54 protein-coding genes (2 of these 54 cut by a window edge) are annotated in these 57,093 nt (G+C 68.9%); 40 read left to right on the top strand and 14 right to left on the bottom strand.

Annotated elements, in window-relative coordinates:
• A protein-coding gene (locus ACXMYJ_RS04575; RefSeq protein WP_460354302.1) for a glycosyltransferase family 2 protein crosses the window boundary here: on the top strand, window positions 1-1,091 show its 3' portion. The gene continues 193 nt to the left of window position 1, outside the view; the window shows 1,091 of its 1,284 coding nt (coding positions 194-1,284); its start codon lies beyond the left edge, outside the window; its stop codon occupies window positions 1,089-1,091.
• A 17-nt stretch (window positions 1,092-1,108) separates the two neighbouring features.
• Entirely contained in the window at window positions 1,109-3,283 is a 2,175-nt protein-coding gene (locus ACXMYJ_RS04570; RefSeq protein WP_460354299.1) for a hypothetical protein, read from the top strand.
• A gap of 4 nt (window positions 3,284-3,287) precedes the next feature.
• Here ACXMYJ_RS04570 and ACXMYJ_RS04565 read toward each other — a convergent pair whose 3' ends face one another.
• Window positions 3,288-4,535 (bottom strand): hypothetical protein, encoded by a 1,248-nt coding sequence (locus tag ACXMYJ_RS04565; protein WP_460354296.1) that lies wholly within the window; start codon window positions 4,533-4,535, stop codon window positions 3,288-3,290.
• Between the two features lie 24 nt (window positions 4,536-4,559).
• Here ACXMYJ_RS04565 and ACXMYJ_RS04560 point away from each other — a divergent pair, with 24 nt between their 5' ends.
• From ACXMYJ_RS04560 to ACXMYJ_RS04520, 9 genes are all read left to right on the top strand, one after another.
• Entirely contained in the window at window positions 4,560-5,270 is a 711-nt protein-coding gene (locus tag ACXMYJ_RS04560) for a lysoplasmalogenase (RefSeq protein ID WP_260752130.1), read from the top strand.
• A 50-nt stretch (window positions 5,271-5,320) separates the two neighbouring features.
• Window positions 5,321-7,267, top strand: a complete 1,947-nt coding sequence (locus tag ACXMYJ_RS04555; RefSeq protein WP_443186651.1) for a primosomal protein N' — start codon at window positions 5,321-5,323, stop codon at window positions 7,265-7,267.
• Window positions 7,268-7,272: 5 nt separating this feature from the next.
• Window positions 7,273-9,099, top strand: a complete 1,827-nt coding sequence (locus ACXMYJ_RS04550; protein ID WP_460354293.1) for a DUF2207 domain-containing protein — start codon at window positions 7,273-7,275, stop codon at window positions 9,097-9,099.
• On the top strand, window positions 9,093-9,635 hold the full coding sequence (locus ACXMYJ_RS04545) for a LemA family protein (protein ID WP_460354291.1): 543 nt from the start codon (window positions 9,093-9,095) through the stop codon (window positions 9,633-9,635). Before ACXMYJ_RS04550 ends, ACXMYJ_RS04545 begins: the two co-directional genes overlap by 7 nt.
• Window positions 9,636-9,654: 19 nt before the next feature.
• The gene (gene fmt, locus ACXMYJ_RS04540; protein WP_443186551.1) at window positions 9,655-10,587 is read left to right on the top strand and encodes a methionyl-tRNA formyltransferase; all 933 of its coding nucleotides are present in this window, start codon (window positions 9,655-9,657) and stop codon (window positions 10,585-10,587) included.
• A complete protein-coding gene (locus tag ACXMYJ_RS04535) occupies window positions 10,584-11,933 on the top strand; it encodes an RsmB/NOP family class I SAM-dependent RNA methyltransferase (RefSeq protein ID WP_443186552.1) in 1,350 nt (449 codons plus the stop codon). The genes fmt and ACXMYJ_RS04535 overlap by 4 nt, the downstream gene beginning before the upstream one ends.
• A 20-nt stretch (window positions 11,934-11,953) precedes the next feature.
• Complete coding sequence (rpe, locus tag ACXMYJ_RS04530) at window positions 11,954-12,658, top strand: ribulose-phosphate 3-epimerase (protein ID WP_260752138.1); 705 nt, start codon at window positions 11,954-11,956, stop codon at window positions 12,656-12,658.
• Window positions 12,655-13,656: a bifunctional diaminohydroxyphosphoribosylaminopyrimidine deaminase/5-amino-6-(5-phosphoribosylamino)uracil reductase RibD gene (gene ribD / locus ACXMYJ_RS04525; protein WP_260752139.1), complete on the top strand. Its 1,002-nt coding sequence runs from the start codon at window positions 12,655-12,657 to the stop codon at window positions 13,654-13,656. Before rpe ends, ribD begins: the two co-directional genes overlap by 4 nt.
• Window positions 13,657-13,834: 178 nt before the next feature.
• On the top strand, window positions 13,835-13,981 hold the full coding sequence (locus ACXMYJ_RS04520; RefSeq protein WP_260752142.1) for a hypothetical protein: 147 nt from the start codon (window positions 13,835-13,837) through the stop codon (window positions 13,979-13,981).
• On the opposite strand, the gene ACXMYJ_RS04515 is transcribed toward ACXMYJ_RS04520, so the two are convergent.
• Both ACXMYJ_RS04515 and ACXMYJ_RS04510 read right to left on the bottom strand, forming a co-directional pair.
• Window positions 13,948-15,534 carry an MFS transporter gene (locus ACXMYJ_RS04515; RefSeq protein ID WP_260752147.1) on the bottom strand — a complete coding sequence of 529 codons (1,587 nt, stop codon included), beginning with the start codon at window positions 15,532-15,534 and terminating at the stop codon, window positions 13,948-13,950. The genes ACXMYJ_RS04520 and ACXMYJ_RS04515 overlap by 34 nt on opposite strands.
• Window positions 15,534-16,238 carry an LppX_LprAFG lipoprotein gene (locus ACXMYJ_RS04510; RefSeq protein WP_260752151.1) on the bottom strand — a complete coding sequence of 235 codons (705 nt, stop codon included), beginning with the start codon at window positions 16,236-16,238 and terminating at the stop codon, window positions 15,534-15,536. The genes ACXMYJ_RS04515 and ACXMYJ_RS04510 overlap by 1 nt, the downstream gene beginning before the upstream one ends.
• A gap of 308 nt (window positions 16,239-16,546) precedes the next feature.
• On the opposite strand from ACXMYJ_RS04510, the gene ACXMYJ_RS04505 reads away from it, so the two are divergent.
• From ACXMYJ_RS04505 to ppc, 14 genes are all read left to right on the top strand, one after another.
• Window positions 16,547-17,158 (top strand): riboflavin synthase, encoded by a 612-nt coding sequence (locus ACXMYJ_RS04505; protein WP_260752153.1) that lies wholly within the window; start codon window positions 16,547-16,549, stop codon window positions 17,156-17,158.
• Window positions 17,159-17,268: 110 nt separating this feature from the next.
• Window positions 17,269-18,540 (top strand): bifunctional 3,4-dihydroxy-2-butanone-4-phosphate synthase/GTP cyclohydrolase II, encoded by a 1,272-nt coding sequence (locus ACXMYJ_RS04500; RefSeq protein WP_460354284.1) that lies wholly within the window; start codon window positions 17,269-17,271, stop codon window positions 18,538-18,540.
• Window positions 18,537-19,019, top strand: a complete 483-nt coding sequence (gene ribH, locus ACXMYJ_RS04495) for a 6,7-dimethyl-8-ribityllumazine synthase (protein ID WP_260752155.1) — start codon at window positions 18,537-18,539, stop codon at window positions 19,017-19,019. The genes ACXMYJ_RS04500 and ribH overlap by 4 nt, the downstream gene beginning before the upstream one ends.
• Complete coding sequence (locus tag ACXMYJ_RS04490; protein WP_260752157.1) at window positions 19,016-19,498, top strand: PH domain-containing protein; 483 nt, start codon at window positions 19,016-19,018, stop codon at window positions 19,496-19,498. Before ribH ends, ACXMYJ_RS04490 begins: the two co-directional genes overlap by 4 nt.
• 68 nt (window positions 19,499-19,566) lie before the next feature.
• Window positions 19,567-21,642, top strand: coding sequence for an excinuclease ABC subunit UvrC (gene uvrC / locus ACXMYJ_RS04485; protein ID WP_443186555.1), 2,076 nt, complete (start codon window positions 19,567-19,569; stop codon window positions 21,640-21,642).
• Window positions 21,639-22,598, top strand: a complete 960-nt coding sequence (gene rapZ / locus ACXMYJ_RS04480; protein WP_460354281.1) for an RNase adapter RapZ — start codon at window positions 21,639-21,641, stop codon at window positions 22,596-22,598. Before uvrC ends, rapZ begins: the two co-directional genes overlap by 4 nt.
• A 31-nt stretch (window positions 22,599-22,629) precedes the next feature.
• Window positions 22,630-23,664, top strand: a complete 1,035-nt coding sequence (gene yvcK, locus ACXMYJ_RS04475) for a uridine diphosphate-N-acetylglucosamine-binding protein YvcK (protein ID WP_443186557.1) — start codon at window positions 22,630-22,632, stop codon at window positions 23,662-23,664.
• Window positions 23,661-24,638: a DNA-binding protein WhiA gene (whiA, locus tag ACXMYJ_RS04470; protein ID WP_260758090.1), complete on the top strand. Its 978-nt coding sequence runs from the start codon at window positions 23,661-23,663 to the stop codon at window positions 24,636-24,638. The genes yvcK and whiA overlap by 4 nt, the downstream gene beginning before the upstream one ends.
• Before the next feature lie 3 nt (window positions 24,639-24,641).
• Window positions 24,642-25,358 carry an ABC transporter substrate-binding protein gene (locus tag ACXMYJ_RS04465; RefSeq protein WP_443186558.1) on the top strand — a complete coding sequence of 239 codons (717 nt, stop codon included), beginning with the start codon at window positions 24,642-24,644 and terminating at the stop codon, window positions 25,356-25,358.
• Between the two features lie 107 nt (window positions 25,359-25,465).
• Complete coding sequence (gene gap, locus ACXMYJ_RS04460; protein ID WP_260752162.1) at window positions 25,466-26,488, top strand: type I glyceraldehyde-3-phosphate dehydrogenase; 1,023 nt, start codon at window positions 25,466-25,468, stop codon at window positions 26,486-26,488.
• A 2-nt stretch (window positions 26,489-26,490) separates the two neighbouring features.
• Window positions 26,491-27,720: a phosphoglycerate kinase gene (locus tag ACXMYJ_RS04455; RefSeq protein WP_443186559.1), complete on the top strand. Its 1,230-nt coding sequence runs from the start codon at window positions 26,491-26,493 to the stop codon at window positions 27,718-27,720.
• Between the two features lie 9 nt (window positions 27,721-27,729).
• Window positions 27,730-28,515: a triose-phosphate isomerase gene (tpiA, locus tag ACXMYJ_RS04450; RefSeq protein ID WP_260752164.1), complete on the top strand. Its 786-nt coding sequence runs from the start codon at window positions 27,730-27,732 to the stop codon at window positions 28,513-28,515.
• Between the two features lie 30 nt (window positions 28,516-28,545).
• Window positions 28,546-28,779 (top strand): preprotein translocase subunit SecG, encoded by a 234-nt coding sequence (gene secG / locus ACXMYJ_RS04445; protein WP_003932081.1) that lies wholly within the window; start codon window positions 28,546-28,548, stop codon window positions 28,777-28,779.
• Between the two features lie 50 nt (window positions 28,780-28,829).
• Window positions 28,830-31,643 carry a phosphoenolpyruvate carboxylase gene (gene ppc / locus ACXMYJ_RS04440; RefSeq protein WP_260752165.1) on the top strand — a complete coding sequence of 938 codons (2,814 nt, stop codon included), beginning with the start codon at window positions 28,830-28,832 and terminating at the stop codon, window positions 31,641-31,643.
• Window positions 31,644-31,647: 4 nt separating this feature from the next.
• On the opposite strand, the gene ACXMYJ_RS04435 is transcribed toward ppc, so the two are convergent.
• Window positions 31,648-32,019: an SNARE domain-containing protein gene (locus ACXMYJ_RS04435; protein ID WP_443186560.1), complete on the bottom strand. Its 372-nt coding sequence runs from the start codon at window positions 32,017-32,019 to the stop codon at window positions 31,648-31,650.
• 190 nt (window positions 32,020-32,209) lie between these two features.
• Between ACXMYJ_RS04435 and ACXMYJ_RS04430 the strand changes: the two genes are divergently transcribed.
• Complete coding sequence (locus tag ACXMYJ_RS04430; protein WP_260752167.1) at window positions 32,210-32,614, top strand: DUF6632 domain-containing protein; 405 nt, start codon at window positions 32,210-32,212, stop codon at window positions 32,612-32,614.
• Here ACXMYJ_RS04430 and pgl read toward each other — a convergent pair.
• The 5 genes from pgl to tkt form a co-directional block, all read right to left on the bottom strand.
• Entirely contained in the window at window positions 32,582-33,316 is a 735-nt protein-coding gene (gene pgl, locus ACXMYJ_RS04425; RefSeq protein WP_443186561.1) for a 6-phosphogluconolactonase, read from the bottom strand. The two genes, ACXMYJ_RS04430 and pgl, sit on opposite strands and share 33 nt — an antisense overlap.
• On the bottom strand, window positions 33,313-34,218 hold the full coding sequence (opcA, locus tag ACXMYJ_RS04420) for a glucose-6-phosphate dehydrogenase assembly protein OpcA (RefSeq protein ID WP_260752169.1): 906 nt from the start codon (window positions 34,216-34,218) through the stop codon (window positions 33,313-33,315). Before opcA ends, pgl begins: the two co-directional genes overlap by 4 nt.
• 2 nt (window positions 34,219-34,220) lie before the next feature.
• The gene (gene zwf, locus ACXMYJ_RS04415) at window positions 34,221-35,762 is read right to left on the bottom strand and encodes a glucose-6-phosphate dehydrogenase (protein ID WP_260752170.1); all 1,542 of its coding nucleotides are present in this window, start codon (window positions 35,760-35,762) and stop codon (window positions 34,221-34,223) included.
• A 7-nt stretch (window positions 35,763-35,769) separates the two neighbouring features.
• Entirely contained in the window at window positions 35,770-36,888 is a 1,119-nt protein-coding gene (gene tal, locus ACXMYJ_RS04410) for a transaldolase (protein ID WP_460354272.1), read from the bottom strand.
• A 66-nt stretch (window positions 36,889-36,954) separates the two neighbouring features.
• Window positions 36,955-39,045, bottom strand: a complete 2,091-nt coding sequence (tkt, locus tag ACXMYJ_RS04405; RefSeq protein WP_460354269.1) for a transketolase — start codon at window positions 39,043-39,045, stop codon at window positions 36,955-36,957.
• Window positions 39,046-39,290: 245 nt separating this feature from the next.
• On the opposite strand from tkt, the gene ACXMYJ_RS04400 reads away from it, so the two are divergent.
• Window positions 39,291-40,184 carry a heme o synthase gene (locus tag ACXMYJ_RS04400; RefSeq protein ID WP_260758091.1) on the top strand — a complete coding sequence of 298 codons (894 nt, stop codon included), beginning with the start codon at window positions 39,291-39,293 and terminating at the stop codon, window positions 40,182-40,184.
• Between the two features lie 2 nt (window positions 40,185-40,186).
• Complete coding sequence (locus ACXMYJ_RS04395) at window positions 40,187-41,146, top strand: DUF1214 domain-containing protein (protein WP_460354267.1); 960 nt, start codon at window positions 40,187-40,189, stop codon at window positions 41,144-41,146.
• Here ACXMYJ_RS04395 and ACXMYJ_RS04390 read toward each other — a convergent pair.
• Entirely contained in the window at window positions 41,143-42,117 is a 975-nt protein-coding gene (locus ACXMYJ_RS04390) for a quinone oxidoreductase family protein (protein WP_443186563.1), read from the bottom strand. The genes ACXMYJ_RS04395 and ACXMYJ_RS04390 overlap by 4 nt on opposite strands.
• Before the next feature lie 21 nt (window positions 42,118-42,138).
• Between ACXMYJ_RS04390 and ACXMYJ_RS04385 the strand changes: the two genes are divergently transcribed.
• Window positions 42,139-43,077: an ATP-grasp domain-containing protein gene (locus tag ACXMYJ_RS04385; RefSeq protein WP_443186564.1), complete on the top strand. Its 939-nt coding sequence runs from the start codon at window positions 42,139-42,141 to the stop codon at window positions 43,075-43,077.
• On the opposite strand, the gene ACXMYJ_RS04380 is transcribed toward ACXMYJ_RS04385, so the two are convergent.
• The 4 genes from ACXMYJ_RS04380 to mptB form a co-directional block, all read right to left on the bottom strand.
• Window positions 43,027-43,956, bottom strand: coding sequence for a COX15/CtaA family protein (locus ACXMYJ_RS04380; RefSeq protein ID WP_260758092.1), 930 nt, complete (start codon window positions 43,954-43,956; stop codon window positions 43,027-43,029). The two genes, ACXMYJ_RS04385 and ACXMYJ_RS04380, sit on opposite strands and share 51 nt — an antisense overlap.
• 100 nt (window positions 43,957-44,056) lie before the next feature.
• A complete protein-coding gene (locus tag ACXMYJ_RS04375; RefSeq protein WP_260752178.1) occupies window positions 44,057-44,836 on the bottom strand; it encodes an ABC transporter permease in 780 nt (259 codons plus the stop codon).
• Window positions 44,833-45,765, bottom strand: coding sequence for an ABC transporter ATP-binding protein (locus ACXMYJ_RS04370; RefSeq protein ID WP_443186565.1), 933 nt, complete (start codon window positions 45,763-45,765; stop codon window positions 44,833-44,835). Before ACXMYJ_RS04370 ends, ACXMYJ_RS04375 begins: the two co-directional genes overlap by 4 nt.
• The gene (mptB, locus tag ACXMYJ_RS04365) at window positions 45,762-47,450 is read right to left on the bottom strand and encodes a polyprenol phosphomannose-dependent alpha 1,6 mannosyltransferase MptB (protein ID WP_260752180.1); all 1,689 of its coding nucleotides are present in this window, start codon (window positions 47,448-47,450) and stop codon (window positions 45,762-45,764) included. Before mptB ends, ACXMYJ_RS04370 begins: the two co-directional genes overlap by 4 nt.
• 47 nt (window positions 47,451-47,497) lie before the next feature.
• Here mptB and ACXMYJ_RS04360 point away from each other — a divergent pair, with 47 nt between their 5' ends.
• The 11 genes from ACXMYJ_RS04360 to ACXMYJ_RS04310 all read left to right on the top strand — a co-directional run.
• Window positions 47,498-48,280 (top strand): helix-turn-helix transcriptional regulator, encoded by a 783-nt coding sequence (locus ACXMYJ_RS04360; protein ID WP_460354263.1) that lies wholly within the window; start codon window positions 47,498-47,500, stop codon window positions 48,278-48,280.
• 91 nt (window positions 48,281-48,371) lie between these two features.
• Entirely contained in the window at window positions 48,372-49,820 is a 1,449-nt protein-coding gene (sufB, locus tag ACXMYJ_RS04355; RefSeq protein ID WP_260752184.1) for a Fe-S cluster assembly protein SufB, read from the top strand.
• A gap of 2 nt (window positions 49,821-49,822) precedes the next feature.
• Complete coding sequence (gene sufD, locus ACXMYJ_RS04350; protein WP_260752185.1) at window positions 49,823-51,007, top strand: Fe-S cluster assembly protein SufD; 1,185 nt, start codon at window positions 49,823-49,825, stop codon at window positions 51,005-51,007.
• 2 nt (window positions 51,008-51,009) lie between these two features.
• Window positions 51,010-51,780 carry a Fe-S cluster assembly ATPase SufC gene (sufC, locus tag ACXMYJ_RS04345; protein WP_260752186.1) on the top strand — a complete coding sequence of 257 codons (771 nt, stop codon included), beginning with the start codon at window positions 51,010-51,012 and terminating at the stop codon, window positions 51,778-51,780.
• A gap of 1 nt (window position 51,781) precedes the next feature.
• Complete coding sequence (locus ACXMYJ_RS04340; RefSeq protein ID WP_460354259.1) at window positions 51,782-53,062, top strand: cysteine desulfurase; 1,281 nt, start codon at window positions 51,782-51,784, stop codon at window positions 53,060-53,062.
• An 11-nt stretch (window positions 53,063-53,073) separates the two neighbouring features.
• Window positions 53,074-53,538: a Fe-S cluster assembly sulfur transfer protein SufU gene (gene sufU, locus ACXMYJ_RS04335; RefSeq protein ID WP_460354256.1), complete on the top strand. Its 465-nt coding sequence runs from the start codon at window positions 53,074-53,076 to the stop codon at window positions 53,536-53,538.
• Window positions 53,535-53,879 (top strand): metal-sulfur cluster assembly factor, encoded by a 345-nt coding sequence (locus ACXMYJ_RS04330; protein WP_460354253.1) that lies wholly within the window; start codon window positions 53,535-53,537, stop codon window positions 53,877-53,879. The genes sufU and ACXMYJ_RS04330 overlap by 4 nt, the downstream gene beginning before the upstream one ends.
• A gap of 35 nt (window positions 53,880-53,914) precedes the next feature.
• Window positions 53,915-54,472, top strand: a complete 558-nt coding sequence (locus tag ACXMYJ_RS04325; protein WP_443186567.1) for a hypothetical protein — start codon at window positions 53,915-53,917, stop codon at window positions 54,470-54,472.
• Between the two features lie 598 nt (window positions 54,473-55,070).
• A complete protein-coding gene (locus ACXMYJ_RS04320) occupies window positions 55,071-56,525 on the top strand; it encodes a glycoside hydrolase family 16 protein (RefSeq protein ID WP_460354251.1) in 1,455 nt (484 codons plus the stop codon).
• Window positions 56,526-56,580: 55 nt separating this feature from the next.
• On the top strand, window positions 56,581-56,943 hold the full coding sequence (trxA, locus tag ACXMYJ_RS04315) for a thioredoxin (RefSeq protein WP_460354248.1): 363 nt from the start codon (window positions 56,581-56,583) through the stop codon (window positions 56,941-56,943).
• 16 nt (window positions 56,944-56,959) lie between these two features.
• Window positions 56,960-57,093, top strand: the 5' end (the start) of a protein-coding gene (locus ACXMYJ_RS04310) for an enoyl-CoA hydratase (protein WP_460354245.1). The gene runs 697 nt beyond the window's last position; only the first 134 of its 831 coding nucleotides appear in the window; its start codon is at window positions 56,960-56,962; its stop codon lies off the right edge, out of view.

Raw genomic sequence — 57,093 nt, 5'->3', positions numbered from 1 at the left:
TCGCTTTCGTCGAAGCCCCCATCGACGACGGCGTGGTGCGTCTGCCCGTTCCGCAGTGCCCGTCCCCGCAGGACCCCGGTACCGCCGCCGCCCTCCCGGCGGTCTCGGTGGTGCTGTGCACCAGGGAACGTCCCGACCAGCTCGCAGACGCACTGGATTCTGTTCTGGCCGTCGACTATCCGGATTTCGAGGTGGTGGTCGTCGACAACGCGCCGCGTACCGATGCCACGGCGCGAGTGGTCGAACGGAACGGTCATCCGCGGGTGCGTTACGTCGAGGAGCCCGTTCCCGGACTGTCGGTGGCCAGGAACACCGGACTGCGCCGGGCGCACCATCTGGTGGTCGCCTACACCGACGACGACGTCGTCGTGGACCCGTATTGGCTGCGCGCTCTCGCCGCCGGGTTCGCGCGGTCGCCGAAGGTCTCCTGCGTGTCGGGTCTGGTGCCCAGCGGAGAATTGCGCACCGCCGCCCAGGCCTACTTCGACCAGCGGGTCACCTGGGCCGGATCGCTGGAGCCGCGGGTGTTCAGCATGGCCGAGCCGCCGGCCGACCAGCCTCTGTTTCCGTTCCAGGTCGGTCGATTCGGCACGGGTGCGAACTTCGCCGTGCAGCGGGACAGGGTGCTCGAACTCGGCGGTTTCGACGAGGCGCTCGGCGCGGGCACCGCGTCACAGGGCGGTGAAGACCTCGACCTGTTCTTCCGGGTGCTCACCGCCGGTGATGCGCTGGCCACCGAACCTGCCGCGATCGTGTGGCACCGGCATCGCAGCGACAACGAAGCCCTGCTCGAACAGGCCCGCGGATACGGCCTCGGGCTGGGCGCGTGGCTGACCAAGGTGGGCCTGGACGCCTCGCACCGGCGCCTGGCGGTGCAGGTGCTGCGCCGACGCTTCCGGTCGTCGCTGCGTGCCGGCGCCGACTACGGCGCCATCATGACCTCGCCGGCACGGATGTCCGACGGGATCGCCGACGCCGTGCCCTCTTCGGTGGGGCGTATCGAGGTGCTGTCGGTGCTCGGCGGACCCCGGGCCCTCTGGCAGGGAAGGCGTCAACAGACCCGCAACACCGCGATGGCAGGCCGCCGATGACCGCCACACTCGAACCCGTGACAGCACCCACCACCTTCGTGCGGAACTCCGAAACGCTTGTGCTGCGGCGCATCCCCGTGACGCCGATACGGATGGCCGACCTCGCCGCGGTCGGCGCGGTCGCGGGAGCGGTCGCTTTGACCGGCCTGCCGAGCCCGCTGCGAGCGATCGCGCTCGCGGTGTTCATCGCGATCGGCCCCGGCGCGGCCGTGCTGACCTGGGTTCGGATTCCGCGGCGCGCGCTGCTGTCCACGGTGCCCGTGCTCGGGATGGCGATCGCGACGTTGGCGGCGATCACGGCGATGTGGTCCTACCGGTGGGAACCGGCCGGCATCCTGTGGGTGCAGGTCCTGGTCGTCGCGAGCAGCAGCGCGTACTGGTACCGGCGCAACCACACCTCGGTGCTGGAAGCGGCCCGCGGATGGCGCCGGCGCGGCGTGACGGCAGCGGCGCCGCGCGGAAACGTTGTGCGGCGCCATCTCTCCCTACTGCTCAGCGTCGCCGCACTGGTGGTGTGGGCGGTCGCGGTGCCCGGTCTGCCCGGGGCCGACGCCGGGTACTACGGTCTGCTGTTCTCCGGGTCCGGACCGCTGCTGGCGGTGAGCATCGTGCTGTGTGCCTGGACCCTGCTGCTGGCGGTGCGCGACCGGCAGCTGCTGCCCGCGGCGGTCGCCGTAGCGTCGGCGATTGTCGTGTCCCGGGTGACCACGGTGGTGGCCACAGAGGTGCCGCTCTACGACTGGACCTACAAGCACCTCGCCGTCGTCGACTACATCATGGTCAACGGACGCATCGCCCCCGACGGCACCGACATCTACGCGCAGTGGACCGCGTTCTTCACCACCTGGGCGTGGTTCTGTGAGGTCACGGGGATACCGGCGCTGTCCGTGGCCCACGTGTTCGCCCCCGTCATGCACGTCCTGATCGCATTGACGGCCTACACCGCCGCCCGGGTGCTCGGACGTTCCCGGCGCACCGCCGTCACCGCGGCGTTCATCGTCGAGATCGCGAACTGGGTTGGCCAGGACTATTTCTCGCCGCAGGCGTGGTCGGTGGTGCTGGCCTTCGGCATGATGACCCTGCTGCTCGCGTCGCCGGGCAGCCGGGGGTGCGGGGTGCTCGCCATCGTGGTGTTCGCCGCGATGGTGCCCACCCACCAGCTCACCCCGTTCTGGGCCGTCGCCGCGGCATGTCTGCTCTGCGTGTTCGGCAGGGCCCGGCCGTGGTGGATCTCGGTCGCGATGGTGTCGATCGCCGTGAGCTATCTGCTGTTGAACCTCGAGGCCGTGCTGCCCTACGGTCTGCTGTCCGGCGGCAGCCCACTTGACAACGCCGGCAGCAACGTTCAGAGTTCCGGGCTGCCCGCGAAGGACTTCACCTCCGCCGTGGTGCGCGGCCTGTCGGTGATCGTGGTGCTGACCGCGCTGGCGACCGCCGTCTGGATGCGCCGCCACCGACGTCCGGTGCTCGCACTGGGCATCGTCGCGTTCAGCTCGTTCGGTCTGCTGCTGGGACAGAGTTACGGCGGCGAGGCGATCTTCCGGGTGTACCTGTACTCGCTTCTCGGCTGCGCGATCCTGATCGCCCCGGCGGTGGTCGGGGCGGTCGGCGCGACCGGGACACGACTGCGCCGAGGGGCCGTGCAAACGGTGGCCGTGGCAGCGGCCACCACGGCGGCCCTGGCCGGACTGCACGGCTATGTCGCGTTGTGGCCCTTCATCTTCGAGACCAGGGCGCAGGTCGACGTGATGCAGTCGATCACCACCGGCGCCGACAAACGCACCCGGTTCGTGATGATGCGCCTCGGCGGCATGCCGACCCGGCTCAACGCCGACTACGCCGAGCTCACCCAGTTCAACCCGTACTACGACGAGCCGGTCAGCTACGACCTGTGGGACGGCCGGGATCCGCGGCTGGCCGACCTGAAGGCGTCGTTCCCGACCGAGGAGGATCTGAAGACCCTCAGCGACGACGTGACCAACGGCGTCTACATGGCCTACGTGATCTTCAGCGAGCAGTCCAACAAGGCGATCCGCTATTACGGCGACTTCCGCCCAGAAGCCGTCGACATCGTCCAGGACGCACTGCGCCGATCCCCGAAGTGGAGCACGGTGTACGAGCAAGGCCAGACCGTGGTCTTCCGCAGCGTGAACCCGTACTACGCTCCCGGCAACGACAACGGTTACGAGTAGCCGCTCATCGGCCGAGCAGGGCGCGCGCGTGATCGGGCACCGAAGCCAGAGCGGCGCCGATCCGCTCGGGATCGAAGACGGTGCCGTGGAACTCCGCGGTCAGCCACAGCGACCCCATCACCGTCGCCGAGGTGACGGTCACCCCGCACGGACTCACGGGGTCGCTCGCGACCAGGATCCGGGCGTCGGCAGGATCGCTGAACGACCACGGGTGCCCGGGTACGGTGCCGATGCTCGAATGCAGCAGACGCAGCCGCGGGCGGGCGGGGACCTCCCACTCCTGCTGATGACCCGCCCGCATCGCCATTCGCGTCTTCACCGTGCCCGCGACCAGGTTGGCGACAGGGCGCGCCATCTGCGCCGCCGCGGTCATCTCGGCGTGCAGACCGCGCGGCCCGGCCGACCGGTCGAGTGTGAAATCCAGTCCGGCCGAGAACGAGGCCAGCGTGCTGCGTGTCCCGGGCAGGTAGCGCCGGACGTCGAACGGCGCGGTGACCGTCGGATCCACGTCGAAGCCGGCCGCGGTGAACGCCTCGGTCAGCGCGCAGGTCTGGACGGCGAACATGCTGACACCTGGAAGGACGCGATCACGTTGCCGCCGAAGCTCTTTCACCGTTTCCGCATCGATTAGGGTGACCCGGGTGGTCGCTGACGGGGCCACCGGCGGCGCATCCGGCGGTGCCGGCGGGGCAGGCGCGGCGACGTTGCGCCGGTGCTGACGCCACAGCGGCACGAGACGGCCGGGAGCCAGACCGACTGCGCGCACCGCGGCCAGCACCAACGGCGACAGCGCGCCGCGGTACGGATTCCACACCGCGTCGTCGCCGGGATCCACAGCGCCGAGGAGCACGGCGACCAGGATGTCGAGCAGCGGCACCTCGCCGAGCCCGTGGCTGAAGTCGATCGCGAGGTAGTCACCGGCGGCCAGGATCCGCAGCGCGTCCCCGTGCGCCTGCCGAAGTGTGCTCAGCAACTCGACCGGATCTGATACCGGGTCGCGGACCGTCGTCGAGACCGCCTGCCGCAGCGAGTCCGGGCAGAACCGCCAGCGGGTGCCCGCGGTGTCCGGAAGCAACCCGATCCTGGACGCCGGACCGGCTTCGGCCATCGCCAGAAGTCGCGCGGTGAGGTCGTCGGCCGACGGGAGCGCCACCGGCCCCAGCACCACCGCCGACCGTCGCCGACTGTGTGCGACATCGAGCGCTGCGACGCGAACACTGGCTGGTCGCACGCGGCGCCGAATTCTGCCCATCGCGTCAGATAGTAGGTTCTCCGCATGCCGAGGACTCGCGCACACGCGCTGTGGGTGGCCGCCGTCGCGGTGGCGGCCGGTTACGGGGTGTTCCTCATCGTCACGTCCACCCGCGTGGCCGCGGGGGCCGAGCTGACCGGACAGTTCGGCCTGCAGCCCGCGGTGAAAGCGCTGGCCGCGGTGTTGCTCGCCGGTGCGGCGCTGACCCACCCGGTCGGGCGGGAGAGGCGCCTGCTGGTCGGTGCCCTGCTGTTCTCGGCCGCGGGGGACTACCTGCTCGCGATGCCCTGGTGGGAACCGTCATTCGTGCTCGGGCTGGCCGCGTTCCTGATCGCCCACCTGTGCTTCCTGGCAGCACTGTGGCCGCTGCGGCATCCGTCACGCCGCAGGATGGCCGGCGTCGCTGTCGTCGCGGTGGCCTGCGCGGCGCTGCTGGTGTGGTTCTGGCCGCGGCTACTCGAACAGGGAATGGCGGTGCCCGTGGTGGTGTACATCGCCGTCCTCGGCGCGATGGTGTGCGCCGCGCTGCTGGCCGATCTGCCCACCCCGTGGACGGCGCTGGGCGCGGTGTGTTTTGCGGTGTCCGACGCGATGATCGGCATCGACAAGTTCGTGCTCGGCTCCGAGGCGCTGGCGGTGCCGATCTGGTGGGTGTATGCCGCGTCGCTGGTGTTGATCACCGCGGGACTGCTGTTCGGCCGCGCGTCGGTGCCCTCTGCTACACCTGCGGGGTGAGCACCGTCCGGCAGGCCGCCGAACACGAGCCGGTGGCTCGTGTTCTGCCGATGCTCACGGTGCCCCACCTCGATCGCGAGTTCGACTACCTGGTGGCGGGCGAGCAGTCCGACGACGCCCAGCCGGGGGTGCGCGTCCGGGTCCGTTTCCACGGCAGGCTCGTCGATGCCTTCGTACTCGAAAGGCGTTCCGACACCGACCATGTCGGGAAGCTGGGCTGGCTCGAGAAGGTGGTGTCGGCCGAATGCGTGCTGACCCATGACGTGCGCCGGCTGGTCGACGCGGTCGCCGCCCGGTATGCGGGCACCCGCGCCGACGTGCTCCGGCTGGCCGTTCCGCCACGGCACGCCAACGCCGAGAAGCGAGTCCGGGAACCGCTCGAACCCCTCTCACCCAGGCCTGTCGATACCACCGCCTGGCAGGCGTACAGCGGCGGCGAGCAATTCCTGGCGGCACTCGGCCACGGCCGTGCCGCCCGAGCGGTGTGGCAGGCGCTGCCCGGCGAATCCTGGCCGCACCGGCTGGCCGAGGCGGCCGCGGTCACGGTCAACGCCGGGCGCGGGGTGCTCGCGGTGGTGCCGGACCAGCGCGACGTCGACCGGCTGTACGGCGCCGCGGTCGAGCGCGTCGACGACACCAGGGTGGTGGCGCTGTCGGCGGGCCTGGGCCCCGCCGAGCGGTACCGCCGGTGGCTGTCGGTGCTGCGCGGCGATGCGCGCTTCGTGATCGGCACGCGCAGCGCGGTTTTCGCCCCGGTCGCCGACCTGGGCCTGGTCATGCTCTGGGACGACGGTGACGATTCGCTCGCCGAGCCGCGTGCCCCGTACCCCCATGCCCGCGAGGTCGCGATGCTGCGCGCCCACCAGGTGCGCTGTGCGGCGATGATCGGCGGCCACGCCCGCACCGCCGAGGCGCAGGCGCTGGTGCGCAGCGGCTGGGCGCACGACCTGACCGCGACCCGGCAGACCCTGCGGGCACACGCCCCTCGCGTGATCGCTCTGGAGGACAGTGCCTACGCCCACGAACGCGATCCCGCCGCGCGCACCGCCCGGCTGCCCACCGTGGCGCTGGACGCGGCGCGCACAGCGCTGTCCGCCGATGCCCCCGTGCTGGTGCAGGTGCCCCGCCGCGGCTACGTGCCCGCGGTGGCGTGCGCGCGCTGCCGCGCGGTGGCACGGTGCCGGCACTGCACCGGGCCGCTGTCGCTGCCCGGCCGGGATGCTCCCGGCGCGATGTGCCGGTGGTGTGGCCGGGAGGAGCCGGCGCTGCGCTGCACACGGTGCGGTTCCGACGCGGTGCGCGCCGTCGTCGTCGGTGCCCGCCGCACCGCCGAGGAACTCGGCCGCGCATTCCCCGGGGCGCCCGTCGTCACCTCCGGCGGCGACGACACCGTGGCAGCGGTGCCGGGCCGCGCCGCCGTCGTCGTCGCGACCCCCGGCGTCGAACCCATCGCCGACGGCGGGTACGGCGCCGCGCTCCTGCTCGACAGCTGGGCACTGCTCGGCCGTCAGGACCTGCGCGCCGCCGAGGACACGCTGCGCCGCTGGATGGCCGCCGCCGCGCTGGTGCGGTGCCGCTCCGACGGCGGCGTGGTGGCTGTCGTCGCCGAATCGGCGATCCCCACCGTGCAGGCGCTGATCCGGTGGGATCCGGTGGGCCATGCCGAGTCCGAGCTGGACTCGCGCACCGAGGTCGGACTGCCTCCGGCCACCCATATGGCCGCCCTCGACGGAGATCCGCGGGCGGTGTCCGCGCTGCTCGAAGCCGCGACGCTGCCCGATACCGCCGAGGTCCTCGGCCCGGTCGACCTGCCCCTGGGTGCGCGTCGCCCCGCCGGCCTGGCCCTCGACGCGACGGTGAGCAGGATGCTGGTGCGGGTACCCCGCGACAGCGGTCTTGCGCTGGCGGCCGCGCTGCGCCGCGCCACCGTGGTGCAAAGCGCCCGCCACGATCATGAGCCGGTTCGCGTCCAGATCGATCCATTGCACATAGGGTGATGCCCATGTCAGCGGGTTGCCTGGGCAAAGCGCTGATCCCGTTGATCTTGATCGCGTTCGGCGTGCTGTGGCCGGTGCTGTTCCACGGCGGCTCCGGCGCCTCCGAAATCGACGACCCCGTGGTGATCGCCGACTACGACGTCGACATCGTGGTCGACGCCGCCGGTGACATGACCGCCGTCGAGACCCTGACCACCGAGTTCTACAGCACCGACCGCCACGGCATCTTCCGGTACTGGGATGTGGCCAACCAGAACGACCCGCATCTGCGCCAGAAACCCGAGGTCACCTCGGTGCTGCTGGACGGCCGGCCGGTGCCCTACCAGATGCTCTGGGAGGACGCCGGACGGTTCCGGGTCGCCAAGATCGGCGACCCCGACCGCTATCTCAGCGACGGCACCCACGTTTTCGAGATCCGCTACACCATCGCCGGGGTGCTCGACCCCGGCGATGTCGGCGCCGGCCGGCAATTCGCCGGCTCGGCCGGAGGCTCCGCAAACTCGCCCTCTGTTTTTTTCTGGAACGTCGTCGCCCCCGCATGGAACAACCGCATCGACCGCGCCGACATCACCGTCACCCTGCCCGGCGACGTCGGAACAGCGCAGTGCTCGGTCGGGTTCGGGGTCGGCAGGGCCTGTGACGCGCTGACCGTCGACGGCAACCGGGTGCGCATGACGGCCGAATCGCTGCCCCCCCGCACGCCGGTCACCGTGCGCGCCGGGGTCGACGTACCGACCCCGCCCAGGGCCGCCCTGCCGTGGCCGTACACGTGGGACCGGGTGCTGGGCCAGTCGGTGGCCGGAGTGCTGTGGACGGCCGGCTTCACCGCGCTGCTCGGCGCCGCCGCGCTGATCTGGCTGCGCTCAGTAATGGAGAAGCCTCCCGGATTCCCGTTGCAGTACGCCCCGCCGCCCGGGTTGGGTCCGGTCCAGGCCGAGTACATCCGCACCGAATCAGTCCCGAAGAGCGGGCTGACCGCCACGCTGTTCCATCTCGCCGAGCGCGGCGTGATCAGCCTGGAGCAGGTCGGTGACAAGGAGTGGACCATCCGGAGTGTCGGCGAGCCGCGCCAGTGGGCCGGCATCGACCCGGTGAGCCTCGCGGTGGCCACCCGGCTCAAGGTGCGCAACCGCGGATCCACGTTCAAGGCCGCCAAGACCGCATCCGCCGGCAAGCGGCTCGACAAGGCCAAGGCCGACATGGCCAAGGCGGTGGAGAAGTGGGCGCTGGAGTCGGGGCTGCTCGTGGCCCGCAAGAAAGAGTTGTGGTTACGCGCGGCCAACGCCGCGGCCTTCATCCTGATGGTCTGCGGGTTCTTCCGCTGGGGATTCCCCGCGACCATGTGGGCGCTGCCGTTCGCGGCGTTCTTCCTGTTCTCGGTGGCGTCCTGGCGCGACGGTGTCGGTACCCGACGCACCGCCGCCGGACGCGAACTGTGGTCGCGCGTCGGAGGTTTCTACCGGATGCTGGCCACCGACTCGGCCGAGACGCGCTTCGACTTCGCCGCGCGCAAGGACCTCTACGTCGCCTACGTCCCGTTCGCGGTCGCCGCCGGCGTCGCCGCGCTGTGGGCCAAGAAGTACCAGGCGTACACGGGATCGATCGCCCCGCAACCCGATTGGTACGTGACGACGACGTCCTCGTCGAGCGGCTCGGGGCACAGTGGGGGCGACGGAGCGCATTTCGACAGCTTCGAGTCGGCGTTGTCGTCGTCGATCAGCGCGTACACCGCCTCGCAGGCGTCGTCCTCGTCCTCCTCGGGCGGGGGCGGCTCCAGCAGCAGTGGCGGCGGTGGCGGCGGTGGTGGTGGAGGAGGAGGCGGTTCATGGTGAGCGTGCTGCTGGTCATCGTGCTGGTGCTCGCGCTACTGGTGCTGGCCGGGTTCGTGATGGGATACAACAGGATTCGTTCCGCGGATGTCCGGGTTGCCGAAGCGCTCGCCGGCATCGACGTCGAATTGACCAGGCGGGCCTCGCTGATCCCGGGCCTGGTGCACACCGTGCAGACCTTCGCCGCGCACGAGAAGGCGATCCTCGATCACGTCACCGACGCCAGGGCCGCGCTGACCTCGGCCACCGACGGGACCTCGGTCGCCGAGCGCAGCGCCGCCGAGACCCGACTGGACTCCTCGCTGGCGCCGCTGCTGGCGCTGGGGCGCGACCATCCGCAACTGAACTCCTCGAACAACTTCCTGGATCTGCAGCGCAACCTCGCCGACACCGAGGACAAACTGGCGTTCGCACGGCAGTACTACAACGACGCCGTCGCGACCCTCAACAGGCAGCTCACCACGATCCCGTGGATGTTCGTGGCGCCGCTGGCGGGAGTGACCGAGAAGGAGTACTACCAGACGCCGCGCCCCGTCTGAGCCTCCCTAGACTGGCGCGGTGCGTCTCGTCTTCGCCGGCACACCGGAACCCGCCCTGCCGTCCCTGCAGCGGCTCATCGACTCGCCGCGGCACGAGGTGATCGCGGTGGTGACCCGGCCGGACGCAGTCGCAGGACGCCGCGGCCGCCCGGCACCGTCACCCGTGGCGGTGCGGGCCGCCGAGTACGGCATCCCGGTGCTCAAGCCCGCCCGACCGAATTCCGAGGAGTTCGTCACCGAACTCGCCGCGCTGTCCCCGGACTGCGCTGCGGTGGTGGCCTACGGCGCGATGCTGGGCGACGCGCTGCTCGCGGTCCCCGCGCACGGCTGGGTCAACCTGCACTTCTCGGTGTTGCCGGCATGGCGAGGGGCCGCGCCGGTGCAGGCCGCGCTCGCCGCCGGCGACGAGGTGACCGGCGCGACGACGTTCCAGATCGAGAAGAGCCTGGATTCCGGTCCGGTGTTCGGCGTGGTCACCGAGACGATCCGGTCCACCGACACCGCCGGGGACCTCCTCGGGCGGCTCGCCGAGTCCGGCGCCGGGCTGCTCGAGGCGACCATGGACGGCATCGAGGACGGCACCCTGACCGCCGTGCCGCAGCCCGCCGACGGCGTCAGCGTCGCGCCCAAGGTCACCGTCGAGGACGCCCGGATCCGCTGGGAGCTGCCCGCACACGTCGTCGACCGGCGAATCCGTTCGGTCACCCCGAACCCGGGCGCGTGGACCATGATCGGTGAGCAGCGCGTCAAGGTCGGTCCGGTGACCGTCCCCGCGGACGGGCCAGAAGGTCTTGCGCCGGGGCAGATCCGCGCCGACAAGAAACACGTGCACATCGGAACCGGTTCGGTGCCGGTGCTGCTCGGGACGGTGCAACCGCCCGGTAAGAAACCGATGATCGCGGCCGACTGGGCCCGCGGGGCCCGGCTCGACGAGAACGGCTGGGCCCGATGAAGCGCACTCCTCTCGATCCCGCCCGGAGGGCCGCGTTCGACGTCTTGCGCGCGGTCTCCGAGCGCGACGCCTACGCCAACCTGGCACTGCCTGCCATCCTGCGTGACCGGGCGATCACGGGGCGGGACGCGGCGTTCGCCACCGAGCTGGCCTACGGGACCTGCCGCACCCGCGGCCTGCTCGACGCCGTCATCGCCGCCGCGGCGGGCCGCCCGGTGGACAAGATCGATCCGGTGCTGCTGGACCTGCTGCGCCTGGGCAGCTATCAGCTGCTGCGCACCCGGGTCGACGACCACGCCGCGGTGTCGACCACGGTGGATCAAGCGGGTATCGAATTCGATTCTGCGCGAGCAGGATTCGTCAACGGCGTGCTCCGGACCATCGCGCGGCGCGACGAAGCGTCCTGGGTCGAGGAACTCGCCCCGTCGGCGACGAGCGATCCCGTCGGGCACCTGGCGTTCGTGCACGCCCACCCGCGGTGGATCGCGCAGGCGTTCGCCGACGCCCTCGGCGCCCGCGCCGGCGAGCTGGCTGCGCTGCTCGCCAGCGACGACGCCCGCCCGGCGGTGCATCTGGCCGTGCGCCCGGGGGAGCTGACCGCTGCCGACCTCGCCGAGCAGGTCGGCGGGACGGTCGGGAAGTACTCGCCGTACGCGGTTTACCTCGGCGACGGCGATCCGGGCCAGATCGCGGCGATGCGCGAGGGCCGCGCACTGGTGCAGGACGAGGGCAGCCAGCTGGTGGCCCGGGCACTGACCCTAGCGCCGCTGGAAGGCGCCGACGGCGGACGCTGGCTGGACCTGTGTTCCGGTCCGGGCGGTAAGACCGCGCTGCTGGCCGCACTCGGTGCGCCGGACGGGGCGACGGTCACCGCCGTGGAGCCGGCGCTGCGACGGGCCGAGCTGGTCGAGCAGAACACCGCAGGCCTGCCGGTGGAGGTCGTCCGCGCCGACGGTCGTGAGCCGGGACTGGCGCCGGGTTTCGACCGGGTGCTGGTCGACGCCCCGTGCACCGGTCTCGGCGCGCTGCGGCGTAGGCCCGAGGCGCGCTGGCGGCGCAAGACCGGTGACGTTCCGCCGCTGGCCAAACTGCAGCGCGAGCTGCTGGCCTCGGCGATCAGATTGACCAGGCCAGGCGGTGTGGTGCTCTACGCGACCTGCTCGCCGCACCTGGCCGAGACAGCCGGGGTGGTCGCCGACGCGCTGCGCAGGCATCCGGTGACCGCGCTGAACACCCGGGAGCTGTTCGAGCCCGCCGACGACACCGGGGACGGTCAGTCGGTGCAGCTGTGGCCGCACCGGCACGGCACCGACGCGATGTTCGCCGCGGCGCTGCGGGTCGACTGAGCACCGATAGGCTTCACCTCATGTCTGGACCGCGCGCCCGAGAAGCCACGAAGTCGCCGCTCATCGCACCGTCGATCCTCTCCGCGGATTTCGCCCGGCTGGCCGACGAGATCGCCGCCGTCGAGGGCGCGGACTGGCTGCACGTCGACGTGATGGACAACCACTTCGTGCCGAATCTGACACTCGGCCTGCCGGTGGTGGAGTCCCTTCTCAAAGTCACCGGCATCCCGATGGACTGTCATTTGATGATCGAGAACCCGCAGCGCTGGGCCCCGCCGTACGCCGAGGCCGGCGCCTACAACGTCACGATCCACGCCGAGGCCACTCACGATCCGGTCGCCGTGGCCCGCGATATTCGCGCCGCGGGCGCCAAGGCGGGACTGGCGATCAAGCCGGGTACGTCGCTGGAACCGTACCTGGAGATTCTGCGTGACTTCGACACGCTGCTGGTGATGTCGGTCGAACCGGGCTTCGGTGGGCAGAAGTTCATCGCCGAGGTGCTGCCGAAGGTCGGCACCGCGCGACGGCTGGTCGACGCGGGGGAGCTGACCGTCCTGGTCGAGATCGACGGCGGCATCAACGCCGACACCATCGAGGCCGCCGCGGAGGCCGGTGTGGACTGCTTCGTGGCGGGGTCGGCGGTCTACAGCGCCGAGGATCCCGCGGCCGCGGTCCGGGCGCTGCGCAGGCAGGCCGCGTCGGCGTCCAAACATCTGACGCTGTGAACCTCGACGCCGCGATGGCCGCGGCCATCGAGCAGTCCGAGCGGGTCAAGGGCCGGACCTACCCGAATCCTCCTGTGGGAGCGGTCATTCTGGATCGCGACGGGGCGATCGCCGGAGTCGGCGCGACCGCGCCGCCGGGCGGCCCGCACGCCGAGGTGGTCGCGCTGCGCAGGGCGGGGCAACGGGCCGCGGGCGGTGTCGCAGTGGTCACGCTGGAACCCTGCAATCACCTCGGCCGCACCCCGCCGTGCGTCGACGCGCTTCTGGAGGCCGGGGTCGCCGAGGTCGCCTTCGCCGTCGCCGACCCGAATCCGGTGGCCGCCGGCGGTGCGGCCCGCCTCGCCGAGGCCGGGGTGCGGGTCAGCGCGGGGGTGTCGTCCGCCGCCGTCGCCGGTGGACCGCTGCGGGAGTGGTTGCACAAGCAGCGCACCGGATTGCCCCATGTGACATGGAAGTTCGCAACCAGCGTGGACGGGCGCAGCGCTGCCGCCGATGGCACCAGCCAGTGGATCACCAGCGAGGCCGCGCGCGCGGATGTGCACCGCCGCCGCGCCGCTGCCGACGCGATCGTGGTCGGAACCGGCACGGTGTTCGTCGACGATCCGGCGCTGACCGCCCGGTTGCCCGATGGCAGTCTGGCCGACCACCAGCCCCTGCGCGTCGTCGTGGGGGAGCGTGAGATATCGCCCGACGCAACAGTTCTCAACGATGATTCGCGGACGATGGTGATCCGTACCCGTGACCCGCACGAGGTGATCAAGGCGTTGTCCGATCGCACCGACGTGCTCGTCGAGGGCGGCCCCACGCTGGCCGGGGCGTTCCTGCGCGCCGGCGTGATCGACCGGATCCTGGCGTATGTGGCGCCGATCCTGCTCGGCGGCCCGGTCACCGCGGTCGACGACGTCGGCGTGCTGAGCATCGCCCAGGCGCAGCGCTGGCGGTTCGACGGGATGACCGCGGTGGGGCCCGACGTGTTGCTGAGCCTCATCCCGGTGTAACGCCGCAAGCCCCGTTATCCGATCGTGTGCATTCGTTCACGCGGTGTTTCCGTGCCCGGCCTCACACGCCGCGCGGGTGCGGGAGCGGCCCGCATCCGCTGCGCCTCGGTAGACTGGGCCGGGAATTCGCGCTTTCACCGATGAGTTGCGCATGAAAGCACGAGCAAAGGAAACGACCATGACTGCACTGCAGGACTGGCTCACCACCAACCCTGTCGACACCCTCACCTGCGTCCTCCGTGATGCCTGGCGGGGCCTGACCTCCGGTGACGCCGAACAGGCGGACGAGCCTCAGCTGATGGGCCCCGGACTCGAGCGCTGCTGAGCCTCGTCCGCCGGCTCCACGGCATGTTCGTCTTTGGCCGCGATGAGTAAGCCCAGGACCGCGCCAACCACGCACACCACCGCGGTGATGGTGAAGATCTCGCCGTACTGCAGCACGTAGGCTTCCCGCACCCGGTTGGCCTCGGCGGCCAGCCGCTCGGCCAGCGAGTTGCCGCCGGTGCTGGCAGGCAGCCCGGCGAGGTGCTGGTTGAAGCGGTACAGGCCCCACGCCGACAGTGCCGCGATCCCGATCAGCATGCCGATCATCCGGGCCACCACCACGGCCGCCGAGGCGATGCCGTGCTGGGCGGCCGGAACCACCCGTAGGGTCGCCGAGGTCAGCGGCCCGATGACCAGGCCGAGGCCAAGCCCGGCGATCGCCAGGTCGGTGTCCAGCACCGGCAGGTCGACGAAGCCGAGATCATGTCGGGCGGCCAGCAGGTTTGCGGGCCATTTCGAAATCAACAGGTAGCCACCGGCGGCGATGAGCAGACCGGCGAACGCGATGATCCGGTCGCCGATGCGGGTGGCCAGCCATCCGCCCAGCAGCGCACCGATGGGCAGCGCGATCAGGAACCGCAACAACAGGAATGCGGCCTGGTTCTGGTCCTGCCCCAGCACGCCCTGGCCGAACAGCTCGACGTTGACCAGCGTCACCATCAGCGCGGCCCCGGCGGCCAGCGAGGCGCCCAGCGCGGCGAGGAACGGCCGGAACCGGACACCACGGGGATCCAGCAGCCGGGTGCGGGCGAACTTCTCCCACACGAAGAAGGCCACGGCCGCCAACGCCGCAGCGATCAGCACCGGCGCGCCCCAGCTAGGAAGCACCTCTTTGCCGTCCGGCTTGGGGTTGTAGAGCCCGATCACCGCCAGGCCCAGCGCGACGGCCAGCAGCAGACCGCCGACCACGTCGACTTTCTGCGGTTCCTCGGTCGCCGACCGGCTCGGCAGGCTGAAGTGGATCATCACCATCGCGACCGCCGCCAGCGGCACATTGACCCAGAACACCGCCTGCCAGTGGTTGAACAGCCACACCAGCGAGATGCCGTAGATCGGGCCCAGGACACTGCCGAGTTCCTGTGCCGCGCCGACCCCGCCGAGCACCGCCGCGCGGTTGCGCGCGGCCCACAGGTCGGCGGCCAGCGCGAGGGTGACCGGCAGCAGCGCGCCGCTCGCGGTGCCCTGGATCACGCGACCGACCACAAGTACCACCAGATCGGTCGACATCGCGGTGACCACCGACCCCAGCGCGAAACCGGCCAGGCTGGCCTGGATCAGGATCTTGCGTCCGAACCGGTCCGAGGCCCGGCCCAGCAGCGGCATGGCAGCGATGTAACCGAGCAGGTAGCCGGTGATGATCGGGGTGACGCGCTGGATCTCGTTCACGCCGATGCCGACATCACGCATGATGTCGACCATGATCGTGACGACCACGTAGGTGTCGAGCGCACCGAGGACGACCGCGAGGCTGCCCGCGCTGATCGCGATGCCGCGGTTGGTGGCTCCCGGGGCTGCCGGGCGCGTATCGGTCTCCGCGGCGGGGGTGCGATGCATCACACCGCGGGTTTGTCGACGGTCACCGGCTCACCCCAGTTCGACAGCGTCATCGTGACGCTGTTGCCGGGACTGGGCTCCAGCCGGGCCTGCATCAGCTCGTGGTCGCCGTCTTCGGTGATCCACGCGGTGCCCGGCACGGGCCCGGTGGCCGCGATCTGAGGTGCGATCTTGTTGACCGCGTCGGCGCTGACCTCGCCGGTGACCCGGATGGTCTGCACGCCCTCGACCGTCTCGCGGCCGTCGGAGGTGGGGTTGGAGAAATTGCTCAGCACGTTGGCCAGGCCGACGTCGGGGTTCAGAATGGCGGCCACGTCGTAGATGTCGGAAGCCGGACCGAAGTTCGACAGCGCCCCGCCGGCGGTGATCGCGGCGTAGAGGTCACCGTCGGAGACGACGAACTCGACGTCGTTGAGCCGCTGGCCCAGGAAGATGATGTTCGCCGTGCCCTTCGCCGCGACCGCGGGGGACTGCGTGAGCTCGCCGTCGAGCGACTCGACCGGCAGATCGGGGATCTGACCCTGCACGCTCAGCTTCAGGTGGGCGCTGGACTGACTCTTGGTTGTCTCGCTCGACTGTTCCAGCAGGGTCGCCGCGTCGGGCAGTTCCTTACCGGAGTCCTGCGAGGACGATCCGGAACACCCGGCGAGCAGTGCGACGGCGGCGAAAAGGGCGGCGAAGATCGCCAACAGGCGGGTCTGCATGCCTGCATCGTAGAGGGTCCGCCGATGCGAACGCGCGACCCGCTGCTGGGAGCACTGGCCGAAACTGGTCCTTGAGCTGGGTTTTCGGCAAAGAATGAGCAAGCTCAGATGATCGGTGGTTCACCGGGGCGTAGTACCTGCAGCCACCGGTATCCGTAGGGGCCGAGCTGCATCTCGATACGTCCGCGGTGATCGAGGGCGAAACTTTCAGCGATCGTCGAGCAGGTCCACCAGACGGGAGCTCGAGGGACGGCCGACCGTCGGTCACGCCACGGATCCCCCTGCGGGCCGGGTCTAGGCTGGTCGGAATGTTCACCGGAATCGTCGAAGAACTGGGCGAGATCGTCGGAAAAGAAGACCTGGGCGATTCCGCCCGCCTGGTCATCCGCGGCCCCGTCGTGACATCGGATGCCGGGCACGGCGACTCGATCGCGGTCAACGGGGTGTGTCTGACGGTCGTCGACGTGCTCGCCGACGGTTCGTTCACCGCCGATGTGATGGACGAGACACTGCAGCGGTCGAGCCTGCGCGCCGCCGACGTGGGCGCGAAGGTCAACCTGGAGCGGGCCGCGGCGGTGAGTAGCAGGCTCGGTGGCCACATCGTCCAGGGCCACGTCGACGGCACCGGCCACATCATCTCCCGGACACCGTCCGAACACTGGACGGTGGTGCGGATCGCGCTGCCGGCCGCGCTGGCCCGCTATGTCGTGCACAAGGGTTCCATCACCGTCGACGGGGTGTCGCTGACGGTGTCCGGCCTGGGCCACGACTGGTTCGAGGTATCCCTGATCCCCACCACGCTCGGCATGACCACACTGGGTCACGCCGAGGTCGGCGCACACGTGAACCTCGAGGTCGATGTCATCGCCAAATACGTGGAGCGACTGCTGGAGAAGAAGGACGCGCCCACCGGCGAATGACGGGTGTCCCGCCCGGTGGACCGGCGGGCAATAACCGGCGCCGCCCGGTGGTTCATACTGAGAGGCAACGGCACGTGGTTCCGACCTGGGAACCGGCAAGGGTGGTGAGGATGACGAGGCTGGATTCGGTCGAGCGCGCGGTGGCCGACATCGCAGCGGGCAAGGCCGTGGTCGTCATCGACGACGAGGACCGTGAGAACGAAGGTGACCTGATCTTCGCCGCCGAGAAGGCGACTCCGGAACTGGTGGCGTTCATGGTCCGCTACACGTCCGGCTATCTATGCGTTCCCCTCGACGGCGAGATCTGCGATCGGCTCGGACTGCTGCCCATGTACGCGGTCAACCAGGACAAGCACGGCACCGCATACACCGTTACCGTCGACGCGAAAAAGGGTGTGGGGACCGGCATCTCGGCGATGGACCGGGCCACGACCATGCGCCTGCTGGCCGATCCGGACGCCGTCGCCGAGGATTTCACCAAACCCGGCCACGTCGTCCCGCTGCGCGCCAAGGACGGTGGGGTGCTGCGCAGGCCCGGACACACCGAGGCCGCCGTCGACCTGGCCCGGCTGGCCGGTCTGCAGCCCGCGGGCGCGATCTGTGAGATCGTCAGCCAGAAGGACGAAGGCGCGATGGCGCAGACCGACGAGTTGCGCATCTTCGCCGATGAGCACGACCTGGCGCTGATCTCCATCGCGGACCTGATCGAGTGGCGGCGTAAGCACGAGAAGCACATCGAGCGCGTCGCCGAGGCGCGAATCCCGACCCGGCACGGTGAGTTCCGCGCCGTCGGCTACACCAGCATCTACGAGGATGTCGAACACGTCGCGCTGGTCAAGGGAGAGATCTCCGGCCCGCACAGCGACGGCCACGACGTGCTGGTGCGGGTGCACTCCGAGTGCCTCACCGGTGACGTGTTCGGGTCCCGGCGGTGCGACTGCGGCCCGCAGCTCGACGCCGCGCTGGCGATGGTCGCCCGTGAGGGCCGGGGCGTGGTGCTGTACATGCGCGGGCACGAGGGCCGCGGCATCGGCCTGATGCACAAGCTGCAGGCGTACCAGCTGCAGGACGCCGGCGACGACACGGTCGACGCCAACCTCAAGCTCGGTCTGCCCGCAGACGTCCGCGACTACGGCACCGGCGCGCAGATCCTGGTCGATCTCGGCGTCCGGTCGATGCGGTTGCTGACCAACAACCCGGCCAAGCGCGTCGGGCTGGACGGGTACGGCCTGCACATCATCGAGCGGGTGCCGCTGCCGGTCCGCGCGAATGCCGAGAACATCCGCTACCTGATGACCAAACGTGACCGCATGGGTCACGACCTGGTGGGCTTGGAGGACTTCGACGAGGCCGTCCCCGGCGAGTTCGGCGGCGCGGTATGAGTCCGGCCCACGGCGTCCCCGACATGCCCGCGCTCGACGCCAAGGACGTCAAGCTCGGCATCGTCGCGAGCACCTGGCACGAGACGATCTGCGACGCGCTGCTCGACGGCGCCCGCAAGGTGGCCGCCGACGCAGGGATCGACAACCCGACCGTGGTCCGGGTGCTCGGCGCGATCGAGATCCCGGTGGTAGCGCAGGCACTGGCCCGCGACCACGACGCGGTGGTCGCGCTGGGTGTGGTGATCCGCGGCGAGACACCGCATTTCGACTACGTCTGTGATGCGGTGACCCAGGGCCTGACCCGGGTCTCGCTGGACACCTGCACCCCCGTCGCCAACGGGGTGCTCACCACCAACACCGAACACCAGGCGCTGGACCGGGCCGGGTTGCCGGACTCTGCCGAGGACAAGGGCGCCCAGGCGGCCGCCGCCGCATTGTCGACCGCGCTGACGCTGCGTCAGCTGAGACCGGGTTCATGAACACCCACGGCGGCGATCGCTGGGACCTGGTCGTCAAGCCCCATCTGACCCCGTATTTCGCCTACGGTGCGGCAGCGGTGATCGTCGCCGCGCACATCGTGGTCGGCGCGCTGCTCAAGGTCGGGTCCACGGGGGTGTTCTTCCGCACCTACGACCAGGTCGCGATCGCGATGGTCGGCGTCGTCATCGCCTGCTTCGTGTCGCTGTTCGCGCGACCCCGGCTGCGCGTCGGCCCGGCCGGCGTGGCGGTGCGAAACCTGTTCGGGTACCGGCTGTTTTCGTGGGATCAGGTGGTCGACGTGTCGTTCCACCAGGGAGCCCGCTGGGCACGGCTGGACCTGCCCGACGACGAGTACGTGCCCGTGATGGCGATCCAGGCGGTGGACAAGGGACGTGCGGTCGAGGCCATGGACCGGGTGCGCACGCTGCTGCGGCGCTACCAGAGTCGGCAACCCGGCATCGACACCCACCGCGCGTGACGGCGCCGCCGCGGTTCCGGCCATGGTGATGGCGTCGACGCGTCAGGACCCGGCAGTAACCTGGGGGCGTGCCCGATCCAGCGACGTACCGACCCGCTCCCGGGTCGATACCTGACGAACCGGGGGTTTACCGATTCCGCGACCCGCGCGGCCGGGTCATCTATGTCGGCAAGGCCAAGAGCCTGCGCAGCCGCCTGAACTCCTATTTCGCCGATCTGTCGAGCCTGGCACCGCGGACCCGGCAGATGGTGATGACCGCGGCCAGCGTGGAGTGGACGGTCGTCAGCACCGAGGTCGAGGCGCTCCAGCTCGAATACAACTGGATCAAGGAGTTCGACCCGCGGTTCAACATCCGCTACCGCGACGACAAGTCCTACCCGGTGCTGGCGGTCACCCTCAATGAGGAGTATCCGCGGCTGCAGGTGTACCGCGGTCCGCGCCGCAAGGGTGTGCGTTACTTCGGGCCCTACTCGCATGCGTGGGCCATCCGCGAGACCCTCGACCTGCTGACCCGGGTGTTCCCGGCCCGCACCTGCTCGAACGGAGTGTTCAAGCGGCACAGTCAGATTGACCGGCCCTGTCTGCTCGGGTACATCGACAAGTGCTCCGCGCCGTGCGTGGGCAGGGTCAGCGCCGAGGAACATCGGCGCATCGTGCTGGACTTCTGCGACTTCCTGGCCGGCAAGACCGACCGGCTGATCCGCGAGATGCAACAGCAGATGAACGCCGCGGCCGAGGAGCTGGACTTCGAGCGGGCCGCCCGGCTGCGGGACAACATCGGCGCGATGCGTCGGGCCATGGAAAAGCAGACCGTGGTGTTCGGCGACGGCACCGACGCCGACGTCGTCGCGTTCGCCGACGATGAGCTCGAAGCCGCCGTCCAGGTGTTCCACGTGCGCGGTGGCCGGGTCCGAGGTCAGCGCGGCTGGATCATCGAAAAGTCCGGTGAGCCGGGCGAATCCACGCACGAGTACCTTGTCGAGCAGTTCCTCACCCAGTTCTACGGCGACCAGGCCGAGCTCGGCGGGGCCAGCGACGGCGGCGGGGACGAGGCGACCACCCCGATACCCAAAGAGGTGCTGGTCCCGGTGCTGCCCGACACCGCGGCCGAGTTGGAGACCTGGCTGTCACAGCTGCGGGGGTCCCGGGTCTCACTCCGGGTGCCGCGGCGCGGCGACAAACGGGCGCTCGCCGAGACGGTCAAGCGCAACGCCGAAGGGGCGCTGAACCAGCACAAGCTCAAGCGGGCGGGCGACTTCACCGCCAGAAGCGCTGCGTTACAGAGCATTCAGGACGCACTGGGGTTGGCGGAGGCGCCGCTGCGGATCGAGTGCGTCGACATCAGCCATGTGCAGGGCACCGATGTGGTGGCCTCGCTGGTGGTGTTCGAGGACGGGCTGCCGCGCAAGTCCGACTACCGCCACTTCGCGATCCGCGAGGCTGCGGGCGACGGCCGGTCCGACGACGTCGCCTCCATCGCCGAGGTGACCCGCCGGCGGTTCCACCGTCACCTGAAAGACACCGTGAAAACCGGTGACCACACGACAACCGCAGCCACTGTCGCCGCCGAAGCGGCACCGGAAGGCCACCGGGCAGAAGATCCTCGCGCGAGCGCGCGTCCGGCGAGATTCGCTTATCCGCCCAACCTGTTCGTCGTCGACGGCGGCGCCCCCCAGGTCAACGCCGCCCAGGCGGTCCTCGACGAACTGGGGATCACCGACGTCGCGGTGATCGGCCTGGCCAAACGGCTCGAAGAGGTCTGGGTGCCGTCAGAGCCCGACCCCGTGATCATGCCGCGCAACAGCGACGGCCTGTATCTGCTGCAGCGGGTCCGCGACGAGGCGCACCGGTTCGCGATCTCCTATCACCGCAGCAAGCGGTCCAAGCGGATGACGGCGTCGGCGCTCGATTCGGTGCGGGGGCTCGGCGAGCACCGCCGCAAGGCCTTGGTCACCCACTTCGGGTCGGTGGCGCGGCTCAAGCAGGCCGGCATCGAGGAGATCACGGCGGTGCCGGGCATCGGCGCGGCGACCGCACGGGCGGTCCTGGAGGCACTCGGCGCCGATGTGCCGACGGCGGCTGCGGTCGATTCCGACGCGCCGACCACGGACATCGGCAATGATCAGAGCAGGGTATCGGGATGACAGAGCAGGGCATGCACGAGGAACTGCGTGGGGGAGCCGGCCGCGCCGGCGACGAGACGGGCCTCGAGACAGCGCCCGTCGACGGCGGGGCCGACACGGGGATCGACGTCGTCCTCGTCACGGGCCTGTCCGGCGCCGGCCGCGGCACGGCGGCCAAGGTGCTGGAGGATCTCCGTTGGTACGTGGCCGACAACCTGCCGCCGGAGTTGATCGCGAGGATGGTCGACCTCGGGCTGGCGGCCGGCTCGCGGATCACCCAGCTCGCGGTCGTGATGGACGTGCGGTCACGCGGCTTCACCGGCGACCTGGACTGGGTGCGCAGCGAACTGGGTACCCGCGGCATCGTGCCGCGCGTGTTGTTCCTGGAGGCGTCCGATGACATCCTGGTCCGTCGCTACGAGCAGAACCGGCGCAGTCACCCACTGCAGGGCAACCAGACGCTGGCCGAGGGCATCGCCGCCGAGCGGGCGATGCTGGCCCCGGTACGGGCCTCCGCAGACCTGGTGATCGACACCTCGTCGCTGTCGGTGCACGCACTGCGCGACAGCATCGAACGGGCCTTCGCCGGTGAGACCGTCGCCCACACCAACGTGACGGTCGAGTCCTTCGGGTACAAATACGGGCTGCCGATGGACGCCGACACCGTGATGGACGTCCGGTTCCTGCCCAACCCGCACTGGGTGGACCGACTCCGGCCGCACACCGGCCAGCACCAGGAGGTCCGTGATTATGTGCTCGGCCAGAACGGCGCCGTGGAGTTCCTCGACTCCTACCATCAGCTGTTGGACGTTGTGATCGACGGATACCGCCGGGAGGGAAAGCGCTACATGACCGTCGCGATCGGGTGCACCGGGGGCAAGCACCGCAGCGTCGCGATGGCCGAGGCGTTGGCAGAACGGCTCCAGGACGCCGACCTGACGGTGCGGGTGCTGCATCGTGATCTGGGGCGCGAATGAGCTTCACCCCCCCCGCACGCGAGGAGGACAGATGAGCCCGCGCATCGTCGCGCTCGGCGGAGGCCACGGCCTCTACGCCACGCTGTCGGCGGCGCGCAGGCTCACCCCCCACGTGACGGCGGTCGTCACCGTCGCCGACGACGGAGGCTCGTCCGGCCGGCTGCGTAGCGAGCTGGATGTCGTGCCCCCTGGTGACCTGCGAATGGCGCTGGCGGCGTTGGCATCCGACAGCCCGCACGGCCGGCTGTGGGCCACCATCATCCAGCACCGGTTCGGTGGCAGCGGGGCGCTGGCCGGGCATCCCATCGGGAACCTGGTGCTCGCCGGCCTCAACGAGGTGCTCGCCGATCCCGTCGCTGCTCTCGATGAGCTGGGCCGCATCCTCGGCGTCAAGGGCCGGGTGCTGCCGATGTGTCCGGTCGGTCTGGGCATCGAGGCCGATGTGGTCGGCCTGGACTCCGACCCGCGCGTCAGCCGCTCGATCCGCGGCCAGGTCGCGATCGCCACCACGGTGGGCAAGGTGCGCCGGGTGCGGCTGCTGCCCAACGATCCGCCCGCCACCCATCAGGCCGTCGACGCGATCATGAACGCCGACCTGGTGGTGCTCGGCCCGGGGTCGTGGTTCACCAGCGTGATCCCGCACGTGCTGGTGCCTCAGCTGGCCGCGGCGCTGAAGGCGACCACGGCCCGCCGCGCGCTGGTGCTGAACCTGGTCGCCGAACCGGGGGAGACCGCCGGTTTCTCGGTCGAGCGTCACATCCACGTGTTGGCCCAGCACGCGCCGGGTTTCACGGTGCACGACATCGTCGTCGACTCGGCGCGCGTCCCGAGTGACCGCGAGCGCGACCAGCTGCGCCGCACCGCCACCATCCTCGACGCGAACGTTGAGTTTGCTGACGTTTCCCGACCTGGTACACCTTTACATGACCCGGCGAGGCTGGCCGCGGCGCTGGAGGGGGTTCGCACGCGCGGCACGGCCTCCGATGGCACCCACCAGGGGTTCCAGCAGCCGACCATGCCCACGCCGACAGCGAACGGACCGAGAGGTGACGACCCGTGGCGATGACAGCCGAGGTCAAAGACGAACTGAGCCGGTTGGTGGTCAACTCTGTGAGTGCCCGCCGTGCCGAGGTGGCCTCGCTGCTGCGATTCGCCGGCGGTCTGCACATCGTGTCCGGCCGCGTCGTCGTCGAGGCCGAGGTCGATCTCGGCATCATCGCCCGGCGGCTGCGCAAGGACATCTACGACCTGTACGGCTACAACGCCGTGGTGCACGTGCTGTCCGCGAGCGGCATCCGCAAGAGCACCCGCTACGTGGTGCGGGTGGCCAAGGACGGGGAGGCGCTGGCGAGGCAGACCGGCCTGCTCGACCTGCGCGGCCGCCCGGTCCGCGGCCTGCCGGCCCAGGTGGTCGGCGGCAGCGTCGCCGATGCCGAAGCTGCTTGGCGCGGAGCGTTTCTCGCGCACGGCTCGCTCACCGAGCCGGGCCGTTCGTCGGCGCTGGAGGTCAGCTGCCCCGGGCCGGAGGCGGCACTGGCGCTGGTGGGAGCCGCGCGGCGCCTCGGTGTCAGCGCCAAAGCCCGCGAGGTGCGCGGCAGTGACCGGGTCGTGGTTCGCGACGGCGAGGCCATCGGTGCGCTGCTGACCCGAATGGGCGCCCAGGACACCCGGCTGACCTGGGAGGAGCGGCGGATGCGCCGCGAGGTGCGGGCCACTGCGAACCGGCTTGCCAACTTCGACGACGCCAACCTGCGACGCTCGGCCCGCGCCGCCGTCGCGGCCGCCGCACGGGTGGAACGCGCGCTGGAGATCCTCGGGGACTCCGTGCCCGACCACCTCGCCGCCGCGGGTAGTCTGCGCGTCGCCCATCGGCAGGCCTCCCTGGAGGAGCTGGGCCGGCTGGCCGACCCGCCGATGACCAAAGACGCTGTGGCAGGCCGTATCCGGCGGCTGCTCTCGATGGCCGACCGCAAGGCCAAACAGGACGGGATCCCGGACACCGAGTCGGCCGTCACGCCGGATCTGCTCGAGGACGCCTGACCCGTGGGGGCCGCCGTGCGGGTGGGGGTGGCCTATCCGGAACCACCGTTCAACTCCATGCCGGGCCGGTCCGGCCTCGACATCGAGATGATGACCGCGCTGGCGGCGGCGATCGCCGAGGACGTCGAGTTCGTCGTCTACGACGGGGCTGATCTCGACGGGATCTTCGACCGGCTCGCCGCCGGTGAGTACGACTGCGTCATCGCAGGCACCACCGTCACCCCCGAGCGCGAGAGCAAGGTGGCGTTCCTGCCGCCCTACCTGATCTCCGGGCAGGGGCTGGCCGTCGACACCGCTCGGCTGCCGCACGTGCACTCCGTCGACGACCTCACCGGATTGACCATCGGCGTGCAGCGCGGCAACACCAGCGAGGCGATCGCGCAGCGGATGGTCGAGGACGGCAAGGCCGACCGGGTGCGCGTCTACGACTACGGCGCGGTAACGGCGGCGATCGCCGACCTGGTGGCCGGCGGTTGCGATGCGGTGATGAAACTCGCGCCGGCACTGGCCGAACTGGTCAAGGAGGTGCCCGGGGTCGAGATGGTGCAGCGCGGCCTCTCGGTGGAGGACATCGCGATCGCGGTCAACCCCGCCGAGCAGCGGCTTCTCGCCCGGCTTCAGGTCGCCCAGGCCGAGCTCGAAGAGGACGGCACCCTGCAGCGCATCCGCAGGCAGTGGCTCGGCAACCCGTACGTCGACCAGAGTCTGGGGATGCTGTGACCGCGACCCGGGGCGACCGCACGCAGTGGTGGGGCCAACCACTAGGCTGACTGCTCGAGTAGTCGACGCCGCAGTTCACCGAAACACAGAGGACAGAGGAGACACACGTGACGATCCGCGTAGGCGTGAACGGCTTCGGCCGTATCGGGCGCAACTTCTTCCGGGCGCTGGATGCGCAGAAGACCGAGGGCAAGAACACCGACATCGAGATCGTCGCGGTGAACGACCTCACCGACAACGCGACGCTGGCGCACCTGCTGAAGTTCGACTCGATCCTGGGCCGTCTGCCCTACGACGTCAGCCTCGAGGGCGAGGACACCATTGTCGTCGGCGACCACAAGATCAAGGCCCTCGAGGTCAAGGAAGGCCCCGCCGCGCTGCCCTGGGGTGACCTCGGCGTCGACGTGGTCGTCGAGTCCACCGGTATCTTCACCGCCCGCGCCAAGGCGCAGGGCCACCTGGACGCGGGCGCCAAGAAGGTCATCATCTCCGCGCCGGCCAGCGACGAGGACATCACCATCGTGCTCGGCGTCAACGACGACAAGTACGACGGCAGCCAGAACATCATCTCCAACGCCTCGTGCACCACGAACTGCCTCGGCCCGCTGGCCAAGGTGCTCAACGACGAGTTCGGCATCGTGAAGGGCCTGATGACGACGGTCCACGCCTACACCCAGGACCAGAACCTGCAGGACGGCCCCCACAAGGACCTGCGCCGCGCCCGCGCCGCCGCCATCAACATCGTGCCCACCTCCACCGGCGCGGCCAAGGCCATCGGTCTGGTGCTGCCCGAGCTGAAGGGCAAGCTCGACGGCTACGCGCTGCGGGTGCCGATCCCCACGGGTTCGGTCACCGACCTCACCGCCGAACTGAGCAAGAAGGCCACCGTCGACGAGATCAACGCCGCCATGAAGGCCGCAGCGGAAGGGCAGCTGAAGGGGATTCTCAAGTACTACGACGCGCCGATCGTCTCCACCGACATCGTCACCGACCCGCACAGCTCGCTGTACGACGCGGGCCTGACTAAGGTCGTCGACAACCTGGCCAAGGTCGTCTCCTGGTACGACAACGAGTGGGGCTACTCCAACCGCCTGGTCGATCTGGTCGGCCTAGTCGGCAAGTCCCTCTAGCCATGGGCATTAAGTCACTCGACGATCTTCTGTCCGAGGGTGTTTCGGGGCGGGGCGTGTTGGTGCGCTCCGACCTGAACGTCCCGCTGGACGGCGACAAAATCACCGACCCAGGGCGCATCATCGCCTCGGTGCCGACGCTGAAGGCGCTCAGTGACGCCGGCGCCAAGGTCGTCGTCGCCGCCCACCTCGGCAGGCCCGAGGGCAAGCCGGACCCCAAGTTCTCCCTCGCGCCGGTCGCCAAGGCGCTCAGCGACAAGCTCGGCAGGCATGTCCAGCTGGCCGGCGACGTAGTCGGCAGCGACGCGCTGGCGCGTTCGGAAGGGCTGACCGACGGCGACATCCTGTTGCTGGAGAACATCCGTTTCGACCCGCGCGAGACCAGCAAGGACGAGGCGGAGCGGCTTGAGCTGGCCAAGGCGCTCGTCGAGCTCGTCGGCGGCCCAGAGTCCGGGGCAGCTTACGTATCAGACGGGTTCGGGGTGGTGCACCGCAAGCAGGCCTCGGTCTACGAGGTCGCGATGCTGTTGCCGCACTACGCCGGCACGCTGGTCTGCACCGAGATCAAGGTGCTCCAGCGGCTGACCGAAGCCGGCGAGAAGCCGTACGCGGTGGTGCTCGGGGGTTCGAAGGTGTCGGACAAGCTCGCGGTGATCGAGAACCTCGCGACCAAGGCCGACAGCCTGATCATCGGCGGCGGAATGTGCTTCACCTTCCTTGCCGCACAGGGCCTTTCGGTGGGCAGCTCTCTTCTCGAAGAGAGCATGATCGACACCTGCCGCAAACTGCTCGACGACTACGGCGACGTGCTGCACCTACCCGTCGACATCGTCGTCGCCGAGAAGTTCGCCGCGGACTCGGAGCCGCAGACGGTGGCCGCCGACAAGATCCCGGACGACAGGATGGGTCTGGACATCGGCCCGGAGTCGGTGCGGCGGTTCTCCGCGTTGCTGTCCAACGCGAAGACGATCTTTTGGAACGGCCCGATGGGCGTGTTCGAGTTCCCGGCCTTCGCCGCGGGCACCAAGGGGGTGGCCGAGGCCATCATCGGCGCCACCGGTAAGGGCGCGTTCAGCGTGGTCGGCGGCGGCGACTCCGCGGCCGCGGTGCGCCAGCTCGGTTTGCCCGAGGACGGTTTCTCGCACATTTCCACCGGTGGCGGCGCGTCGCTGGAATACCTTGAGGGCAAAGAGTTGCCAGGCATCGCCGTCCTCGAAAGTCCCGAGAACTAGGAGACCGACGTGTCCCGTAAGCCGCTGATCGCCGGCAACTGGAAGATGAACCTGAACCACTTCGAGGCGATCGCGTTGGTGCAGAAGATCGCATTCTCGTTGCCGGACAAGTACTTCGACAAGGTCGATGTCACGGTGCTCCCGCCGTTCACCGATCTGCGCAGTGTGCAGACGCTGGTCGACGGTGACAAGCTGCGGCTCACCTACGGCGCCCAGGATGTGTCCCAGCATGATTCCGGCGCCTACACCGGCGAGATCAGCGGGGCGTTCCTGGCGAAGCTGGGCTGCACATTCGTCGTGGTCGGGCACTCCGAGCGGCGTACCTACCACCACGAGGACGACGCGCTGGTGGCCGCCAAGGCGGCGGCGGCGTTCAGGCACGGGCTCATCCCGATCATCTGCATCGGCGAGCACCTCGACGTTCGCGAGGCGGGCAACCACGTCTCGTACAACGTCAACCAGCTACGCGGCTCGCTGGCCGGGCTGTCTGCCGAACAGATCGGGCAGGCTGTCATCGCCTACGAGCCCGTCTGGGCGATCGGGACCGGACGGGTGGCCAGCGCGGCGGACGCCCAGGAGGTGTGTAAGGCCATCCGCGACGAACTGGGCAATCTGACCTCCGCTGAGATCGCGGCCGGGGTGCGGGTGCTCTACGGCGGTTCGGTGAACGCCAAGAACGTCGGCGAGATCGTCGGTCAGGGCGACGTCGACGGAGCGCTCGTGGGCGGCGCCTCACTGGACGGCGAGCAGTTCGCCACACTGTCGGCGATCGCCGCGGGCGGCCCGCTTCCCTGACCGCGCGCGTGTTTCGGTAGTCTGGCCCCTATGCAATTGGCCCTGCAGATCATCCTGGTCGTGACCAGTGTGTTGGTCGTCCTCCTGGTACTGCTGCATCGCGCCAAGGGTGGCGGTCTGTCCAGCCTGTTCGGTGGCGGTGTGCAGTCCAGCCTGTCCGGCTCCACCGTCGTGGAGAAGAACCTCGACCGCCTGACGCTGTTCGTCACCGGTATTTGGATCGTGTCCATCGTCGGGATGGCGCTCCAGATCAAGTACAGCTGACGCGGGGGGCTCGCTCTGCAGCCGTGACAGGCAGCGGAGATAATCGACCGATGGCTCAAGCTCCGGAAGTACCCGACATCGCGCTGGAACCCATCGGAGCAGTGCAGCGCACCCAGGTGGGCCGGGAAGCCACCGAACCGATGCGCGAGGACATCCGGCTGCTGGGCACGATCCTGGGCGACACCGTCCGTGAGCAGAACGGCGACGACGTGTTCGATCTCGTCGAGCGGGCCCGCGTCGAAGCGTTCCGGGTGCGCCGCTCCGAGATCGACCGCGTCGACATGGCCCGGATGTTCGACGGCGTCGACGTCCACCTCGCCATCCCGGTGATCCGCGCGTTCACTCATTTTGCGTTGCTGGCCAACGTCGCCGAGGACATCCACCGTGAACGTCGCCGGGCCGTGCACGAAGCGGCGGGTGAGCCACCACAGAACAGCAGCCTGGCCGCGACCTACCGCAAACTCGACGACGCCGATCTGGACGCCTCGGCCGTCGCCGACGCCCTCGTCGGCGCCCTGGTGTCGCCGGTGATCACCGCTCATCCCACCGAGACCAGGCGTCGCACGGTGTTCGACACCCAGCACCGCATCACCGAGTTGATGCGGTTGCGCCTGCACGGATTCGGTACCACACCCGACGGCAAGGACGTCGACCGCGAGCTGCGCCGCCACATCCTGACGTTGTGGCAGACCGCGTTGATCCGGTTGTCCCGCTTGAAGGTCCAGGACGAGATCGAGACGGGGCTGCGGTACTACTCGGCCGCGCTCCTGGAGGTCATCCCGCAGGTGAACGCTGAGGTGCGGTCGGCCCTGCAGGCCCGCTTTCCGGACGCGGGGATCCTGGAGGAGCCGATACTGCGGCCCGGCTCGTGGATCGGCGGGGACCGCGACGGCAACCCGAACGTCACCGCAGAGGTGGTCCGGCTGGCCACCGGCAGTGCCGCTCATACCGCGTTCGCGCACTACTTCTCGGAGCTCACCGCGCTCGAACAGGAACTGTCGATGTCGGTGCGGCTGGTCCACATCAGCGATCATCTGGCCGCTCTGGCCGACGCCTGCCACGAGCCGGCCCGCGCCGACGAGCCCTACCGGCGCGCCCTGCGCGTCGTGCACGCCCGCCTGACCGCGACTGCCCGGCAGATCCTCGACCGCCAGCCCGAGCACGAGCTCGACCTCGGCATGGATCCCTACTCCGCACCGGGCGAACTGCTCGATGACCTCGATGCGATCGACCAATCACTGCGCGTCAACGGCAGTGCGCTGCTGGCCGACGACAGGCTGGCCCGGCTGCGGGAAGCCGTGCGGGTGTTCGGCTTTCACCTGTCGGGGCTGGATCTGCGGCAGAACTCCGACGTGCACGAAGAGGTCGTCGCCGAGCTGCTGGCGTGGGCCGGTGTGCACGCCGACTATACGGCCCTCGACGAACAGCAACGGGTCGAGATCCTGGCCGCCGAACTGGCGACCCGCCGACCGTTGACCGGTCCGGACGCCGAATTGTCCGAGCTGGCCCGCAAGGAGCTCGACATCGTGGCCGCCGCGGCCAGAGCCGTCCGGCTGTTCGGACCGCAGGCCGTGCCCAACTACATCATCTCGATGTGCGAGTCGGTGTCGGACATGCTCGAGGCGGCGCTGCTGCTCAAGGAAGCCGGACTGCTGGATGCCTCGTCGGAGCATCCGTACGCCCCGGTCGGCATCGTGCCGCTGTTCGAGACCATCGATGACCTCCAGCGGGGTGCGTCGATTCTCGAAGCGGCACTTGACCTTCCGCTGTACCGCGCAGTGGTCGCCGCGCGCGGTGACAGCCAGGAGGTGATGCTCGGCTACTCGGACTCCAACAAGGACGGCGGCTACCTGGCGGCGAACTGGGCGCTGTACCGCGCCGAGCTCGATTTGGTCGAATCGTCGCGCAAGACCGGAATCCGGTTGCGCCTCTTCCACGGCCGCGGCGGCACGGTCGGCCGCGGTGGCGGACCCAGCTATGACGCAATCCTGGCCCAGCCCCCCGGTGCGGTGCAGGGTTCGCTGCGGCTCACCGAGCAGGGCGAGGTGATCGCGGCGAAGTACGCCGAACCGCGAATCGCGCACCGAAACCTGGAGACGCTACTGGCCGCCACACTCGAAGCCACCCTGCTCGACGTCGAGGGCCTCGGTGACGCCGCGGGTCCCGCCTACGAGGTGTTGGACGATCTCGCGGCGCGCGCTCAGCGCGCGTACGCCGAACTGGTGCACGACACACCGGGTTTCGTTGAGTACTTCAAGGCCTCGACACCCGTCAGCGAGATCGGCGCGCTCAACATCGGCAGTCGCCCCACGTCGCGCAAGCCGACGACGTCGATCTCGGATCTGCGGGCGATCCCGTGGGTGCTGGCATGGAGCCAGTCGCGTGTCATGCTGCCGGGCTGGTACGGCACCGGCACCGCGTTCGAGGACTATGTGGGCGACGGGCCGGGCAGCCAGGAGCGGCTCGCGGTGTTGCAGGACCTGTACCGGCGGTGGCCGTTCTTCGCGACCGTGCTGTCGAACATGGCGCAGGTGCTGGCGAAATCAGACCTCGGGCTGGCCGCCCACTACTCCGAGCTGGTCGAGGACGAGGCATTGCGGCGCCGGGTGTTCGACAAGATCGCCGACGAGCACGCCCGCACGATCCGCATGCACAAGCTCATCACCGGTCATGACGACCTGCTCGCCGACAACCCGGCGCTGGCACGCTCGGTGTTCAACCGCTTCCCATACCTCGAGCCGTTGAACCATCTGCAGGTGGAGTTGCTGCGGCGCTATCGGTCCGGCGACGAGGACGAACTCGTCCAGCGCGGCATCCTGCTCACCATGAGCGGGCTGGCCACCGCGCTGCGCAACAGTGGCTAACTGATCAAAGCCCGGCGCTGCGGCGCACCTTGTCCACCGCGCCGCGCACCATCTGTTCGGTGACGGCCAGCGGAGTGATCACGGATTCGCCGATGCCGACGATCCGCTCGACGCGGGCGACGATGCCCTCCATGCGGTCGACCACCGCGATCAGGCGTGGTGCCAACTCGTCGATACGGGTGATCGTGGCGTTGAACCGTTCCATGGTGGCGTCGAGGTTCTCGGTCGAATTGTTCAGATCCTCGAGTGTTTCGCCGAGGCTCTCGAGGATGGTGTCAACCTGCTCGACGGTGACGTCCGCGTTCAGTGCTGCCTGTGCGAGTTTGCGGATCCGTTCCGGTCCGGTGCGTACCGGTCTGCCACCTCTGTCTGCCATCACGACAGTATGGCCGACGCCGTGGACCGGGATCCGCGCTTGTGGTAAGACCGGTGCTGTGCACCCACTCGCGTGGTGCCGGAACCGAATATCGGCGTGCTGACTCGGGTTGGCGCGCTCCTGTAACTCAGTCGGTGAGAGTGGCGTCCTCATGACGCAGGCCGCGGGTTCAAGTCCCGCCAGGAGCACGATGACATCAACCGCCTACTACCGGCTGCTGCGCATCGCGCTCGTGGTGTTCGGCGCGTTGATGCTGCTTCTGTATCCGCTGGCCGCGGTGTGGCCGTCGGGATGGGCATGGCATCACGGTGCGCCGTACGAATCGGACTATTTCATGATGATCGTCGGGTTGTACGCCGTGCTTGGGGTGTTTCTGTGCCTGGCCGCGCGCCGCCCGGAAGCCCACACACCTCTGATCTGGTTCGCCGTCTGGTCGAGTGTGGTGCACGCCGCGATCATGGCGGTGCAGGCCGTGCGGGACAGCCACTCGAGGGGGCACCTGTGGGGTGACGTTCCGGCGCTGCTGCTGGCTGCCGCCGTGCTGGCCGTTCTCGTACGCGGGTCAGAGCTTCGACGCCGCGTCCTCGTCGAGTAGCCACACCGTCGCCTCCCGGCCCACGGCGCCCGCGGCGGGGATGTCGACGGGCTTGGCGCCGCCGATCGCGGCGGCCACTGCGTCGGCCTTACCGGAGCCGGACACCACCAGCCATACCTGCCGCGACCGGGTGATCGCCGGGAGTGTCAACGTGATTCGCTTCGGGGGCGGCTTGGGGGAGTCGGGGACCCCGACCACCATCCGTTCAGTCTCCTTGACCGCCGCGGTGTGGGGGAACAGCGAGTTGATGTGTCCTTCGGGGCCCATCCCCAGTAGATGCACGTCGAAGGGGGGTGTGGGCTCGGCACCACCGGCCTCGATCAACACCTGCGAGTAGGCCTCGGCGGCCGCGTCCAGCGCGTCACCGAACTCGCCATCGCTGGCGGCCATCGCGTGCACGTTGGCCGCCGGGATGTCGACGTGGTCGAGCAACGCCGCCCGGGCCTGCTTCTCGTTGCGTTCGTCGTCGTCGCGGGGCACGAATCTCTCGTCGCCCCAGTAGATGTGAACTTTCGGCCAGTCGATCTCATCGCTGCGTTCACCGACTCGTCTGAGTAGGCCGATGCCCGTCCCGCCGCCGGTCAGGACGATGTGCGCCGACCCCCGTTCCTGGATTGCCGAGGCAACGGCGTCCACCAGCCGGTCACCGGCAGCTTCCACCAGAGCCGCTGTGTCGGAGTATCTTTTGATCGTCCGCGTCATCGGTAGATCACCTTGTCCAATCCTGCCAGCGCTTCCCGGTAGATCTCGTCGGCGTCGAGCCTGCGGAGTTCTTCGGCCAGACACTCCGGCACGTCTCTGCGGCCCAGCGGAAGCAGCGCTACCGGCCGGGAAGTGCGGCTCAACGTCGCCGTGACTCCCTCCTGCGGGCGGCTGAGCGTGACGGTCTCCGTGGCGCGGTGGAGTTCGACCTTCAGGGTGCCGACCGCACGGGTGACCTCGCCGTCGATTCGGCTGGCCAGCCACCCGGCCAGGATGTCGAGTGCCGGTTCGGATTGAAGTCCTGACACCACTGCCGACTCGATCGGCTCATGCGGTGGTTCGTCGATCGCCGACGCCAGCAGCGCCCGCCAGTAGGTGATGCGGCTCCACGCGATATCGGTGTCGCCGGGCGCATACCCGGGCAGCCGGCTCTTGATCGCTCCCAACGGCTCGGGGGAGCGGGTGGCGTCTGTGATCCGGCGAATCGCCAATCGGCCCACCGGATCCTGCGACGGCACGTCCGGTGCGGTGGCCGGCCACCACGCCACCACCGGCGTATCGGGCAGCAGGAACGGCAGCACCACGCTGTCGGCATGTTCGGCCAGTTCACCGTGCAGGCGCAGCACCACGACCTCGCCGGCTCCGGCGTCTCGCCCCACACGCAACTCGGCGTCGAGGCGGGTTTCTGAGCCGTCCCCGGGCAGCGTCACGATGACGCGGCACGGGTGTTCGCGGCTGGCGAAGTTGGCCGCTTCGATCGAGTCTTCCAGGGATTCCTCGCAGTCGGGGACGATCACCAGCGTCAGCACCCGGCCGAGGGTCAGCGCGCCCCCTTCCTCGCGTATCCCGGTGATCTTCTTGTTGATCTCGTTGGTGGTGGTATCGGCCAATTCGACGATCATGATCAGGGCCGCCTCCATTCCCGTCCGAGCCGGTGCGCGACCTCATTCGCCGACGGCGGGCCCCAGGTGCCGGCCTCGTAGGGCTCGAGCCTCGCCGATGTCTCATCGTTTCGAGCCCAGTTCTCCAGTACCGGATCGAGTATCTGCCAGGACAATTCGACCTCGGCGTTGACCGGGAACAGGGACGGCTCGCCCAGCAACACGTCGAGGATCAGCCGTTCATAGGCTTCGGGGGAGTCCTCGGCGAACGCCGAACCGTACGAGAAGTCCATGTTGACGTCCCGCACCTCCATGGCGCTGCCCGGCACCTTGGACCCGAAGCGCAAGGTGATGCCCTCGTCGGGCTGGATGCGCAGCACGAGCGCGTTCTTGCCCAGCTCTTCGGTCATCGTGCTGTCGAATGGAAGGTGCGGGGCCCGCTTGAACACCAGCGCGACCTCGGTCACCCTGCGCGCTAGGCGTTTTCCGGTGCGCAGGAAGAACGGCACGCCGGCCCAGCGCCGGGTGTCGACCTCGAGTGTGATGGCGGCGAACGTCTCGGTGGTGGAATCGTGGGCGAAGCCCTCCTCCTCGAGGAGTCCAGGGACTTTCTCGCTGCCCTGCCAGCCCGCCGTGTACTGTCCGCGCGCGGTGGTCTGGCCCAACGGCTGCAGTGGCCGGGTCGCCGAGAGCACCTTGATCTTCTCGGCCTGCAGCTCATGCGGGCTGAAGTTGACCGGCTCCTCCATCGCGGTGAGCGCCAGCAGCTGGATCAAGTGATTCTGGATGACATCGCGTGCGGCGCCGATCCCGTCGTAATACCCTGCGCGGCCGCCCAGTCCGATGTCCTCGGCCATCGTGATCTGGATATGGTCGACGTAGTGCGAATTCCACACGGGCTCGTAGAGTTCGTTGGCGAACCGCAACGCCAGGATGTTCTGGACGGTCTCCTTGCCGAGGTAGTGGTCGATGCGGAACACCGACTCCTCGGGGAACACGCTGTTGACCACCGCGTTGAGCTCACGGGCGCTCTCGAGGTCGTGCCCGAATGGTTTCTCGATGACCACTCGGCTCCAGCTGCCGTCCGTCTGGCTGGCCAACCCGGATTTCTGCAGCTGCTCACACACCACCGGGAAGGCCTTGGGCGGTATGGAGAGATAAAACGCGTGGTTGCCGCCGGTGCCCCGTTCGGCATCGAGCTTTTGGAGCGTCTCCTTGAGCCGCTCGTACGACTCGTCGTCGTCGAATGTGCCCTGCACGAACCGGAAACCCTCGGCGAGGCGGTCCCAGACCTCCTGCCGGAACGGTGTGCGCGCGTGCTGTTTGACCGCCTCGTAGACCACCTGGCCGAAATCCTCGTCCTGCCAGTCCCTGCGGGCGAAACCCACCAGCGCGAAGGACGGCGGGAGCAGACCGCGGTTGGCGAGGTCGTAGATCGCCGGCATGAGCTTCTTGCGGGCAAGGTCTCCGGTCACCCCGAAGATGACTACGCTGCACGGTCCCGGGATTCGGGGCATGCGCTTGTCGCGCTTGTCCCGCAACGGGTTACGCCACGCCTCGGCCATCGGGAGGTCAGCCCTTGGCGCTGTCGAGCTGACCTTGGGTGGCTTCGAGCAGCTCCTGCCACGACTTCTCGAACTTCTCGACGCCTTCCTCTTCGAGCACCCGGAACACGTCGGGAATGTCGATGCCGACCGCGGCCAGCTGGTCGAAGATCTGTTGGGACTCCGCGGCACGGCCGGTGACGGTGTCCCCGGTGACCACGCCGTGGTCGGCGAACGCCTCGATCGTCTTCTCCGGCATCGTGTTCACGGTGTTCGGGGCGACGAGCTCGGTGACGTAGAGGGTGTCGGAGTAGTCGGGGTTCTTCACGCCAGTCGATGCCCACAGCGGGCGCTGAACCCGGGCTCCGGCCGACCCCAGCGCCGAGAAGCGGTCGCCGCCCAGAAACACCTCTTCGTAGGCGGCGTAGGCCAGCCGGGCGTTGGCCACTCCCGCCTTGCCTCGCAGCGCCAGCGCCTCGTCGGTGCCGATCTTGTCGAGTCGCTTGTCGATCTCGGTGTCCACCCGGGACACGAAGAACGAGGCGACCGAATGGATCCGGGACAGATCGTGGCCGGCTTCCTTGGCCTTCTCCAGGCCGGCCAGGTAGGCGTCCATCACCAGGCGGTGCCGTTCCACCGAGAAGATCAGGGTCACGTTGACCGAGATGCCCTCGGCGATGACCGCGGTGATCGCGGGCAGGCCGGCCATCGTGGCGGGGATCTTGATCAGCAGGTTCGGCCGGTCGACGATCTTCCACAGTTCGATGGCCTGCAGGATCGTCTTGTCGGTGTCATGGGCCAGGCGCGGGTCCACCTCGATGGAGACCCGGCCGTCCACGCCGTCGGAGGCCTCGTAGACCTTGGCCAGCACGTCGCAGGCGTTGCGCACGTCATCTGTGGTGACCGTGCGGATGGTGGCGTCGACGTCGGCGCCGCGTTCGGCGAGCTCGGCCAGCTGCGCGTCGTAGGCGTGGCCCTTCGACAGCGCGGCCTGGAAGATCGACGGGTTGGTGGTCACACCGACCACCGACCTGGTGTCGATGAGCTCTTGCAGGTTGCCGGTCTGCAGCCGGTCACGGGACAGGTCGTCGAGCCACACCGACACACCTGCTGCGGCCAGTGCTGCCAAGTTCGGGTTCTGGGTCATGTCAGGTCCTCATCGTGTCTGCTCGGTTCCGACGGTGCGGTCGGTTCGGCTTGACCGCGGTTGCGGTCAATTGGCTATGGTGCGTTCCGCTGCTGCCACCACCGCTTCGGGAGTGAAACCGAACTCGCGGAACAACGTCTTGTCGTCGGCGGATTCGCCGTAGTGCTCGATGGAGATGATCTCGCCGGTGTCGCCGACGAGCTTGTACCAACTCTGCGCCACCGCCGCCTCGATGGCCACCCGTGCCGAGACGTTCGGCGGAAGCACGCGGTCGCGGTACTCCTTGGGCTGGCTCTCGAACCACTCGACACACGGCATCGAGACCACGGCGGCGGTGGTGCCCTTGTCCTTGAGCAGCTTCTGGGCCTCGACGGCGATCTGCAGCTCCGACCCCGTGGCGATCAGGATGACGTCGGCGCTCGTGGCGTCCCCGCCACCGAGCACATAGCCGCCGCGTGCCACCCCGTCGGCGTCGGTGCCCTCCAGCACCGGGATGCCCTGCCGGGTCAGGATGAAACCGACCGGGCCGCTGCCGTTGCCGCGGGCGACGATGCTGCGCCAGGCGTAGGCCGTCTCGTTCGGGTCGCCGGGCCGCACCACCGACAGGTTCGGGATCGCGCGCAGCGCCGCGAGATGCTCGATGGGCTGGTGAGTGGGTCCGTCCTCACCGAGACCGACGGAGTCATGGGTCCAGATATAGATGGTGTCGATGTCCATCAGCGAGGCCAGCCGCACCGCCGGACGCATGTAATCGGAGAACTGCAGGAACGTGCCGCCGAAGGCGCGGGTGGGCCCGTGCAGCACGATGCCGGACAGGATCGCGCCCATGGCGTGCTCACGCACACCGAAGTGCAGCACCCGGCCGTACCAGTCGGCGGTGAAGTCGGCGGTGGAGATCGACGGCGGGCCGAAGGACTTGGCGCCCTTGATGGTGGTGTTGTTGCTGCCCGCCAGATCCGCCGAGCCGCCCCACAGTTCGGGCAGCTTCGGGGCGACGGCGTTGAGCACCTGCCCGAACGCCGCCCGGGTGGCCACCGGCTTGGAACCCGGCTCCCAATAGGTCAGATCGGCGTCCCAGCCCTCGGGCAGTTCCTGTGCGGTCAGCCGGTCGAGCAGCGCCTTGCGCTGCGGCTCGCGCTGCGCCCACGCGTCGAACTCGCGCTGCCACGCCTCGTGCGCCTGTTTGCCGCGGCCCACCAGTTCACGGGTGTGGGTGATGACGTCCTCGCCGACCTCGAACGTCTTGTCCGGATCGAAACCCAGGATCTTCTTGACCTCGGCCACCTCGTCGTCTCCGAGTGCTGACCCGTGGACCCCGCCGGTGTTCATCTTGTTCGGCGCCGGATAACCGATGATGGTCCGGATCGAGATGAACGACGGCTTGTCGGTGACCTTCTTGGCCTCGGCGATCGCCTGCTCGATACCGACGACATTCTCGCCGCCCTCGATCTCCTGGACGTGCCACCCGTAGGCCCGGTACCGGGCCGCGACGTCCTCGGACAGCGCGATGTTGGTGTCGTGCTCGATCGAGATGTGGTTCTTGTCGTAGAACACGATCAGGTTGCCCAGCTGCTGGGTGCCGGCCAGCGAGGACGCCTCACTGGTGACGCCCTCTTCGATGTCGCCGTCGGAGGCGATCACGTAGATGTAGTGGTCGAAGGGACTGGTGCCGGGCGCGGCGTTGGGGTCGAACAGGCCGCGCTCGTAGCGGGCGGCCATCGCCATGCCGACCGCCGAGGCCAGCCCCTGCCCGAGCGGGCCGGTGGTGATCTCCACCCCGGGGGTGTGGCGGAACTCCGGGTGGCCGGGCGTCTTGGACTTGAACGTCCGCAGCGCCTCGATGTCGGAGAGCTCCAGACCGAACCCGCCCAGGTAGAGCTGGATGTAGAGCGTCAGGCTGGAGTGCCCGCAGGACAGGATGAACCTGTCGCGGCCGATCCAGTGCACGTCGCTCGGGTCATGGCGCATCTGCCGCTGGAACAGCGTGTAGGCCAACGGGGCCAGGCTCATCGCGGTGCCCGGGTGGCCGTTGCCGACCTTCTGCACCGCATCGGCGGCCAGCACCCGGACGGTGTCCACCGCCCGCGAATCCAGATCCGTCCAGTCGTCCGGATGGTTGGGCCGGGTCAGGGAAGTGATCTCTTCGATCGTGGTCACGACGCGTGCTCTCCTTGGCTTGGCGGGGGTGTCGACCGCATCAACCACCCTAGTGCGGAACGGACGATCGATCTCATCCCCGGTGCCTGTGAAAATGGACCCTGCAATTTCGGGCTCCGGCCCGGGCGGTCTACCATCCTCTGTAGTAGATGGTCGCTGTGGCATCGGCCCGATGTTGTCCCTGAGGAGTTGGTTGCGTGAGGATTCGCGAAGGCCACCTCGTCGGTGACGTCGCCGGGGGACCGATCCGATTCCGTGACCGCGTGCTCGGCTACATCGGGCTGACCAAGCCGCGGGTGATCGAGCTGCTGCTGGTCACCACCATCCCGGCGATGCTGCTGGCACACCGCGGCACCGTGGACCCGCTGTTGATCTTCAACACGCTCGTCGGCGGTCTGCTGGCCGCGGCGGGTGCCAACACGCTGAACTGCGTCGCCGACGCCGACATCGACAAGAAGATGAAGCGCACCGAGCGCCGGGCGCTGGCGCGGGCGACCGTGCCGCGCAGCCACGCGCTGATCTTCGGACTGGCGTTGTCGGTCACCTCGTTCTTCTGGCTGTGGTGGACCACCAACATGCTGTCGGCGCATCTGGCCGGCGCCACCATCGCGTTCTACGTGCTCGTCTACACACTGCTGCTCAAGCGCCGCACATCGCAGAACGTGGTGTGGGGCGGAGCCGCGGGCTGCATGCCCGTGATGATCGGCTGGTCCGCGGTCACCGGGACGATCCAGTGGCCCGCGCTGGTCATGTTCCTGATCATCTTCTTCTGGACACCGCCGCACACCTGGGCGCTGGCAATGCGCTACAAGGAGGACTACGAGGCGGCCGGTGTGCCGATGCTGCCGGTGGTGGCGACCGAGCAGAAGGTCACCAAGCACATCCTGATCTACACCTGGCTGACTGTCGCGGCCACGCTCGGACTGGCGCTGGCCACCGGCTGGCTGTACGCGGCCGTGGCGATCGTCGCCGGCACCTGGTTCCTGGCAATGGCACACCAGCTCTATGCGGGCGTGCGCCGCGGTGAACCGGTGAAACCGCTGAGGCTGTTCCTGCAGTCGAACAACTATCTGGCGGTCGTGTTCTGCGCTCTGGCCGTCGACTCGGCGCTCGCACTGCCGACCCTGTTCAGCCTCTGACCGTGACCGTGCACGTCTCGCCGGACAATTTCATCCGCGCCGAGACCGACCTGTACTTCGGCAACGTCATCGGCGACGGCGCACTGGGACGCTTCACGCACTTCCGGGACTTCGGGCCGCTGGACAACCAGCTCGTCGTGCGCCAGAACCGGGACACGCTGTATTCAGTCGGCGTGTTTGATCTGGACGCCGGAGCCGTCACCGTCACGCTGCCCGACGCTGGTGCCCGGTTCCGGTCCCTGCAGGTGATCAACCAGGACCACTACGTTCCCACGGTGATCTACACCTCGGGCAGTCACCGCTTCGACCGGGCCGGCATCGGGACCCGGTACGTGATGCTCGCGTTGCGCACGCTCGTCGACCCCGGCGATCCGGCCGATCTCGCCGCCGTGCACGCGCTGCAGGACGGCATCATCGTCGATCAGGCGAGGACCGGCAGCTTCGAAGTGCCGAACTGGGACCCGGTGAGCCAGAAGGCGGTACGTGAGGCATTGGTCGCCCTGTTCGCCACGCTGCCGGACACGCGGGGCATGTTCGGCGCCCAAGATGAGGTGGACCCGGTGCGCCGCTTGATCGGCGCCGCCGCCGCGTGGGGCGGCAACCCGGAGCGTGACGCGCTGTACCTGACGGTCAACCCGGACGCCAACGACGGCAAGACTGTGCACCGGCTCACCGTCGACGACGTCCCGGTGGACGGGTTCTGGTCGATCACGGTCTACAACGCCGAGGGCTACTTCACCCCGAACCCGGCCGGCGCGTACTCGGTGAACAACGTCACCGCCGTCACAGACGCCGACGGTGCCGTGACGATCCAATTCGGGGGATCGGGTGAATCCGGCGCCGAAGGCGCGATCAATCACCTGCCCGTCACGGCGGGCTGGAACTACCTGGTGCGGTTGTACCGGCCGCGACCGGAGATCCTCGACGGGTCGTGGATCTTCCCGGCCGCCGAGCCCGTCTAGGGAATCAGAACTACCGAACCGACTGTTTTGCGGCCCTGCAGGTCGCGGTGGGCCTGCTCGGCCTCCCGCAGCTCATACCGGTGGCTGACGGTGACCTCCAAAGTGCCGTCGGCGATGGCGGTGAGCAGTTCGCCTGCGCGCCAGGAGAATTCGTCTGGTGTCCGGGTGTAGTGCGCGAGGTTCGGCCGGGTCAGGAACACCGATCCGGCCGCATTGAGCCGTTGCGGGTCGACCGGGGGAACGGGCCCACTGGCCGCACCGAACAGGGCCAGTGTGCCGCGCACCGCCAGGCTGGCCAGGCTGGCCTCGAACGTCGACGCGCCGACCCCGTCGTACACCGCGGCCACCCCGTCGCCGTCGGTGAGTTCGCGGATCCGCGCGCCGAACGCCTGCGGATCGTCGGGGTAATCGAGGACCTCGACCGCTCCGGCGCGCCGGGACAGCTCGGCCTTCTTCGGGGTCGACACCGTCGTGATCACCGACGCCGCCAGGCTGGTCGCCCACTGCGTCAGGATCAGCCCGACCCCGCCCGCGCCGGCGTGCATCAGCAGCGCGTCGCCTTGCGCCACCTCGTAGGTCGACTTGATCAGGTAGTGCGCGGTCATGCCTTTGAGCAGGGCAGAGGCGGCCACTTCAGGTGCCACGCCATCGGGCACGTAGGCCACGAAATCGGCCGGCGCCAGCGTGTACTCGGCGTACGCGCCGAGCGATTTGTCGGTCACCACACGGTCGCCGACGTTCAGGGCGGCCACGCCCTCACCGACGGCCTCGATGATGCCGCACACCTCGTTGCCGACGACGAACGGCACCTCCCGGGGGTAGAGACCCGACCGGAAGTAGGTGTCGATGAAGTTGACGCCGATCGCCTCGGCCCTGATCAGCACCTGCCCCGGCCCAGGGGTGGGCTGCGGCCGCTCGACGAAGGACAGGACTTCGGGTCCGCCGATCTCGGCGACTTCGATGGCGTGCATGCTGTCTATCATCCACTCGTCATGAAACTCGTCCGCCCCGACGTCTTCCACCCGCGCATCGTGTTCGCCGGCTGCGCGGCGCTGCCCGAGGGTGACGGCGACGACGCCGGCCTCGTCGCCGCGTTGAGGGCCCGGGGGCTGCACGCCCGGTGGGCATCCTGGGACGATCCGGCCACCGCGAACGCCGACCTGGTGATCCTGCGGGCCACCTGGGACTACACCGACCGGCTCGACGATTTCCTCGCCTGGACTCGGCGGGTCGCGCATCTGCTGAACCCGCCGGAAGTGGTGGCCTGGAACGCCGACAAGCGCTATCTGGCCGACCTGGCCGCGGCCGGGGTGCCGACGGTGCCCAGCGCGTTCTTCGCACCGGGGGAGCCGGTGACCATCCCAGCCGGTGAGGTGGTGGTCAAGCCGTCGGTGGGCGCCGGATCGGTGGGTGCGCTGCGCTTCACCGACGCCGCCCGGGCCCGCGCCCACGCCGTGTCCCTGCACGCGGCCGGGCGTACCGCGCTGGTGCAGCCGTATGACCGGCGGATCAGCGCCGGCGAGACCGCCCTGGTGTTCCTGGGCGGCGAGCAGTCCCATGCGTTCACCAAGGCGCCGATGCTGCCCGCGCCGGGGCAGTCGCCGGTCTTCGACGAGTCAGGCACCTACGCCGAGGAGACGCTGTGCCCCGCCGATCCGGATTTCGAGCTGTGGGACCTCGGCCGCGCCGCGTTGGCCGCGGCCGCGGCTCGGGTCGGGTTGACGGCGTCGGAGCTGCTGTATGCGCGGGTCGACCTCATCGGCGGTGGCGACGATCCGCGGTTGCTCGAGCTCGAGTTGGTGGAACCGTCCCTGGGCTGGCGCCAGCTGCACGGGGCGGACCGCAAGCGCCAGGAACGCCGGTTCGCGCTGGCCGTGGAGTCAGCGCTGGAGCGCCTCGGGCTCGGTCCGCTCTCGCATCGACGCCCATAGCGCCGCAGTGGCGGCGGTGCACGCCGCAGCACCCGCGACGTGCAGGGCGACCAGAGCCTCGGGCACCCCGGTGAAGAACTGGATCGCCCCCAGCGTCCCCTGCGCGGCCACCAGGACCACCACGACACCGAGACGTTTCATGACCTCCCGCGACGCGCGCACGGCGAGCAGACCGAAACCCAGGCCCACCAGCAGCGACAGATAGGCGACCAAGAGCGAGGAGTGCATGTGCACCAGCGTGGTGATCTCCACCTGCAGCCGCGGCACCGGCCGCTCCAGGCTTTTGTCCCCGGCGTGCGGGCCGGCGCCGGTGACCATCGTTCCGGTGACCAGCACCGCGGCCAGCGTCAGGCCGGACAGCGCGGTCAGCTGCCGCAACGGCTTCGGCGCCCGTGTGACCACCACGCCGTCGTCCGGTTCCCCGATCTTGACGTACAGAAGCACCGCCAGCCAGACCATCGCCATCGACACCAGGAGGTGGATCGCGACCGTCCACCACAGCAGGCCGGTGAGCACGGTGATGCCCCCGATGATCGCCTGCGCCACCGTCGAGGCGGGCATCAGCCAGGCGTAGATCAATACTTCGCGGCGGCGCCGGGCGCGCATGACGGCCAGCACGGCCGCCGCGGCGGTGAACACCACCAAAAACGTCAACAGCCGGTTGCCGAATTCGACCGCCTGGTGGATACCGGCGACCTCGGCGTGCGGGACCGGGGTGAAGCTGCCCGGGAAGCACTGCGGCCAGGTCGGACACCCGAGGCCCGACGCGGTGACCCGCACGATGGCCCCGGTCACGGCGATGCCGCCCTGGGTCAGGATCACGGCGGCGGCGATAAGGCGCTGAACCCGAAGGCTGGGTTCGGGCAGCAGGTCGACCAGCCGCAGGAAGAGTCGTCCGACGGGCACGCTCCGATGGTAGAGCGTCGTTAACTACACCTCGTAGTAGGGGCGGGTCGTGTGACGCGCGTGGCTGAACGGCTCAGGTGAAGCGGAACCAGCGCAACGCGCAGAGCGCCCCGACGGCACCCCACACCGCGAGTACGGCCAAGCCGAACCAGTCCATCGATGACGTCATCGCCTGGGACAGCGCCTCGGTCAGCGCGCCGGACGGCGTCAGGCGTGCCACCCACTGCACCGCCGACGGCACCATCCCGCCTTCCAGGGTGAGCGCGCCCAGTCCGGCGAAGACGAACCACAGCAGGTTCGCCACGGCGAGCACGATCTCGGCGCGCAGGGTGCCGCCGAGCAGCAGGCCCAGCGCAGCGAACACCGCGGTCCCCAGCGCGATGATCATCGCGCCGAGCGCCAGACCGGCCAGCGGCGGACGCCATCCCAGGGCGAAGCCGATGGCGCCGAACAGGATCGCCTGCAGGAACACCACCGCGACCACCGCCAGCGACTTGCCGGCGATGATGCCCCACACCGGCAGCGCGGTCGCGCCGAGCCGCTTGAGCGCGCCGTAGCGCCGGTCGAACGCGACCGCGATCGCCTGCCCGGTGAACGCCGTGGAGATCACCGCGAGCGCCATGATGGCCGGGACGAACGTGTCGGCCCGGTTCGCCCCGAAGTCACCCAGCGGCAGCAGCGTCATCCCGACCAGCAGCGTGATCGGGATGAACATGGTCAGCAACAGCTGTTCGCCGTTGCGCAGCAGCAGGCGCAACTCCAGCCCGAACTGCGCGGCCAGCATCTTCGGGATCGGTGCTGGACGCGGATCGGGGGTGAACGTGCCCGGGGCGAAACGGTTTCCCGTCGTCATTTGCGCAACTCCCGCCCCGTCAGATCGAGGAAGACGTCTTCCAGGCTGCGTTGTTCGACCCGCATGTCGGTGGCCAGCACGTCCAGCCGCGCGCACCACGCGGTCACGGTGGCCAGCACCTGCGGGTCGATGTGTCCCTCGACGAGGTACTCGCCCGGCGCGGTCTCGGAGGCTCGGTAGTTCTCGGGCAGCGCGGCGATCAACAGCGAGAGGTCGAGCATGCGGGGCGCGCGGAAGCGCAGCTGGTTCTCGGCTCCGCTGCGCATGAGCTCGGCGGGAGTACCGGTGGCGACCGCCGCGCCATGGTCGATGATCAGGATCCGGTCGGCCAGTTCCTCGGCCTCGGCAAGCTGGTGGGTGGTCAACACCACCGTGACGCCGTCGCGGCGCAGCGCGTCGATCAGCTCCCACACCACCAGCCGGGCGTGGGCGTCCATGCCGGCGGTGGGCTCGTCGAGGAAGACCAGTTCGGGACGGCCGACGACCGCGCAGGCGAGCGCGAGCCGCTGCTGTTGTCCCCCGGAGAGCCGCCGGTAGGTCGTGCGGGCCGAATCGGTGAGTCCCAGCGTGTCCAGTAGCCACTGCGGGTCGAGCGGGTCGGCGGCGTAGGACGCGACGAGGTCGAGCATCTCGCCCGCGCGGGCCGCCGGATAGGCGCCGCCGCCCTGCAGCATCACGCCGGTACGGGCGCGCACCTCGGCGTTGTCGGCGACCGGGTCCAGGCCCAGGATCCTGATCGAGCCGGCGTCGGGCCTGATGAAGCCCTCGCACATCTCCACCGTCGTGGTCTTGCCGGCGCCGTTGGGCCCGAGCAGGGCGAAGACCTCGGCGGCCCGCACGTCGAGGTCGAGCGAGGCGACGGCCGTCGTTGCTCCATATCGCTTGCTGACCCCGCGCAACTGCACCGGGGGGGAAGGTACGGAGGTCACGGGGTCTCAGCGTAGGCGTCGGGTTTGGCGCGCGGTGGCGGCGGTGGCGGTGATGCCTCGCCGTCCGCGCCGTCGGAGCGGACGCGCCAGGGCAACCTCCGATAGGTCAGCGCCACCAGGATCAGCAGGATCACCGTGCTTGCCACGGTCGCCAGCGCAATCTGAAACAGTGCGAACCGGTCGCCGTTGGCGGTGGGCCCGAAAATCCCGACCACCAGCGTGACGGCGATGGCCGCGGCGCGGAACCGTGGGCGGGTGGCCCAGGCGGCCAGCGGGATGATCGCCCACAGCACGTACCAGGGCTGCACCACCGGGAACAGCAGCAGTGTGGCTCCGAGCGCGACGCCGAGTCCGCCGACGGGGTGCAGCCGACCGCGCAACACCGCCAACAGCAGCCACAACACGATGACCGCGATCAGTGTCACGCCGATCGCGCGCGTCAGTGCCAGCACCGCGGTGGTGTGGTCGCCGAGCCCGAGCAGGATGCCGACCTGGCCTGTGCCCAGCGCCAGCAGGGTCGGTGGAGACATCCAACTGCGCACCACGTTGGCGGTGCCGAGCGTGAACAGCCAGCCGAAGCCCAGCCCGCTGGCCCAGCCGATGAGCGCCATCACCGCCAGGCTGACCGTCCCGAGCGAGGCGCTCGCGATCAGGAAGGCCTTGACGGTGCCGCCCCAGCGGTGGGCCAGTGCCATCGCCACGAAGCCGAGCGCGAGCAGCGACGGCAGCTTCACCTGCGACGACAGCGTGATCAGCACGGCGCCGGTGACGAGCATCGCCAGCGGATACCAGCGGGCCCACTGCTCCTTTCCGCGCGGCCACGTCAGCGGGCGGGGCAGCAACGGGGTGGCCGCGTCCACGCCGCGTAGCGCGAACTCGGTGCCCGCCAGCATCAGGCCCAGCATCAGCGCCTCGTTGTGGATGCCCGCCACCAGATGCATGATCAGCAGCGGGTTGGCCGGACCCAGCCAGAGCGCGCTGACCTCGGCGACGCCGCAGCGCCGGGCCAGGCGCGGGGTGGCCCACACGATCATGCCCACACCGAGTAGCACGACCAGCCGGTGGAAGAGCACCGCCTCGACGATGTTCTCCCCGGTCAGGCGCGAGATGCCACGGCCGATCCACAGGAACAGCGGCCCGTACGGCGCCGGGGTCTCCCGCCACATGCTCGGCACCGACAGGGTGAAGACGTGACCGAGGCCCAGTCCGGGAGCGGGACCGACCTTGTACGGGTCGTTGCCCTGCAGCGAGATCTCACTCTGGGCGAGATAGGAGTAGACGTCCTTGCTGTACATCGGCGGCGCGATCAGCAGCGGCAGTACCCACAGCAGCAGTGTCCGGTCGAGCTGGCTGCGCGTCATCTTGCGGGGGCCCAGCGCGAACCGGCCCAGCATCAGCCACGCCAGCGCCATCATCACCGCGCCCGTGGTCGTCATCGTCAACGACACCGTCTGGATACGCGACGGCAAGTTGAGCAGCCGGACCCCGAAGGTGGGGTCCTGCACCACCGGCCGGGCGCCGGCGCCCAGCGCGCCGATGGCCATCAGCACCGTGCCGGTGGCGCCGAAGATGCGGGTGCGGTGCATCGCGGCCACCTCGGCGGCGGTCAGCGGGCTGCCGACCGTCCGCTCGTCACCGTGCCAGCGGGCGATCGACGAGCTGAGGGAGTGCTCGCGGGCTGCCACGATGGCAGCGTAGCGGGCGGTTATTCCCCCAAAGCGCGACGACGTGTGTGAGAATTCCGACCCGGCTGCTAAGGGTGCCCTTGCTAGACCCGCCCCTTGAATTGCGTCACACTGGTGTTGTGAAAATCCGTCCGCACAGCTCGGAGGCGCCGGCATCGGCGCCTTCTTTTGCTGCCGACGGTCACACCCGGGGCGCCATCATCAGGCTGCTGCTCGAGTCCGGTCCGATCACCGCCGGCCGCATCGGTGAGCGGCTGGGCCTGTCGGCGGCCGGTGTGCGCAGACATCTCGACGCACTCATAGAGGCGGGGGAAGCGCAGGCCCAGGCTGCGGCGGCCTGGCAGCATGCGGGCCGGGGCCGGCCCGCCAAGCGCTATCAGCTCACCGCGGCCGGTAAGGCGAAGTTGGAGCACTCCTACGACGATCTCGCTTCGGCGGCCATGAGGCAGCTCCGGGAGATCGGCGGTGACGACGCGGTACGGACCTTCGCCCGCCGCCGCATCGACGCCATCCTCGCCGACGTGGACCCGGTGGGCGATGCGGCGTCCGACGGGGAGGTGGAGGCCGTGGCGGACAGGATCGCCGAAGCCCTCAGCGGGGCCGGATATGCGACCACCACCGCCAAGGTCGGCGGCCCGGTGCGCGGAGTGCAGATCTGTCAGCATCACTGCCCGGTGTCGCACGTCGCCGAGCAGTTCCCCGAGCTGTGCGAGGCCGAACAACAGGCGATGGCCGAGGTGCTGGGCACCCACGTGCAGCGGCTCGCGACCATCGTCAACGGCGACTGTGCCTGTACCACCCACGTGCCGCTGGTGCCGGCCGAACGCTGAGACAACGAACGCTTAAGACAACGGACAACAGGAAATCTTCGGCACACAGCCCGCGCCGAAGCCATCACACGAGCAAAAGGAGTGTGTCGCAATGACACTCACACCGGAGGCGTCAGTCTCTAAGCCGGAGGCCTTGACCCAGGAGGAGGCCATCGCCTCGCTGGGTAAGTACGGCTACGGCTGGGCTGACTCTGACGTCGCGGGCGCCAGCGCACAGCGCGGGCTGTCCGAAGCGGTGGTCCGCGACATCTCGGCGAAGAAGAGCGAGCCCGAGTGGATGCTCGACATCCGCTTGAAGGCCCTGCGCACCTTCGGCAAGAAGCCGATGCCGAGCTGGGGTTCCAACCTCGAGGGCATCGACTTCGACAACATCAAGTACTTCGTGCGCTCCAGCGAGAAGCAGGCCGCCACGTGGGACGACCTGCCGGCCGACATCAAGAACACCTACGACAAGCTGGGCATCCCGGAAGCCGAAAAGCAGCGCCTGGTCTCCGGTGTCGCCGCCCAGTACGAGTCTGAGGTCGTCTACCACTCGATCCGCGAGGACCTCGAGGCCCAGGGCGTGATCTTCCTGGACACCGATACCGCTCTCAAAGAGCACCCGGAGCTGTTCAGGGAGTACTTCGGCACGGTGATCCCGGCCGGGGACAACAAGTTCTCCGCGCTGAACACCGCCGTGTGGTCGGGCGGGTCGTTCATCTACGTCCCGCCCGGGGTGCACGTCGACATCCCGTTGCAGGCCTACTTCCGCATCAACACCGAGAACATGGGTCAGTTCGAGCGGACGTTGATCATCGTCGACGAGAACGCCTACGTGCACTACGTCGAGGGTTGTACGGCGCCGATCTACAAGAGCGACTCGCTGCACAGCGCCGTCGTCGAGATCATCGTCAAGCCCGGCGGGCGCTGCCGCTACACGACCATTCAGAACTGGTCGAACAACGTCTACAACCTGGTCACCAAGCGCGCCCGCGCCGAGGCCGGCGCCACCATGGAGTGGGTTGACGGGAATATCGGCTCCAAGGTCACCATGAAATACCCGGCGGTGTGGATGACCGGTGAGCACGCCAAGGGCGAGGTGCTCTCGGTCGCGTTCGCCGGTGAGGGCCAGCACCAGGACACCGGCGCCAAGATGCTGCATCTGGCGCCCAACACGTCGAGCAACATCGTGTCCAAGTCGGTGGCCCGCGGTGGCGGCCGCGCCTCCTACCGCGGCCTCGTGCAGGTCAACAAGGGGGCGCACGGATCACGCTCCTCGGTGAAATGCGATGCGCTGCTGGTTGACACCGTCAGCCGCTCCGACACCTATCCGTACGTCGACATCCGCGAGGACGACGTGACGATGGGACACGAGGCCACGGTGTCCAAGGTCAGCGAGGACCAGATGTTCTATCTGATGAGCCGCGGTCTGACCGAGGACGAGGCCATGGCGATGGTGGTGCGCGGCTTCGTCGAGCCGATCGCCAAGGAACTCCCGATGGAGTACGCACTCGAGCTCAACCGGCTGATCGAGCTGCAGATGGAAGGCGCGGTCGGCTAGATATGGGCAATCTGACTCAGGCAGTCGAGGGTTCGGCCCTCGCTGCCGTCAACAAGGGCGAGCTGTTCTCGTCGTTCGACGTCAACGCGTTCGAGGTGCCCGGCGGGCGCGACGAGATCTGGCGGTTCACACCTCTGAAGCGGCTGCGCGGCCTGCACGACGGCTCCGCGACCCCGACCGGGTCGGCCGGGATCGCGGTCTCCGAACGTCCCGGCGTGACGGTGCAGACCGTCGCGCGCGGCGACGAGCGTCTCGGACAGGCCGGCGTGCCGTCTGATCGTGTTGCCGCCCAGGCATTCTCGTCGTTCGATACGGCGACCATCGTGACCGTCGCACGCGACACCGAGATCGCCGAACCGATCGAGATCGGCATCACCGGACCCGGTGAGGGCAAGGTCGCCTACGGGCACCTGCAGATCCGTGTCGAAGAGCTCTCCCGCGCGATCGTCGTCGTCGACCTGAGGGGAAGCGGTACCTACGCCGACAACGTCGAGATCATCGTCGGAGACTCCGCCGGCCTGGGCATCATCTGGATCGCCGACTGGGCTGACGACACCGTGCATGTCAGCGCGCACCACGCCCGGCTGGGCAAGGACGCGGTGCTGGGACACGTCAACGTGACTCTCGGCGGCGACGTCGTCCGGACCACAGCGAACGTGCGGTATGACGCCCCCGGTGGGGATGCCAAGATGCTCGGCACGTATTTCGCCGACGACGGACAGCACTTCGAGGCCCGGCTGCTCGTCGACCACTCGCAGCCCAACTGCAAGTCCGACGTGCTGTACAAGGGCGCGCTGCAAGGCGATCCGGACTCGAAGAAGCCGGACGCGCACACCGTCTGGGTGGGTGACGTGCTCATCAGGGCCGAGGCCACCGGCACCGACACCTTCGAGGTGAACCGCAACCTGGTCCTCACCGACGGTGCCCGCGCGGACTCGGTACCGAACCTGGAGATCGAGACCGGCGAGATCGTCGGCGCCGGGCACGCCAGTGCCACCGGGCGTTTCGACGACGAGCAACTGTTCTACCTGCGGGCGCGCGGCATTCCCGAGGACCAGGCCCGCCGCCTGGTGGTGCGCGGCTTCTTCAACGAGATCATCGCGAAGATCGCCGTCCCCGCCGTGCGTGAGCGCCTGACCGAAGCAATCGAACGAGAACTAGCAATCACGGAATCGAGAACCTCGTAGCCATGACCACACTGGAAATCAAGGACCTGCACGCATCGGTCTTCACGCCGGAAGGCGAAGAAGTGCCGATCCTCAAAGGGGTCAACCTGACCGTGAAGTCAGGCGAGACGCATGCCGTGATGGGCCCGAACGGCTCGGGCAAGTCCACGCTGTCCTACGCGATCGCCGGCCACCCCAAGTACACCGTCACTTCCGGGTCCATCACCCTCGACGGCGAGGACGTGTTGGAGATGAGCATCGACGAGCGTGCTCGAGCGGGCCTCTTCCTGGCGATGCAGTACCCGGTCGAGGTACCCGGCGTGTCGATGTCGAACTTCCTGCGCACGGCAGCCACCGCGGTGCGCGGCGAGGCACCGAAGCTGCGGCACTGGGTCAAAGAGGTCAAGGGCGCGATGGGCGACCTCGACATCGACCCCTCCTTCGGGGAACGCAGTGTCAACGAAGGCTTTTCGGGTGGTGAGAAGAAGCGCCACGAGATCCTGCAGCTCGGCCTGCTCAAGCCCAAGATCGCGATCCTCGACGAGACCGACTCAGGTCTGGACGTCGACGCGCTGCGCGTGGTCAGCGAGGGCGTGAACCGCTACAAGGAGGCCGAGAACGGCGGCGTGCTGCTGATCACGCACTACACCCGGATCCTGCGCTACATCCAGCCGCAATTCGTGCACGTGTTCGTCGGCGGCCGCATCATCGAGTCGGGTGGGCCGGAATTGGCCGACGAGCTCGAAGAGAACGGTTACGAGCGCTTCACCCAGGCTGCTGCCGCAGGGGCCTGACATGACGGCCGCCAAGACCCTGGACATCGCCGCGATCCGTGCCGATTTCCCGATCCTGAGCCGGGTCATGCGCGGCGGAAACCAGCTGGCGTACCTCGATTCCGGGGCGACGTCGCAGAAGCCGCTCGCCGTGCTCGACGCCGAGCGTGGGTTCCTGCTCACCTCCAACGGCGCGGTGCACCGCGGCGCGCACCAGCTGATGGAGGAGTCCACCGACGCCTACGAGCAGGGCCGCGAGGACATCGCCGCATTCGTCGGCGCGGACTCCGACGAGCTGGTGTTCACCAAGAACGCGACCGAGGCGATCAACCTGGTGGCGTATGCGCTGGGGGACAGACGGTTCGAGCGTGCCGTCGGACCCGGCGACGTCATCGTCACCACCGAGCTCGAGCACCACGCCAACCTGGTGCCGTGGCAGGAACTGGCCCGGCGCACCGGCGCGACCCTGCGCTGGTACGGCGTCACCGACGACGGCCGCATCGATCTCGACTCTCTGGCACTCGACGATCGGGTGAAGGTTGTTGCGTTCAGCCATCATTCGAACGTCACCGGGGCCGTTGCCCCGGTGGCGGAACTTGTCGCGCGCGCCAAGGCGGTCGGTGCGCTGGTACTGCTGGACGCCTGCCAGTCGGTGCCGCACCAACCCGTCGACTTCCATGCCCTCGGCGTGGACTTCGCGGCGTTCTCGGGGCACAAGATGCTGGGTCCCACCGGTATCGGCGTGCTCTATGGCCGGCGCGACCTGCTCGATGCGATGCCGCCGCTTCTGACCGGCGGCTCGATGATCGAGACGGTCACCATGGAGGCGACCACCTACGCGCCCGCACCGCAGCGGTTCGAGGCCGGAACGCCGATGACCTCGCAGGTGGTCGGACTGGCCGCGGCTGCACGGTATCTGGATGCCCTCGGCATGCCCGTCGTGGAAGAGCACGAGCGGGATCTGGTGGCTCGGGCCCTGGCCGGACTGTCGGCAATCGACGGTGTCCGGATCATCGGGCCGGCCACGATGGACGGTCGCGGGTCACCGGTGTCGTTCGTGGTGGACGGTGTGCACGCCCACGACGTCGGGCAGGTGCTCGACGACGACGGTGTGGCGGTCCGCGTCGGCCACCACTGCGCGTGGCCGCTGCACCGCCGGTTCGGCATCGCCGCCACCGCGCGCGCGTCCTTCGCGGTGTACAACACCGAGGACGAGGTGGATCGGCTCGTCGCGGGTGTCCGCCGGGCGGTGGAGTTCTTCGATCCGGCGGGCCGGAGCGACGCGGCCCGGGGATTGCGTTGAGGATCTGAGACGTGCGCCTCGAGCAGATCTACCAGGAAGTGATCCTGGATCACTACAAGCACCCGCACCATCGCGGTCTGCGTGAGCCGTTCGACGCCGAGGTGCATCACGTGAACCCCACGTGTGGGGACGAGGTGACGCTGCGGGTGGCGCTCTCCGAGGACGGCGAGACCGTCAACGACATCTCCTACGACGGCCAGGGCTGTTCGATCAGTCAGGCGTCGACGTCGGTGCTCACCGATCAGGTGATCGGGCAGACGGTCGGGGATGCGCTCAAGACGGTGGCCGCGTTCTCGGAGATGGTGTCGTCGCGGGGCAAAATAGAGGGCGATGAGGACGTGCTCGGCGACGGTGTCGCCTTCGCCGGGGTGGCCAAGTACCCGGCACGGGTGAAATGCGCGCTGCTGGGCTGGACGGCTTTCAAGGCCGCGCTGGCGCAGGCCCACGGCCCCGAGAATTCTGAGGAGAATTCATGAGTGAAACCACAGCGGGCGACGAGTTGCTCGCCGAAGTCGAAGAGGCCATGCGCGACGTCGTCGACCCCGAACTCGGGATCAACGTCGTCGATCTGGGCCTGGTCTACGGGATCAACCTGGAGGCCGGCGATTCCGGCCCCGTCGCGCTGATCGACATGACGCTGACCTCGGCGGCATGCCCGTTGACCGACGTGATCGAAGACCAGTCCCGCACCGCGCTGGTGGGCGCCGGCCTGGTCGACGAGATCCGGATCAACTGGGTGTGGAACCCGCCGTGGGGTCCGGACAAGATCACCGAGGACGGTCGCGAGCAGCTGAGGGCGCTCGGCTTCACCGTCTAGGTCCGCCTGCCGGCGCAGTCGCGCACAATCGGGGCGTGATCGTCTTTCCGGCGTTCGTGTGGCGAGGTGGCTTTGTCCGCCGTGCACTGATCGCCGGCGGAGTCCTCGGAGTCGGCGTCGGCGTCCTTGCCGGGCTCGACTCGGGTTCGGTCGTCGTCGGGCTCATCGTCTTCACGGTCGTCGGTACGGTGTACGGCATCTGGACGGCCCGCCGGATGGCCCGGTACTGGCCCCGGTCAGCGCGCATCAGCGCGCAAGAGCGGGTGATGGTGGTCGGCGCTGTCCGCCGTGGCGCGCGGATGGTGGATGGGCGCCTGGCCGATGCCGCCGCCGAATACCGCGATGGCCTGCACGCGGCCGCCCGCGCCGCCCGGCCGCTGCGATGGGTGATTCGCCTCGTCCTCGTGGTCGCCGTGGGCACCGCATTGTGGGACGCGGCCTACGGATCGTGGGGCAGTGCCGTGGCCTCCGTGCTGTATCTGGTGGCGTTGGCGGTCGAGACGCTCTGGTGGCCCCGCCGTCGGTTTGTCCTGCTGTGCAACGCCGATCGGGCGACTTGCTCCTCACGTGACGGCAATTGCCGGAGTTCTTGACGCGGCGTGTCTGCACGCGCGAAACGCTCCCTTTTCCTGCGTCTTTCGTGTTCACCGCACGGAGCGCCCGAAAACTCTGGCAAACTTGAGCGGTTGCGCTGTAATTGCAGCTAATGACTGCACCGTTCGGCTGAAGTGACTTTTTAACGCGATTGCACTTTCCGGCCGAAAAGCCTTTTCGTTCGAAAACGAGCGCGTCCGTTGAGGTTTCGCTAACGTTTGCTCCGCACACCGCTGTGATCGGGAGGGGAGCAGAGACGAGGGTGTCTTTTCAGCTCAAGGCTCTACGTTCATGAATGGCAGTCACACTCCGCTAATCGATTGCATTCGCTCCTTTCGGACGCAAATCGATCGGGAATTCGTAATTTCTTCATTTCCTGTTTCCTGTGACGAGAATGGATGTCCGGTGATGAGTCAGCGTCGTGGTAATGGTGTGCGCAGATGCGGTCGCAAACATTGGCTGGCCGGGGGCGTGATGGTTGCCGGGCTTGGCGCCGCCATGATGACCGGCGCGGCAGGCGCATCGGCGAGCGCCGACGCAGAAAGCTCAGCGGGCAGCTCGGTGTCGACGGAGACTACCGACGGTCCGAAGGCAGGCGTGGCTACCGCCGACAAGGACACCGCGACGACGGACGGCGCTGCCGACCACGACGCCGACGACAGGGGCGTCGACCACGACACCGATGACGAGGCCGTCGATCAGGACGATGGCGCGGCGGCTGACGACGTGGACGGCGAAGCGGTCAACGGCACCGATGACGTCTTCGACAACGAGGACACCGGTACCGACGACGGCACCGGCGGTGACCACATCGGCACCGACGCCGGTGATGACCACCAGACTTCCGGAGACGGGGGAGCCCTCGACGAGAACCCTGTCGATGACTCGTCACACGCAGCGGACGGCGCGGTCGTTGTCGGCGCAGAGCGCGATGCGGACCGTGCGCCGAAGCCGGATCCCGCGCTTGTCGAACGGAACCGCGACGGTGGAGCCCCACAGGCCGAGATCGCGAAGACCGTCCAACCGGTCACCGAGGCAGTCACCCTGCGTACCGCAGCAGCGGCCGTCGAGGTCGATCCGGTGCTCGTCGCGGCCGCCACCAGCACCAAGGTGACGTGGGGATCGATGATCGTCGACTGGATGTATTCCATCGGCATCCGCAGCAAGAAGATGGGCACCGACTGGCTCGACATCCCGGTGTCGAAGGCCACCGCAGCCCGATGGCTGGTTCGGCGGTCGGTGATCTACCGCAACGTCGTGATCCCGCAGCCTGGCAATCCGGCGAACCCGAAACTGCTGTGGGAGACCAATTTCTCCAGCATGGACGAGGCGCTGCGCTACTGGGGGCTGCAGACCGGGCGGTGGGGACAGTCGGCGGGGGAGAACCAGTACTACACCGACGGCGACAACGTCTACATCGACGCTGCGGGCAACCTCGTCATCGAGGCCCATCGCGAAGCCGCCCCGGACCGGCTGGGCGCGCCGAACAACTACACGTCTGCACGTGTGGTGACCATGGGGAAGCAGTCCATCGGCGTCGGGACCCGGGTCGTCGCACGCATCCAGATGCCGGGCACCTTGGGCGTGCTGCCGGCGTTCTGGTCGGTCGGGCTGGAACCGGGCCACGAATACGACTGGCCGCGCCAGGGCGAGATCGACATCGTCGAGATCCCCGGCATGGGTACCCCGGATTCGCGCACCACGTGGACCGGCAACATCCACGGCCCGGCGAAGACCGACAACAACCTCGACGTGAAGTTGCACGGCGTCGACGCCGAACTCGGGGTCGACCTGTCACAGGGCTTCCACGACTACGGCATGGACTGGCATCCCGACCGCATCGTCTGGCACGTCGACGGTGTCGAGGTGGGCCGGATCACCAAGATTCAGTACGAGGCGCTAGGCGGGGACTGGACCCCGTTCTCCGGCGCATGGGAGCACTACCTGATCCTCAACGTCGCGGTCGGGAACCCGTGGACCGGGGATCCGGACCCGAACGCACCGTTTCACGCGCAGATGAAGGTGGACTGGGTGAAGGCATACGCTCTTTAGCAGCACGCCGCACCGTCGAAGGAACACACCAGCCGACAGGAACGTTGAGGTACACGTGGCTACCAAGGACATCACCGCACAACAGTTCAACGACACCATCAACGACAACGAGATCGTCCTGGTGGACTTCTGGGCCTCGTGGTGCGGGCCGTGTAAGGCATTCGCGCCCACGTTCGCTGCGTCGTCGGAGAAGCACCCCGACGTCGTCTACGTCAAGGTCGACACCGAGGCCGAGCAGCAGCTCGCCGCCGCGGCCGACATCCGCTCGATCCCGACGCTGATGGCGTTCAAGAAGGGCAAGTTGGTGTTCAACCAGGCAGGCGCGCTGCCGCCCGCCGCCCTGGAGGACCTCGTCCAGCAGATCAAGGACTTCGACGTCGACGCCGCGATCGCCGCCCAGGACAACGGTCAGAGCTGATCCGCCCCGCGTTAGGGTGCATGCCGTGACCGATGGTGACGGCTTCGTCCTGGTGGAACACCCGCGGCCCGGGGTCGCACTGGTGACGCTGAACCGCCCCGAGCGGATGAACTCGATGGCGTTCGACGTGATGGTGCCGCTCAAGGCGGC

The organism is Mycobacterium sp. ZZG, assembly GCF_054786995.1.
The sequence above is the reverse complement of the archived record's forward strand: the minus strand, read 5'-3'. Positions and strand labels throughout refer to the sequence as shown.

What these genes read in the sequence shown, in the direction of transcription:
- ACXMYJ_RS04455 (WP_443186559.1), top strand. Translation starts at nt 26,491, where the DNA reads ATGGGCATTAAGTCACTCGACGATCTTCTGTCCGAGGGTGTTTCGGGG.
- ppc (WP_260752165.1), top strand. Translation starts at nt 28,830, where the DNA reads ATGGCTCAAGCTCCGGAAGTACCCGACATCGCGCTGGAACCCATCGGA.
- ACXMYJ_RS04505 (WP_260752153.1), top strand. Translation starts at nt 16,547, where the DNA reads ATGTTCACCGGAATCGTCGAAGAACTGGGCGAGATCGTCGGAAAAGAA.
- sufB (WP_260752184.1), top strand. Translation starts at nt 48,372, where the DNA reads ATGACACTCACACCGGAGGCGTCAGTCTCTAAGCCGGAGGCCTTGACC.
- ACXMYJ_RS04545 (WP_460354291.1), top strand. Translation starts at nt 9,093, where the DNA reads ATGGTGAGCGTGCTGCTGGTCATCGTGCTGGTGCTCGCGCTACTGGTG.
- ACXMYJ_RS04340 (WP_460354259.1), top strand. Translation starts at nt 51,782, where the DNA reads ATGACGGCCGCCAAGACCCTGGACATCGCCGCGATCCGTGCCGATTTC.
- secG (WP_003932081.1), top strand. Translation starts at nt 28,546, where the DNA reads ATGCAATTGGCCCTGCAGATCATCCTGGTCGTGACCAGTGTGTTGGTC.
- rapZ (WP_460354281.1), top strand. Translation starts at nt 21,639, where the DNA reads ATGACAGAGCAGGGCATGCACGAGGAACTGCGTGGGGGAGCCGGCCGC.
- ACXMYJ_RS04430 (WP_260752167.1), top strand. Translation starts at nt 32,210, where the DNA reads ATGACATCAACCGCCTACTACCGGCTGCTGCGCATCGCGCTCGTGGTG.
- rpe (WP_260752138.1), top strand. Translation starts at nt 11,954, where the DNA reads ATGTCTGGACCGCGCGCCCGAGAAGCCACGAAGTCGCCGCTCATCGCA.
- sufC (WP_260752186.1), top strand. Translation starts at nt 51,010, where the DNA reads ATGACCACACTGGAAATCAAGGACCTGCACGCATCGGTCTTCACGCCG.
- ACXMYJ_RS04515 (WP_260752147.1), bottom strand. Translation starts at nt 15,534, where the DNA reads ATGCATCGCACCCCCGCCGCGGAGACCGATACGCGCCCGGCAGCCCCG.
- ACXMYJ_RS04500 (WP_460354284.1), top strand. Translation starts at nt 17,269, where the DNA reads ATGACGAGGCTGGATTCGGTCGAGCGCGCGGTGGCCGACATCGCAGCG.
- yvcK (WP_443186557.1), top strand. Translation starts at nt 22,630, where the DNA reads ATGAGCCCGCGCATCGTCGCGCTCGGCGGAGGCCACGGCCTCTACGCC.
- sufD (WP_260752185.1), top strand. Translation starts at nt 49,823, where the DNA reads ATGGGCAATCTGACTCAGGCAGTCGAGGGTTCGGCCCTCGCTGCCGTC.
- ACXMYJ_RS04390 (WP_443186563.1), bottom strand. Translation starts at nt 42,117, where the DNA reads ATGCACGCCATCGAAGTCGCCGAGATCGGCGGACCCGAAGTCCTGTCC.
- ACXMYJ_RS04490 (WP_260752157.1), top strand. Translation starts at nt 19,016, where the DNA reads ATGAACACCCACGGCGGCGATCGCTGGGACCTGGTCGTCAAGCCCCAT.
- ACXMYJ_RS04555 (WP_443186651.1), top strand. Translation starts at nt 5,321, where the DNA reads ATGCTCACGGTGCCCCACCTCGATCGCGAGTTCGACTACCTGGTGGCG.
- ACXMYJ_RS04560 (WP_260752130.1), top strand. Translation starts at nt 4,560, where the DNA reads ATGCCGAGGACTCGCGCACACGCGCTGTGGGTGGCCGCCGTCGCGGTG.
- opcA (WP_260752169.1), bottom strand. Translation starts at nt 34,218, where the DNA reads ATGATCGTCGAATTGGCCGATACCACCACCAACGAGATCAACAAGAAG.
- ACXMYJ_RS04375 (WP_260752178.1), bottom strand. Translation starts at nt 44,836, where the DNA reads ATGACGACGGGAAACCGTTTCGCCCCGGGCACGTTCACCCCCGATCCG.
- ACXMYJ_RS04535 (WP_443186552.1), top strand. Translation starts at nt 10,584, where the DNA reads ATGAAGCGCACTCCTCTCGATCCCGCCCGGAGGGCCGCGTTCGACGTC.
- ACXMYJ_RS04330 (WP_460354253.1), top strand. Translation starts at nt 53,535, where the DNA reads ATGAGTGAAACCACAGCGGGCGACGAGTTGCTCGCCGAAGTCGAAGAG.
- ACXMYJ_RS04550 (WP_460354293.1), top strand. Translation starts at nt 7,273, where the DNA reads ATGTCAGCGGGTTGCCTGGGCAAAGCGCTGATCCCGTTGATCTTGATC.
- ACXMYJ_RS04435 (WP_443186560.1), bottom strand. Translation starts at nt 32,019, where the DNA reads ATGGCAGACAGAGGTGGCAGACCGGTACGCACCGGACCGGAACGGATC.
- tal (WP_460354272.1), bottom strand. Translation starts at nt 36,888, where the DNA reads ATGACCCAGAACCCGAACTTGGCAGCACTGGCCGCAGCAGGTGTGTCG.
- ACXMYJ_RS04565 (WP_460354296.1), bottom strand. Translation starts at nt 4,535, where the DNA reads ATGGGCAGAATTCGGCGCCGCGTGCGACCAGCCAGTGTTCGCGTCGCA.
- pgl (WP_443186561.1), bottom strand. Translation starts at nt 33,316, where the DNA reads ATGACGCGGACGATCAAAAGATACTCCGACACAGCGGCTCTGGTGGAA.
- whiA (WP_260758090.1), top strand. Translation starts at nt 23,661, where the DNA reads ATGACAGCCGAGGTCAAAGACGAACTGAGCCGGTTGGTGGTCAACTCT.
- ACXMYJ_RS04520 (WP_260752142.1), top strand. Translation starts at nt 13,835, where the DNA reads ATGACTGCACTGCAGGACTGGCTCACCACCAACCCTGTCGACACCCTC.
- ACXMYJ_RS04510 (WP_260752151.1), bottom strand. Translation starts at nt 16,238, where the DNA reads ATGCAGACCCGCCTGTTGGCGATCTTCGCCGCCCTTTTCGCCGCCGTC.
- ribH (WP_260752155.1), top strand. Translation starts at nt 18,537, where the DNA reads ATGAGTCCGGCCCACGGCGTCCCCGACATGCCCGCGCTCGACGCCAAG.
- ACXMYJ_RS04385 (WP_443186564.1), top strand. Translation starts at nt 42,139, where the DNA reads ATGAAACTCGTCCGCCCCGACGTCTTCCACCCGCGCATCGTGTTCGCC.
- zwf (WP_260752170.1), bottom strand. Translation starts at nt 35,762, where the DNA reads ATGGCCGAGGCGTGGCGTAACCCGTTGCGGGACAAGCGCGACAAGCGC.